Raw genomic sequence first — 50,065 nt, 5'->3', positions numbered from 1 at the left:
TCTATCCTTGCTCTTCGCTGTGCTTATCTCAATGGTCAACTTTCAATTTGATGTATTTGCCAAACTGAGATGCACCCGAAGTATAGATGGTTGGTGAAACCCGCCCCTACAATTATTTCGGTTAATTTACCGGACACGCTCTAACTCAAAAACGCCATATTGCTCCGCATTCTAGGTTAAAAATCCCAAGTATATCACGTAATTTCCATGCTAAATTACTCGCGTTTAACTGCTGTTATGTCCGCCGTTATTATACAATTTGTACCCAGCAACCAAAGCGCGATCGCCCAAGAACGCGAAGGATGTTTTCTTGTCAATGCAGTGGGAGAAGTAATTAACTTAAATTTGTTGTGTTCGCCTCAAGAATCCGACATTAAGCTGACAGGAAATGATGGGAAATTTCTCGAAGACTACAAACGCTTAGCAAAAAGCTACTCTCCAGAAGCCACGGACAATTTACTGCAAGCAATCCGAAGGGCCCCCGGTCAAAAAATTGCGGCCGCTAAAAGAATGTGTGCGGAAGCAAAATCGGGAGTTTCTCTGCCGGAAGTTAAATTAAGAGCGATCGGGCAAGCTGTCAGTATCAACAATCCAACTGCCAAAGAAAGTTTTCTCGCCGATGCCGATATTATTACCACCCTTGCCGCCAATCATTATTGCCCGGAATTAGCCAGTAAGTAATATCATGAAATCTCTAGGGACACGGTAAGGTATATTAGTGTCAACTTAAGCTTTTAGTCCGCCATTCCTCCCGTTCACCCGGCATTCCGCCAGGGAATGAATTCCCTGTCTCATAGCTAAAGTCCTCTGAAGAGGACTAATAAGAATAAGTTTAAAAGTATTTTTTTCAGTCCTATGCAAGAGGACTTTCGCTTTGAGGTAGGGGTTTCAAGCGCTGCGAGACTGAGGGTTTAACGTGTTTGTTGACACGCCTTGGGTAAGGCTGCATCTCAGTTTTGATTTTACAGGAATGCAAGGGGGACGATCGCACTTCTAAAAAACCCTTTTTATAAAACTGAGATTCTCCCACGCTAATACGGCGTCTTTACTGGCAGTTACAATATTAATTGTTATTTTGTCGGGCAACGATTCATGAAATTACCGGACATGAGATGAAACATTTAAAATCAAGTTCCGCCGACTTGCGGGATTTATTCAAAGACAGCATTACAGTTAAATACCTCGCGGAACCGCTGAAATCTGTCCCAGCTTGCGAAGATGCAGCCAAATTGCGATCGTGGATGGAGGCCCGCGATTTTGACGTACTCGGTATCGAAGAAAATGGCACGGTTTGTGGCTATGTAGAACGATCGCACTTAAAGACAGGCAAGTGCAGCGACTACCAGCAAATTTTTCACCCCTCACAATTAATTGCCGCTTCGACTCCTTTGATGGAATTGTTGCCGCTGCTGCGAGAAAAACCGAGATTATTTGTATTGGAAAGCAACAGGATCGACGGGATCGTTACCTGCGGCGATTTGCAAAAAGCACCGGTGCGGATGCTGCTGTTTGGATTGGTGACGCTTCTGGAAATGAATTTATTGCGGATCGTGCGGATCTACTTTCCCCAAGATTCTTGGCAGAAATCGCTTAAGGGCGATCGCATTTTAGCCGCAAAACACCTTTGGGAATTGGGGCGATCGCGAAATGAAGCAATTGACTTAATCGATTACCTGCAATTCTGCGACAAGCGAGATTTAATCCTGAGTTCGGCTGAAATAGTCGATCGGCTGGGGCTCAAATCCAAACGCTACGGCGAGCGTTTTTTAAAGTCAGCAGAAGCATTAAGAAACAAATTAGCTCATGCTCAAGATTTAATCAACGGTTCTTCGTGGCCGGAAGTAATTTTTTTAGCTCAAGAAATAGAAGCGCTTTTGCAGCGTTGCGAAGAAATTGAAATGGCCGCACCTAATGAATTAGAAAGCATTTAATCCTCATCTTTTATAGAGAGACTTTGTTTGTAGTGTCGCCATAATCGCCTATTTTGATAGAGGAAGGTGCGCCGAAGCGCACCCTACATTTAGTTTTTAATTTTTAGTTTCCTGTTAGTATACTGAGGAACCCAACCTTGAGCAGTGGTGTAATACTGCAAGGCTTTCAAGTACAGCGACGGAGTGAGATAAAACCAATGTTCGGTATTGGCAGGCACTTTAATGTATTCTTCAGCTTGCAGCATTAATTGTACCTGAGAGCCGTTAGAATACACAAACCCAAAAACGCATTCCCCAGCTAAAATGTGAAGAACTTCTGCATCTGTGTGGGTATGAGTGCGATGGCTTTGAGTCATCAGCGCGTAAATCTGCTGCGAACCTGGATGCAGAACTTTTAAGTCGCACCACTTATATCCGCTGGCGCGCTTAAACTGTTCAAACTCGCTATTATATGCTGCGAGAATCTGCTGTTTTTCTGTTACATTGAGAATGTCTTGAACTAGCAGTTCTTGAAACGCCGGATTTTCGTTGGCGGGCAGGGAATCAATCTCAATATTTAAAACGGCCAGTTGATTCGCGATCGCCCGGATATCCGTATATGTTCTACCGTCTTCTAGTTGCAGAACAGCCATATTACCACCTAATGTTTTGAGCTTTGAGGGAAATTTAGTTTCCATTTTTAAGCTGCTGTTTTAAGCTTTCGTCAAAAACTAAACTCCTGCTTATTTTCAATAATAGCCGATCGCTAAAATTCCATGTCTTGCCTCGCCAATCATCAAAGCAATACCATCCATCAAATAATTTGGTGGTTTTTTTAACTTTTATTTAATAACATTTACTGGAGTTAATGTAAGGTGCACCATAAACACCGCACAGCTTAACTACAAACTCAAAACTTTCAAATCAGCATCCCCGCGATACAAGCAGTCATAAAACAAGCCACAGAGCCAGCAATCATCGCCCTCACGCCCAACCTAGCCAAATCGCCTTGCCGCTGCGGAGCCATCCCGCCAATTCCCCCAATCTGAATCCCGATCGAGCCAATGTTAGAAAACCCGCACAAAGCATAAGTCGAGATAATTTGCGATCGTTCAGAAATCGTCTGTTGTTTCACCAATTCCATCAAATCTAAATAAGCAATAAACTCATTCAAAATCGTTTTTTTTCCCAAAATAATCCCCACCGCTGCACAATCAGCCCAAGGCACACCCATCAGCCAAGCAACCGGAGCCATCAAATAAGCTAAAATTAATTCGAGCGACAACTGAGGCAAACTAATTAACCCTCCAAACCACCCCAAAAGCGCATTAAAAAAAGCCAACAAACCCAAAAAAGCAATCAGCATAGCGGCCACATTCGCCGCCAACTTCAACCCGTCGCTAGCACCCGAAGCCGCCGCATCCACCGCATTAGCATAAACCTGTTCCACCTTCACCTCCACCTCCCCAGCAGTCAGCGACTTTTCAGTTTCTGGGTACAGCAATTTAGAAATAGCCAAAGCTGCTGGTGCAGACATCACCGACGCCGCAATTAAATGTTGAGCTGGTACTCCAAAAGAAATATAAGCTGCCATGACTCCGCCGGCAATTGTGGCAAATCCTCCCGTCATGACAGCATGGAGTTCCGAGAGCGTCATCGTCGCCAAATAAGGTTTAATTAACAGCGGAGCTTCCGTTTGCCCGATAAAGATATTCGCAGCACAAGAAAGCGTTTCTGCGCCGGAAGTTTTCATATTTTTAATCATCAACCATGCCACTGCTTGCACAACTCGCTGCAAAATGCCGTAGTGATAAAGTATGGTGATAAATGAGGAGAAAAAAATGATAGTCGGCAGGACTTTAAAAGCGATAAAGTGTTCGGAAAAATTGTCTCCAAATATAAACTTTGCCCCGGCATCAGAAAAATTGAGAAACTGCGTCACCACATCTCCCAAAAATTTAAAGACAGCCAAACCCGGAGCAGTTTTAAGAATTAAAATAGCAAAAATTAGCTGTAAAGCAATTCCCCACAATACGGGCGGCAACTTGACAGCGCGCCGATCGACTGAAAAGGCGTAGGACAAACCGACAAAAACAGCTAACCCGAATACAGAAATAAGTCGTTCCATTTAGCAATTTTTAGAGAATGTGCAGCAAGCATTTATCGTTACCAGCCTCTGGTAATCCAGATTAACAGCCCGATCGTACTTTATCTCGTTTCCAGAGGTCGCCAGGAGTTAGCGGCGCGGGCCGCACAGCCCCGGAGGGCGTGTAATACACGATGCCGCCTGATCGCATACAATCTCAACCAGTTTCGCTTACAATAAAAGGCTAAACCTCAAAATTACGGCGCAGCGTCATTGCTGCTACTTTTATGTCTCTACCTATAGTTGCTATTATTGGACGCCCCAATGTAGGCAAATCGACGATCGTCAACCGTTTAGCCAACACCCAAGACGCGATCGTCCACGACGAAGCAGGAATTACGCGCGATCGCACTTACAGACCAGCATACTGGGGCGATCGGGAATATCAAGTCGTAGACACCGGCGGGCTAGTATTCGACGACGAGACAGAATTTCTGCCTTTAATTCGCGAACAAGCAATGGCAGCCCTCGCAGAAGCCAGCGCAGCCATTTTCGTAGTAGACGGACAAACCGGCCTCACCGGCGGCGACGAATCGATCGCATCTTGGCTGAGACTGCAAAAAGTCCCAGTCATTCTCGCCGTCAACAAATGCGAATCGGAAAATACAGGGCTTACCCAAGCAGCAGACTTTTGGCAATTGGGACTGGGAGAACCTTATCCAATTTCCGGCATTCACGGCAACGGCACCGGCGAATTACTTGACAAATTAATTACTTACCTTCCCACAGAAGTATTACCAGAAGTTGAGGAAATTAAAGTAGCAATTATCGGTCGTCCCAACGTCGGCAAATCGAGTTTGTTAAACGCATTTCTCGGAGAAAATCGCGCTATTGTCAGCCCGATTTCCGGTACAACCCGCGACGCGATCGACACCTTAGTAGAACGCAACGGTAAAACCTACCGCCTGATCGACACAGCCGGAATCCGCAAAAAGAAAAACGTCGAATACGGCGCAGAATTTTTCGGGATCAACCGTGCTTTCAAAGCCATCCGCCGCGCCAACGTCATACTGTTAGTAATTGACGCAATTGACGGCGTTACCGATCAAGACCAAAAATTAGCCGATCGCATCAGCCAAGAAGGTCGAGCCTGCATCATAGTCGTCAACAAATGGGACGCCGTAGAAAAAGACTCCGACACCATCTACGAGTACGAAAGAGAAGTAAGAACCCGACTTTATTTCCTCGACTGGGCAGAAATGATTTTTGTTAGCGCCATGAGTGGACAGCGAGTTGAAAAAATCATTGAATTAGTAGACAAAGCCTCCGACGAACACAAGCGCCGCGTCCCTACCGCAGTCATTAACGAAGTCATAGAAGAAGCCACAACCTGGCACTCAGCCCCAGTTACCCGCCAAGGAAAACAAGGTAAAATCTATTACGGTACTCAAGTGCGATCGCAGCCACCGACAATCGCCCTATTTGTCAACGATCCCAAACGCTTCACCGAAAATTACCGCCGCTACATGGAAAGCCAATTCCGCAAACACCTCGGCTTTACCGGTACACCAATGCGGCTACTTTGGAGAGGCAAAAAAGTTCGTGCTACAGAAATGAGCACAACAAACAGAGCACTGCGCGTCAAGTAATTTTCGATTTTAGATTCAATAAAAAACGCAATTTAACGACCAAAGCAAATTGCGTTTTTTTTCTATTCTCTTCCTTCTATTCTCTTCCTTCGCGTCCTTCGCGTCTTCGCGGTTCAATAAATTAGTATTATTAAAAATCGACCATCTAAAATCGACCATCTAAAATCTAAAATCTAAAATCTAAAATCGCCAAATGGACTTACTTCGATCGCTCCCCATAGGACTTTACCTAGAACAACCAGTAACCTGGCTTCACAGGCTAGACTCCCGCGTAAAATTAGCTTGGTTGATGACATTTCTGATTGCACCAATACTCGCCAATCCCATCTGGCGGTTGATGCTAGTAGGAATGTTAATCGTACTGACACTAACAGCAGCAATTCCCTTGCGCGTGTGGAAACAGCAAATGGGAATGCTGCTGCTATTCTGCCTATTAGTATTTGGCCTCAGTGCGATCGCCCCCGACGGACTCCCCGCAGAACACCAGCCCCGCATCCCCGCCGACGAATTAACCTTTTCCCAACAGCCGGCAACCCTTCGGGCCCCTCAAAAGCCCAAACCCTGGTACCAATCTTTTAACTTAGGCTCAAACTCCCCAATCCCCAATCCCAAAGCCCAAAGCCCAAATCAACTCCCCCAACCCACAAACTACCGTTACGTTGTATTCAAACAAGGCCCGATTAAAATCACCCGCAAATCCCTAGATTTAGCTATCAACGTCAGCACCCTATTTTTCACAGTAATTTACAGCACCAACCTCTACCTCCTTACCACAGCCAGCGAAGAAATTACCGCCGCCCTGGAAAACTTAATGCAGCCCTTGCGCCGCTTGAACTGGCCTATTACCGAAATAGCCTTAACATTAACTTTATCTTTGCGATTCATCCCCCTAGTATTGGAAGAAATACAAAATTTAGTGCGATCGGTCAGAACCAGAGCGATAAACTGGAAAAAACTCGGATTTCGCAGCGCCGCTCAAGTGTGGTTGATGATAGCGGAGCGGCTGTTAGAAAACTTGCTCCTGCGAGCTGAACAAATTGCCAGCGCTATGAAAGTTCGCGGCTTCACCAGTCCCGATCGACACCGGGTAGAATGGCACCAGTTGCAATTGAAAATCCGAGACTGGATCGCCCTCGGCTGCTTGATCGTCCTCTGGAGCGCCCGCTTCGTTTGGGGTTGGGACAGTTGACTGTTGACTGTTGACTGTTGACTGTTGACTGTTGACTGTTGAGGATATTGAAAAGCAGAATCTCATATCCCACAAAAGCGTCAATACTAAGTCAGTCCTTATAAATTTTAGATTGAAGCATTAGGAATGATTGGTTGCACACTACTGCTAAAGTAATGGAGACAAATATTTAGAGAACCAAGACCTTGAACATCTATCTTGGGACAGATATCGTTTATGTTCCCCGCATTCAAGCCGCATTAGACCGGTTTGGCGATCGCTTCCTCGAAAAAGTTTACACGCCCGCCGAACAAAGGGATTGCGGGCAACTAAATTCTCAACACAGCAGCATTAAAGGTAAAATGAATCGAGTTTCCTGCAACCAGCTAGCGGGGCGCTGGGCAGCAAAAGAAGCCGTTGTCAAAGCTCTAGGCACGGGATGGCGGGGAATACGGTATGCAGATGTGGAAATTCGGCGCTCCGAAAACGGTGCTCCAAATGTGCAACTGCACGGAACCGCAGCAGCACAAGCCTCTGTTTGGGGAAATTGCCAGTGGCAATTAAGCCTCAGCCACGACGGAGACTATTGCACGGCTACGGCTATCGCCCTTTGTACCCCGCCGTCAAACAACGCCGTCGGGCGATCGAGCGAAACTAAAATCTAAAATCTAAATCTTTAATCTAAAATTGATCGATTGTGAGTGTGAATGACTACCGAAACTTACCTGAATCATCCAAACTTTGGCCTCCTCTTCAGGGTATCCCAGGTTGAAGACAGCCAAGAATTATTTACCACCCTATACGCCCAGCGCCTGTTTTTTTTGGTGACAAACGGCCCTGGCGGGCTGAGATTTGAACCAATCAGTCGCTCCGATGCTCGCCTCATGGTCGAAATTCGCCTGCGAACCCTGCGTCGCAGCGGTCAATATCACGAGTACGACCAATTGCAGACCATTCACCAGCGCACATTTCAATAACGAAAATCAGTAATTTGGTAATTGGTAACTGTCTTAATTTTCCTTCCCTCCAGTCAAGAGCGTTGAGCACCCATGACCATAGCCTCTCGAATTAACAGCATTCGCCAAGACTTGCCCGAATCAGTGCGGTTAATTGCCGTTACCAAACAGGTACCGACTGATGCTATCCGCGAAGCATACGAGGCCGGTATCCGGGATTTTGGCGAGAGTAAGGTTCAAGAGACGGCCGAAAAACAAAGCCAACTGCAAGATTTACCGGATATCAACTGGCACTTGATCGGGCACTTGCAAGCCAACAAAGCCGCCAAGGCCCTAGAGCATTTCCAGTGGATTCACTCTCTCGACAATTTAAAACTCGCTCAGCGACTTTCGCGCTTGGCGGGGGAAATGTCCTGCTCTCCCCAAGTCTGCCTGCAAGTCAAAATGTTGCCCGACCCGGACAAATACGGCTGGAGCGTTCCAGAACTGCTGGCCGACCTTCCAGAACTTAACAAATGTCAGCATATCAAAATTCAAGGTTTGATGACAATTCCTCCGCTGGGATTAGATGACTCGCAAATCCTAGAATTATTTAACAGCACCCGCGAACTTGCTGACAAAATCCAGCAGCAAAATTTGCCCTGCATTCAAATGCAGCAGCTCTCGATGGGGATGTCGGGGGATTATCATTTGGCAATTCAAGCAGGTGCTACTATGGTACGGCTAGGACAAACCTTATTTGGCTCTAGGAGGGGATAAATAATTGAAATCTTCTGATAAAGACAATTTGGGTTAAATATAGAATAGTCAGCTACCCGCGACTAACGCGCAACGCGAGTATAGTCGGGGCAGCAAAGTCGTGAAGGAGAGTGAATCATGAATATTTTTTCTAAACTGCGAGATTTTGTAGGGATCAACAATGAGCCTGAGTACGATGACGTGTACGACGAAACTGAAGGGGAGCGCTATCAGAACTTTTACCAAGCGCCTGAACCGAACCCCGCTGCAGTCGCAGCAGCCGAAGAAGAACGTCGTCAAAATCGTAGAATGCGAGAGCGGTCAGTAGTAGGATCGACAGGTATGGATGTCGTTGCACCAACCGGCGGAGTAGGGTCAGTAATGAATAACGTGATTGGAATGCCTGGAGCTATGAACGGGATTTCGGAAGTAGTAGTAATGGAGCCGCGCACTTTTGAAGAGATGCCGGCAGCAATTCGAGCCCTTAAGGAACGGAAGTCTGTGGTTTTGAACCTGACGGTGATGGACCCAGACCAAGCGCAAAGAGCTGTGGACTTTGTGGCGGGCGGTACTTATGCCCTTGACGGTCATCAAGAGCGAATTGGCGAAAGTATTTTCTTGTTTACGCCTAGCTGCGTGCAGGTGAGAACTCAGTCTGGTGTGGTTCACGAAGTGCCTCCTGCTCAAGGACGCCCTCGTGCTGCTGCTCCTGCACCAACAGTCTGGCCGGCAGAACAAGCTCAAGTGGCTCAGTAGTCTGTTGACTGTTAACTGTTGACTGTTGACTGTTGACTGTTGGCAGTTGGCAGTTGACGGTTGGCAGTTGGCTAATAACAAATAACTAATAACAAATAACTAATAACAACTAACTAATAACAACTAACTAATAACAACTAACTAATGACTAACATAAAATTTGGTACGATCGGCGGCGGGGTAATGGGAGAAGCTCTCTTATCCCGCTTAATTGCACAAAAAGTTTATTTGCCTTCAGAAATCTTGGTGAGCGACCCACAACTTCAACGCCGCCAATTTTTGACTGAAACCTACGGGATTGGAACAACAGCCAGCAATCTAGAAGTTGCTGCCGCTACAGAAGTGCTGTTTTTGGCGATTAAACCGCAAGTTTTTGATACGGTAGCTTTGGAGTTGGCGGTGGCGGCCGATCGCAAACAGGGAAATAATGGAGAAACGGCTAATTCCCAGCCAGAAGCGCTGGTAGTGTCGATTTTGGCAGGAGTGCCACTGAGCAAGCTAGAACCAGCTTTTCCGGGACGGGGAGTGCTGCGGGTGATGCCGAATACTCCGGCTACGGTAGGAGCGGGAATGAGCGCGATCGCCCCCGGAAAACTTGTTAAACCGGCTGATTTAGAATTGGTAAAGCGCATCTTTCAGGCCGTAGGAGAAGTGGTAGAAGTGCCTGAGAGTATGCTGGATGCGGTGACAGGGCTTTCGGGTTCCGGGCCTGGTTATGTAGCAATTTTGATAGAGGCCTTGACAGATGGCGGAGTTTGTGCAGGACTGCCACGGGCGATCGCCTCTCAATTAGCTTTGCAAACTGTATTCGGTACGGCGAAGCTAATGCAAGAAACGGGAATGCACCCGGCACAATTGAAAGATCAAGTTACGAGTCCCGGCGGCACAACTATTGCGGGAATTGCTAAATTAGAGAGTAGCGGCTTTCGTTCTGCCCTAATCGAAGCAGTGAAAGCAGCTTGTTTGCGTTCTCAAGAATTGGGCAAATAAGTCAGGAATAACGCACAGAAACAATCATAAACGAGTTCAATCGCACTTTAAACCTGCCGCTTTTGCCGTCGGATATTTGACGGGAACAAAAGTGAGGCCAAACTGTTCTTTTCGACACTTGACAATATGCACTAACTCCGGGTGAAAATTTTGGCGATCGCCGTTCGCATCAAACTCAATAGTTCCTGTTGCTCCTGTGGCGCTAAAATTCGGACTAGCAATAGTTTTCTGCATCCCTTCGCGACTGGGTTGCTGTTGGATTTCTATTGCTTTAATTAGCGTCCGAGTTGCATCGTAGGTTAAAGCTGTGCGGTGGTTGACATTTCCTCCCCAAAGCTTTCGAGCATTATCGGCAAATGTGCGGTTGCTAGCAGTTAAAGGATGCCAAGAGGATGATGTCACCAGTTTTTCAAAAGACGGTAACTGGGAGGCAGTTTCTAAGGTTTTCTGGCTGTAGATTCCCCCGGTTCCCACTACCCAATTGCGATCGCCATTGGCTTTAATAAGTGCCATCGCATTTTTGACTGCATCCGGGACATGACTCGTACTTAAGACGATCGCTGTTTTCTCGCTTCGTTCTACTCCTTGTAATGCTAGTTCAACGTTGAAATTTTTCTTACACAAATCGAATTCAGTGATGCTGAAAATATTTCCTCCTGCTTGTCTAAACTGTTTTCTGAATTCTTCCCACAATGAAGAAGTAGCTTGAATCTCAGGACAGTAGAAACCCGCCGCTTTTTTTGAACCTGCGTTTTCAATCAGATAGTTCTTGAAGTTTTCTGCAGTAATTTGATGTCTAGGGACAGTGCGAAAGAAAAACTTCCGAGGTTTTTCTGTTAATTGTTCCGTTGTAGTTCCAGGCGAAATTAAGACCAAGTGATTTTCGTCATAAGTATCGACTGCATGCACAGTCATCTCGCTAGTATAGTGACCGACGACGCCCAAAATCTCGGTTTGCTTCACGAGTGAAGACGCCCTAGCTTTTGCTTCTGTTTTGAGGTTGGCATCGTCAGCGATAATGACTCTAATACCCTTGCCATTAATGGCTTTCCCTGCTAAAAAACCTTGACCGGGAAAGTAGTTATTGCGATCGGAATTAAAGAGTCCTAGGTTGACTTCTGTTTGGGCCTGGGCAATGCCGCGCAACATTTCTCTAGCCAAATCAGAATTGACAGTACCTGCTTCGCTGTTGCTAATCGGAACGGCAACTGCCAGGGTGTAGTAATCAGCTTTTTGGGCCTTCAAAAGGGCATTATTCATGTAAATTAAAGTTTCGGGATCTTTGCGTTCTTCTTCGTTCCACGATTGTTTTAATAAATTAAAAGCTGATTGATGGTTTTCATTAAAAAAATCATTTACTCCCCATTGTTTTAATCGAGAAGCAGATGTTTTGATGAGGATTTCCTCACCGCAACTCACAGCATCTCCCTGGATTAAAGGACAAGTTTGAGGTGTGAAAATTTTGTGTATTAAAAATGCTGCTAGCCCGAGGCATCCTACGCTGGCGATCGGCAAGCAGACTCTCAATGTATCTTGCCATTGGCGTTGAGGCTTCGGCAGCAGAGGTTGTTGTGAAGGGGGCGCAGGTGAGTGCAACGCTGTTAGCGAGATCAAATCCTGCAACACTTCAGCAACAGATTGATAGCGATCGTTAAAGTGATAACGCACCATCTTATTTAAAATTTTTTTCAGGTTGTCGCTAATTTGTACCATCGGGCGATCGTCAGTTGAGTAGTGCCAGACGAGTTCCCCAGTTTTTTTATCATGAAAAAAGTCTTGAATATCTAAGCCTGCGATCGCTTGAATGCCTATGATTCCCACAGCATAGATATCGCTGTTAAATCTTGGTTGATTTTTCCACTGTTCGGCTGGCATATAACCGTCTGTACCGATGACGCGAGTTTGAGTTATTTGGCCGCCCTCGATCGCCAAAGTGCCGATCGCTTTTACTGCCCCAAAGTCAATTAACACAATTTTGCCGTCACGCTGGCGCCGGATTAAGTTTGATGGTTTAATATCACGGTGAATAATACCTTGAGAGTGGACGCAATCTAAAACTGACAAAATATCTTGCAATAAATCAATAACTTCTGACTCTTGAAACGGCCTGAGAGATGCGAGTTCTTTGTTGAGCGGATTTCCTTCGATGTATTCTTGAATTAAGTAAAATTTTCCCTGTTCTTGAAAGCGATCGATTAACTTGGGAATCTGCGGACACTTATCGAGATACTTCAGGGTTTTAGCTTCTTTTTCAAATTGGTGCTGTGCTTCCTCCAACAGCCGCGGATCGTTAGATTCAGGAGGCGGAATTTCCTTGACGACGCACAGGGGATTTTCGGGGCTGCCCAAAGCGTCGTTAGCCGTATAGGTTTTAGCAAACCCTCCTTCACCTAATTTAGCGATAATTCGGTAGCGATCGCGCAGAATATCCCCTGGATTCAGACACCTAAATTGTTCCATCCCCTTAACTCGCTGCACTCGTTGGTGTCGAGCGTACCACAAATATGACTTTTATGAACTCAAAGTTATGACTTTTATGAACTCAAAGTTATGAATATATGAATTGAATTTGAGAGGGGCTTATTTAATAATCTTGACATCTTAGATTTTACGCGGAGATTTTTTTATGGCTTTAAAACCCGATCCGTCAGAACAGCGGCGATTAATTGGCGACAATACATCCGAAGTCGTTACTTTGTCGATCGCAGATGCAACTAATTTTCCTTTAGGAGGTTGGATGCTCGGAGGTGACGATCTAGTCACCGGCTCAACAGCTAATGATTTGATATTTGGCAATGAAGGGGAAGATCTTATCAGCGGGGAGTTGGGCAACGATTCTTTATTTGGGGGAAAAGGAATAGATCTACTGGAAGGAAATGAGGGAAATGACTCTCTCAGCGGCGGTCAAGATGCAGATTTGCTTACGGGTGATGCGGGAAACGATATTCTCTTGGGCGGTAGAGGCAATGATTTCTTAGGCAGCGGTAACGGAAATGACACTCTGGTGGGAGGTTTGGGTCGCGACTTTTTAGCCGCCTTGAATGAAAATAATTCAATCAAAATCGGGGGCAGCAACTTGTACGTCCTCCAAGCAGAACCCGGAGTTACAGATGTCAATAATGCCGATGCTATTGCCGGTTTCAGAGTAGGTGCCGATCGAATTGGATTGGCAGGCGGTTTGACTGCTAGCGATGTAGACTTGCAATACGTGACAAACGTGACACTCTTATTGGGGTTTGATGCACCAGAAAGTTTCAATCAAGTTTTCGCGCCCGGTGTATTCGATCCTCAACCGATACAGAGTCAAGGCACTCTAATTAAAGTTAGGAATTCCGGCGACATAGTAGGCTTTGTGGCAAATGTAAGTGTGGCTGAGATTCAAGGGAGTATTATCTCTGCTCAGGGATTCTAAGCTGTATAATGCGCTGCAATGCCTCCTGCAAAAGCTTAAATCGAAGATTGGACAGAGAAATGGTCGTCTGCAACCAGCGGTATAACAATACTAATTATTGATCGCTAGCTGCTGTTTCCAATTTCTCTCCAATCCTCGGTTCCGTACCATTCAACAGACGCTGAATATTGCTCCGGTGCCGCACAATTACAAATACGCCGCCAGCCAGTCCAAACAATACATAAGCCAGCGGCTGATGTAAAGCAAACATCAATCCAGCCACGCTAATTGCCCCGATAATCGAACTTAAAGAAACAATTCGCGATACCGCAAATACTATCCCGAAAATTCCGAAAGTTCCCAAACCAACAGGCCAGTACAAACCCAGCAAAACTCCCAAACTCGTCGCCACAGATTTACCGCCGGTAAACCCCAGCCAGATTGATTTGCTGTGGCCCAAAACAGCAGAGAAACCCGCCAAAGTTGCCATCCAAGGGAGGACAGTTGCAGTATTTTCTAAACCGGCTGCGGTTGCTAGCTGGCTGGTAAAAGTGAGAGAGTAAATATAGCGGATTAGGACGATCGCACTTACCCCCTTCAACACATCAACCAACAACACCCCCAACCCCGGCCACTTCCCCAAAGTCCTCAGTACGTTAGTCGCACCAGTCGAACCCGAACCAACCTCTCGAATATCAATTCCCAGCATCCATTTCCCCAAGGCGTACCCAGTCGGAATCGATCCCAGCAGATAAGCTGCTATTAGCAATGCGCCATTTAAAATTATCCAGCTAGCCATTTTTTAATTTGAGATTTCGTGTACTTTTAAAATTTGCAACCTTTCCCTAGCATAATTAGCAATTAGCAATTACTAATTAGCAATTACCAATTACCAATTACCAATTACCCAATCAAAAATCCTTAGCAGCCATCAAAGTTTGCGGATCAGCAGCAAAGGCCAGCCATAACGGAAATTGCAGGATTGACAAACTAATTAAATCCTCAGTTTCATCAATGACAATTAGCGGCAATTTGCCATCTTTCACCAGTCGATCGGCTTTTTGAGCCAAAGCCTCCGCAGACTCAAACATAATAATCCCCCTTTCCGGGCCAAAATCGCTGCGAGTAATGCCCAAACAGTCCTGCAAACCCCGGCGCCATTCTCCTAAACGTTCGGGACTGTTGGCGAGCACCAAAGTCCGCACCCGTCCGCCGTAGACGCTTCTAAGTACAGAAATAATTGTCGAAGTAATCAAGATATTTTGCAAGCGCGAACCCATAGTCCGCAAAGCGCCCCTTCCTCCTTGGGTGAAAAACCAGTTAGAAACTCGTTCCGCGTGGATGGGTTCAAAAGTGCGGCGAAGTTGCCAAGGCGGGCCGTAGTAGTCGGGGACAGTGCGATATTGATCGAGGGTGCGGCGAATTTGTTTGGCTTGTTCTTGAAATCCCTGTTCGGCAAATTTGGGATTTACCGGTGCTGAGGATTGAGACTCCTCAGCAGGAATTTGCTTGGGTGTCTCTTGCACCGGCGGTGTCAAATCTAAGAGTTCGGCGGTAGCGGCCAAATCCTGCAAACTGCCTACTAAATAGTCTTTGAAACCCTGGACTCGAATTGCTAAATCTTGGGAAACGCCGGCAAAAGTGGTTCGCATTTCTTTTTGAATTCGATCGCGCCGGCGTTCGAGTTTTTCTACTTCGATTTGTAGCGCTTGTTTGCGCTGATCTAATTGAATCAAGCCGTCTTGTACCAAACGCCCGATCGATGCTTGAGCCTGGCCCAACGCTTCTATAGCATTAGCTTTGTCGGCTTCCAAGGCGGCAATTTTTTCAGTCAAAGCTTGTTCTTGCTGCTGCAATTCTTTGACTCTCTCTGCCAACTGTTCGGTAACATTTTCTGGGATGTTCGTTACCGTTTCTGCGGTTGCTGTTGGCTGGGAGTCTGTTGGAGGGTCGATTTGAGCGATCTGGCTTTCTGATTCGCCATCGTCGGTGGTGGGCGGAATTTGGGCGATTGCGCCTGCTTCGTCCACGAATTGGGCGATTTCGGCATCTTCCTCGTCCAGCGGCTGGTCTATTTCTGCCGGGAGTTGGGCTGGAAGTTCATTTTGGTCGAGCCACAAATCTCGTGTTTGAGATAGAAGTTGGTACTCCGTCTCATTCACGGGCAAATCGACTTCGCCGTCACCGCTTGGGGCGGCTGGTTGTGGTTGCGGTTCTTGGGTTGGAGATTCGTCTGAATTCATGGGAAATTTTGTTCGGCGTGGGGCACAGAAAAGTTAAAAATTAAAAATTAACAACTTTTTTAGTCTTGACGGGGACAGCGCTGTTCTAAGCAGGTCTGTAGCATTTTACGATCGAACAGAACCGGCAGAAAGTGAATGCTGTTAATTTCTTTGAAATAGAACAAAATCGGCACTGCGGGCCAAAATATCCGCCAATTTTGCCATTCTCGGTAAGGAAAGCGGCGGATTAAGTTGGACGATCGATAAATGTCCAAATCGGTTGGGGTAAATTGTAGCCGGAGGGTGGCGGCTTGGTACATCAGAAACAAGCCGAACAGCGAAAGTGGCAAACTCACCCACTTCTGCACGAACAGCAGCGGTAGGGCCGCCAGTACCAGGACTAGGGGAATGGCATAACTCGGGGCGAGTTCGATCGTACTTGTCGGCGCAGTTGAAGAGGCAGTTGTACTCACGGGTTTAAATCAAGGGTAGTAAACTAATGTTGCCAATTATTCATATTTTATCTGTTTCCTAGCTTACAGGCCTTTGAGTACGCTAGAGCCAGTCCCCTGAAACATCAGCCAAGTCATGAAAAAGTTAAAGATAAAAATAGCCAGCAAAGCCGTCACTACCGCTGTGGTAGTCGATTGGCCCACGCCTTTTGCCCCGCCGGTGGTGGTCAAGCCCCAGCTAGTGCCGATTACAGCAATTAAACCACCGAATACAACAGCCTTAATTGCCGCGCTGCAAATATCCCACAGACTCAGGAAATTGCGGACTGATTCTAAAAACACGCTTTGAGAGATGCCGTACATCGTCGTAGCAATCAGCAGTCCGCCGAGGATGCCGGTGACGAGACACATGATGGTTAAAATTGGCAGCATCAAGCAGCAAGCCAGGACGCGGGGAATTACTAAATAGTCGATCGGGTCTGTTCTGAGCATCAGCAGGGCATCTATCTGTTCTGTTACCTGCATTGTGCCGATTTCCGCTGCAAAAGCCGAACCTACTCGTCCCGTCACGATTACGGCTGTTAAGACGGGGCCGAGTTCGCGCGCCAAAGACAAAGCTAAAACGCCACCGACGACATTGCCGGCACCGAGGTTAATAAACTCCCTCGCTACTTGAATAGTAAATACCATGCCGACAAAACCCGCAGTCAGCAAAGCAATCAGCAGAGATTCCGGGCCGACTGCTGCCATTTGGTCGAGGGTGTTGCGGCGGTGAATTTTGCCCTTCAGCAAGTGCAGCATAACTTGGCCGCCCAATAAAGCTGCTGCCAGCAACCGCCGACTCCACAAACTGAGGCTGGAAGATGTAGTGGTGCTCAAGGGGATTTCGAGTGTAGAACAACTGCCAAAAATGAAATCTATCTACAAATCTTAAACAAGTTTTTTCTATAACATTTAAGATTTCTGACAGAACCGGCCACGGAGGGCGATCGCTGCCTATCGTAGAAAAGGACAAGTTTTGTTTGCTTGTACCTTTCGGCAGTTTAGCTGAATTTACTGACTCTTATGAGCATTTTTCCCAATTTTCTTCGCTCTGTACTGCTGACCAGCCTGTTGAGCTTTGTCGCCCCCTTATTGTTAATCGGCGCGGGATTGACTAGCTTTTCGCTGATTGGCTTCGTGCCTGCTCTCCAAGGAGTTGGTCGTTCTGGAGAAGACCTGATTTTGCAGTTCTTAGCTACTTTCGGCAGCGGCTGTCCCCTCCAGGGTTTTTTCGTGATCGGCCTAACTTTTAGTTTGGTGGGTGCTTTGTTTGATACCTACGCTTCTTATCAGCATTCGCGGTGGAGTTAATCGAACCTTCGATTTTAGATTTTAGATGCGAATTCCTCGCTCGAATCTAAAATCTAAAATTGCTGGGTTCGGGTTGGATCGGATACCCGCACCTGGGATGATTTTACAATACCGATCGCGAATGTTCGGAAATGCGATCGCCATTTTTGCGGAAAACCGAATCCCCCAGTTTATGGAGCTGGAATATATTAAATACAGGTTGAGTCAAGTGTTTCTCAACCCTAAAAAATTCAGATAGTCGAGGTATTAGTTATGGCACTTATTCGTTGGGAACCTTTGCGGGAAATGGACTCCTTGCAACGAGAAATGAATCGGTTGTTTGATAGCTTGACACCGGCCACCGATCGCGCATCTAACGGTGTTGCTTTTGTACCCCCCGCCGAACTCGATGAAACTCCCGAAGCCATCCACCTTAAATTAGAAGTTCCGGGCATGGAAGCTAAGGATTTGGACGTACAAGTAACCGCAGAAGCTGTTGCTATTAGCGGCGAACGCCGTCTGGAAACTAAGAGTGAAGATAAAGGCATGACTCGCTCTGAGTTCCGCTACGGTTCGTTCCGCCGGGTGATTCCCCTACCCGCACGGGTTCAAAATGACAGCGTAGAAGCTGAGTACAAAAATGGAGTTTTGCACCTGAATTTGCCCAAAGCGGAAGCGGAAAAGAACCGCGTTGTTAAAGTTCAAATCGGCTAATAAATAATTGTTGGCTAATTGCTGAGAGGGCGTGCGGTGCGCGCCCTCTTTGTTTTGGTAATTGGTAATTGTGAGTTTGAGGCATGATTCTGCCATCTTCCTTCTTCGTTCTTACTTCTTCCATCTGCCATCTTCCTTCTTCCATTTATCCGTTACATCCCGTACATTGCTCGTTGCCGAACTTTATTTTTCCCAGTTTCCAACTGTGCTAAACTAGAAAACGCAATGGTTTGTGAGGAGACTTGCGTGCCGAGTCAGGGAGTTGGAGGAAATGGAATTGCATCTGAGTTTGGAGACTTAACCGGAATGACTCGCCAAGAAGTCGATGACTTTTTGCGCGGATTGGGTGCAGAAATCAGAACTACTAGAGATGGTTATGTTGCATATAAATTTTTTGATAAGTCAACAGTAATGATCCGTCCTAACGGTGAAGTGATTAGAACGCCTGCACCGAAATATGGATCAGATGGAAGAAATATCAACAAAGGTTTCCGTCTCGATAGAGATGGTAATTTATTGCGGACGAGAGATAAATTGGGTAATTTAATTCCAGGTACTCACAATACGGGAGAAAAATTAAATGAGTGATTGGAAGGATGACTATAACTTGCTTGGATTGGGTGTTTTTACATCTTTAATCACAAAAGTTAACCTATCTTTATGGGGAAACGAAGTATTAATTGAATGCGTCTACAATCCAGAAGAAAGATTGCCTTATATCCTGGCATTCAAAGACTGTCGCGATATCAGTTGGACTGTACACGATGAAGAGGCAGTTGGCGAACTGGAAGCTGAATTCTTCGGAATTTCTTTGGGCGAACCAGAACACCGCAAGCCTGCGGTGATTACTACAGACATTTTTGAAATTTCAATTTTGTACGGCAGTTTTAGCATTCACAAGGGAGAAAACCTAAATGCTGAAGTAGCAGATTTAGAAACAGAGGTTTTGGTATCACAAGCACCAGCAGTCTTGTAGCAATTTAAAAGCACCGCGCCGTAAAATAAATTGCCAAGCGGTTAGTAATATTATATCTGGCTGGTCAAATAACTATTACAGGACTTACGCACTCCGACTCCTCGGAACTGGGCTTTTGACCTAATCTGCGGGTTTTAACGAAGTATTTTAGTAAAAAAGCAGGTTTCTGAAGCCCCATATGTAAGTCCTATATTATTAGGTTTGTAGTGAGGACTTCAGTCCTCATCAAAAATCTAAGGATTGAAGTCCTCACTACAAAAGAATTACCAATTTTTCAAAAAAGACTGTAGGTATTGTTGCCCGCCTCAGTTTACGATACTTAATAGAACTTTTTTCCCAGATGAGGTAAAACACAATGCCTGATATTGTTGATATTGCCGTAGGTGCGGGTTCGTTTCAAACCCTGGTAACGGCGGTGCAAGTAGCTAATTTAGTAGATGCGCTCAAAAGTCCGGGCCCTTTTACTGTCTTTGCACCCAATGACGATGCTTTTGCCAAATTGCCACCGGGAACTATCACAACCTTAGTGCAGAACGTTCCCCAACTGACTAGGATTTTGATGTTTCATGTCGTATCGGGCAAGTTTATGAAAGCTGATTTGGCAAAACTCGGTTTTGTTACTTCCTTGGAAGGTTCGCCGATTAAAATTGATTGTTCTGACGGTTTTGAGGTGAAAAATGCTACAGTTGTCGCTGCGGATATCGAAGCTGATAACGGCGTCATCCACGTCATCGATAATGTGATTTTAATGGGATAATTTCGCCGTCTAATCTGGCTGCGGGAGCCAAGCAGGTGCTTTGCGGTGCCGCTTGGCTTCCGATCGCACGCTTTTTTTTTATCGGTTGAAGGTAATTTCAATATAAAACCGTTGTCTTTTCGTCGGATATATTTTAAGATGATTGTTTACAAAAATTTGAAAATCAATAATTATAATATAAGCAAACCAGTGTGGTGAGCACTATGCAAATCCTAGCCGCCAGCCTCAAAGCAAAAGTCCGCCAGCGTACCTTGGAACTGCAAGTTCTCAACGAACTTACTGCAAAAGTTCAAGCCAGTCTCAGTGCTGATGAAATTTGCTCTGCGTGTCGGGCATATCTCGATCGCCTGATTGCCACAGAGGCGATCGCCATTTTGACGCTACCTGACGATCGACTATACCTGGAACACTTACAGCCCTTAACTGCTAGCGCCACAGCCGAAATTGAAGAGCGCTTGCAGGCTGCTCGCGCTGAATGGCTCGCCGGCAATCGGGACTGGGCGCACAACATCGCTCCGCCACCAATTGCTCAGTTTCAGTCGGTCTTGATGGCACCAGCCAACCTGGATGAAAGTGAAGAATTGTTGGGAGTATTTTTCATTGGTGCAGAGCAGGCAACTGCTTTTAATATGGAACACCTTTGTTTGCTCCACACTGTCGCTCAAATTTGTGCAAAACAGTTAAATATCTTAGCAGCTAAAACGGTTCGCGTCAAGGATAAACTTCAAAATAATTTTGCTCTGGATGCGGAAAGTCAAGAACTATTGTTGCGGGCTGTAATGGACGCGGCGGCGGACAGAGTTTTTGCTAAAAATAGAAATTTTAGATACATTTTTGTTAATCAAAGTTTTGCTGAATATGTGGGGAAAAATGTTGAGGAAATTATCGGCAAAGATGATATTGAATTAGGGTTTTCAGCAGAATTAGTATTTGGCGATCGCAACGGCCAAATTAGGGGCATCCGCGAGGAAGATCGAGCTGTGCTGGCCGGGGAGAGGGTTCGCAATCCCTACCAGGCGATCGTCTTTGAAGGCGGAAAACAGTACGTCTTTGATACGCAAAAACTGCCGCTATGCGATGCAGATGGTAATATATTTGGGGTTTTGGGTTTTTCTAGAGAGATTGGTCAATTGCAGGCCACAGAGGAAGCCAGGAATCAAAGCCAAGCCAAACTGCAAAAAATTACTGCTAGCGTACCGGGTACGGTATATCAAATTGACTTACATCCAGATGGCTCGATGGCCTTCTCGTTTGTGAGCGCGGGCTGCCGAGAATTGTATGAAATAGAACCAGAGGCTGCTCAGCAGGATTTTAATGTAATTGTTGACATGGTTCATCCCGAAGATCGAGATGATTTTCTTAACTCGGTGACGCTTTCTGCTGAAAATTTGCAGCCTTGGCGGTGGGAAGGAAGAATTGTCACTCCGTCAGGAAAACTTAAATGGGTGCAAGGAGCTTCCCAGCCAGAATTTCAAGCATCGGGGGAGATAGTTTACTACGGCTTATTCACGGATATTAGCGCCCGGAAACAAGCTGAACTGAAGCTGCAACTTTATCAACAAATCTTTTTGAAATCCAACGATGCGATCGCGATCTTAGACCCCCAAGGCTATTACTTAGAAACAAATCAAGCTCACACGGCTTTGCTGGGCTACAGTTCGTCTAAATTGTGGGGAAAAACGCCTGCAACTCACATGGGAGAACAGGGATTTGCCTCGGTAATGCAAAGCTTGGCAGAAACAGGGAGTTACCGAGGCGAAATGACCTGTATTAAGGCTGTGGAAGAAGGAACAGTTGAGGTGGAGGTTTCGGCTTTTGCGGTTTTAAATGATGCTGGGGATGTCGTTTGTTATGTAAGTGTCAAAAGAGACATCACCGAACGCAAGCGAGCTGAGGAAAAACTAAAACTTTACCGAGAAATATTTTTAAACTCCAACGATGCGATCGTCATTATCGATGCTGACGGGTTTTTCCTCGAACAAAATCTCGCTCACCAAACGCTTCTAGGATACACAGACGCCGAATTAGAAGCAGAAGCGTCGCCCCTGGTTGCGGGGGAGCGCTTTTCGGCAATTGCCCAAAGTTTAGCGACAACAGGAAGTTTTCGGGGCGAAATTACTAACTGCACTAAAAAAGGCCAGACGCTGGCGATCGACGTTGCGGCATACTCTGTGATTAACAACGCCGACGATGTAATTTGTCATGTCTGCGTCAAGCGCGACATTACCGAACGCAAAAAAGGAGAAGAAGAACGGCAAAAATTTGTGTCGCTGATTGAAAACAGCAGCGATTTTATCAGTATGGCTACCCTGAAAGGCAAAACGCTGTTTGTCAACGAAGCCGGACGAAAACTGGTGGGTGTAGAGAATCTTTCGGCAGTGCTTTATAGGGAGATCTGGGATTATATTGGGCCCTATTTTCAACAGAAATTCAGTCAAGAGATTTTACCAACAATTATCAGTCATGGCCAGTGGCAAGGCGAAGGTCAAATGCAGCACTTGGGAACCGGACAACCCATTGATGTTGTGATGAATGCTTTTCTGGTCAAGCACCCTCAAACCACCGAACCGCTGTGCTTTGCTGCGGTAATTCGCGATGTCACCGAACGCAAGCAAGCTGAGAGAATGCTGCGGGAACAAGCAGAACAAGAACGCCTGGTTTCGGCGATCGCCCAGCGAGTCCGGCAGTCTCTCAACCTGACTCAAACTCTGAGCACTGCTGTACAAGAAGTGCGGCAGTTGCTGGCAACTGATCGCACGGTAATTTATCGTTTTGAGTCCGAGGAAACAGCGCTGGTTGTTGTGGAATCTGTAGGGGATGATTGGATGCCACTGCTGGGCAGAGAAGTTCCAATGACATCCTTTGGGGAAAGTTATGTATCCCTGTACAGTGCAGGACAAATTCAAGCAATGGCTGATATTTATACTGCCAGTTTGAGTGAAACACACCGAGATTTACTTGCTAGTTTGCAGGTAAGGGCTAATTTAGTTGTACCAATTTTTATAGGCGATGAAAGTCAGGAGTTGGCAACAGAATACTCGCCGGAAACTAAAATGAGTCCGCCGGGAAGGAGTTTGGAAACGAGTCAACATCGCTTGTGGGGGTTGCTGATTGCCCATCAGTGCAGATCTCCGCGCGTTTGGACTGATTCTGAGGTGGATTTGCTGGGAAGGTTGAGCGTGCAGTTGGCGATCGCCATTCAGCAATCTACTCTTTTTGAACAAGCGCAGCAGGCCCGTGAAGCAGCCCTGGAAGCGTCTCGAATGAAGTCGCTATTTTTAGCAAATATGAGTCACGAAATCCGTACTCCGATGAATGGAGTGATGGGGATGACTGATTTGCTGCTGAAAACGAATCTTACTCCCGAACAGCTTGACTTTGTACAGACGCTGAAACTCAGCGGTCAAAATTTACTCTCCATCATTAACGATATTCTAGATCTCTCCAAACTGGAAGCCGGAGAAATGCGCTTAGAAATACTAGAATTTAACCTCAGTATCTGTATGAATGAAGTGCTGGATTTGTTGGCAACTCCCGCACAAGAAAAAGGTATAGAAGTGGTGGCACTGATTGACAGCGACGTGCCACTGCAAATTAAAGGTGATGCAGCGCGGTTGCGGCAAATACTCACTAATTTGATCAACAATGCTATTAAGTTTACAGAAGCAGGAGAAGTGGTAATTGAGGTGGCTAATGCTAGTAATCCTGGGTTGTTAGCAGCCAGCGATAATCAGAAAATTTTAGAAAATATAGAATCGGTAAAAATAGAAAATAATGACTCGATGCTCCTGCTGTTTAAAGTCACAGATACAGGAATTGGGATTGCTCCCGAAGACAAAAAGAAGCTGTTTCAATCTTTTACTCAAGTTGATGCCTCTACGACAAGAAAATACGGTGGTACTGGTTTGGGGCTGGCTATTTCTAAGGAGTTGGTGGAGTTAATGGGTGGGCAAATCGGTGTGGAAAGTACCCCTGGCCAAGGCTCGACTTTTTGGTTTACTGTGCCGACAGTTAAGGAAAATTTAACTGCTGTCGGGACAGCGTGCGAAGTGAATTTTGAAACGGTACTGGCGGGGCGAAAAATGTTAGTTGCCAGCGACAAGCCGACAGTACGAAAAGTGCTAGTGAGAATGGCTGTTTTGTGGGGAATGGAAGTTGAGGAGGTTGAGAACGGTTGGATGACGATCGCATCTCTGTATAAAGCTGTCAGCCTTAATTCCCCTTACGATATCGTTTTGGTTGATATTCAGTTGCCGGAAATGGTGGCGGGAAGTCTCGAACGCTTGAGGATTTCTGAGCCGGCAATGCAGCAGACAAAGTGGGTGGTGCTGACTTCAATGAATCAGCTTGCAGAGGCGAAACGCTTGGTAGATAGCGGTTTTAGCGGGTATTTAACTAAACCTGTTAAAGCTCACCGACTATTTGATTGCTTGGCGAATGCGATCGCCCCGATGACGCTGATTGATGAGCCGCTGGCCAATTCAACTTCCAATCGAGCCTCAGCTATTGACAACCGGGAGTTAGCAAGTTTAAAGATTTTATTAGTTGAAGATACTCCAATCAATCAAAAAGTTGGTCTCAATCAACTCAGAGTTTTGGGATGCACTGCGGATGTCGCGAATAACGGTGTAGAGGCGCTATCTATGGTTGCTCTGAAAAAGTATGACATTGTGTTGATGGACTGTCAGATGCCGGTTTTGGATGGTTATGAAGCAACGCTGGAATTGCGCCGCCGGGAAGCGGCAGATGCTGCTGGGAAGATGGAGCCGCATCAAAAGACGGTGGTGATTGCGATGACGGCGAATGCTTTGAAGGGCGATCGGGAAAAGTGTCTGGCGGCGGGCATGGACGATTATATTAGCAAACCTATTTCGATCGAAAAGTTAAAATCGGTACTAGAAAATTGGTCGGCCAAGCTAAAAATTGAAACTGCCAAGTTTAATGGGGAGGAACTTCAAAGTTCTGAAACCGATATCGAATCGGTAGTCGATATGGCACGTTTGCACGAAATTTCGGGCGCTGATTTAGAGTTTGAGCGGGAAATACTGCAAACTTTTGTGGTTGATACTGGTAGTTATTTAGAAGCTGCTAAGGAGGCGATCGCCTCTGGAGATATGGAGGCACTGGCGCGCCACGCTCATCAAATTAAAGGTGTCAGCGCTACGGCGGCGGTGCGGTTAATGCCCAATATGGCAGATCAGCTTCAAAGTCTGGCCGAATCAAATGATTTGGAGGGGGCTACAAAAATCATCGCTGAATTAGAAATAATTCTGGCGGGGGTTGAAAAGTTGGTGGCTACTGAGTAATCAATCAATTTTCTTTTGAACCGGGCCCGTGGAGCCCGATCGCGGACAGCTCTTGGCAGCCCTCGCGAGCGAGCGCGTGTAAAGATTTTTAATCTTTTATCAAGATGTTTATCTCAATGTGAAGGAATTGGGAACTCTTATAACATCTTGTGTGTTGTAACTTGTGACACTACTGTCTTAAGTTATTGTGGTCAAATATAAAATAATCATTAAGCCGATGGACATGAGGGTGCTTTTCGTCTATCGGCTTGAGACACCAAGACCAGCTTTTCGCTATGCCCGCCCATTAGTGCGTATTTACGCTCAACGAGGTTTTATGACTCCAGTCATGTTACGCCAACTCTGGTCATTAATTGAGACCACCCAAGCTACTCTGTTAGTCAATTTAGACGATGCCACCCTGGTACAGTGGCTGCTGAAACAGTTAAAGACAAACTCTGCGCTCAATGGCAAAGAAGCAGATTTGTTGGACGAATACATCCAGTCTCGGCTGTGCCTAATCCGCGATTTAGCTGAGCAGCGGCTGGCACCAGAGCTACTGTGAGCGGATTCAATCAAAATCGGATAAATATTCCAGGGAAGGGCGACGATCGCTCGCGCTGGGCAGAAATAGCAGAAAAGAAACCGGGTTTCAGGGATAAATCTGAGGTTTGACGACCACACCTCCAGCCAGAAACCGGGTTTCTAACTTTGGACTCCCAGCTTGCTCAAAAAAAAACAGGCGGGTAGTCGGTGCACTTGCCGCTGTGCAGCACCGGATGCAGAACGGCTAATTTGAAACCGGAAGCTGTGTAGATAGCCGATCGCCACAGTTCTGACAGCTACAAGGTAGGATTGTCAGGAAAGCGTTGTACTAAAATCTATGCGTAAATGGGGATTTCTGCTACTAGCAAGTGTGTTATTTGTGGCACCGTTGGCGTCTTGTAGGGATCGATCGGCACAAACCGGACAAACAACAGCAACAACTGCAGCAGGCGGCAACTCGCAACAAGGTTCCAGCCGGATAGATACAATTGTCAGCCGCGGCAAACTGATTTGTGGCGTCAGCGGCGAACTACCGGGTTTTAGCTTTGTAGACGAAAAAGGCAAATATTCGGGACTGGATGTGGATGTGTGCAGGGCTGTCGCGGCGGCAATATTTGACGATCCCGAAAAAGTCGAGTACCGAAAACTCAACGCTAAAGATAGATTTACAGTTTTGCAGGCGGGAGAAATCGACATTCTCAGCCGAAATACCACCTACACCGCGAGTCGCGACACCACTACCGGACTGGAATTTGGCCCGGTGATCTTTTATGACTCTCAAAGCATCATGGTCAAAAAAGACAGCGGCATCAAAAGTTTAAAAGATTTTGCGGGCAAATCTATCTGCGTGCAGACAGGTACGAGCACTGAACAAAATTTGTCCGACCAAATGCGAAAATTAGGAATTAAATACACTCCTGTGGTGTTTGAAGATGTGAATGCTACCTTTGCTACTTATCAAGAAGGTCGCTGTCAAGGTGTTACTGCCGATCGATCGCAGCTAGTCTCGAAGCGGACAACTTTGCCGAATTCCGAGAATAATGTGGTTTTGCCGATCGTGATGTCAAAAGAACCGTTAGCCCCAGCGGTGAAAAGCGGCGATCCTAAATGGTCTGACGCGGTGAGATGGATCGTTTTTGCGGCGATTGAAGCTGAAGATTTGGGAATTAATTCAGGAAATGTAGACAAAATTGTGGCAAGCACTACAGACCCAAACGTCAAACGTTTGCTAGGAACAGAAGGAGATTTAGGTAAAGGTTTCGGACTCCCGAACGACTACGCCGTCCGCGTTATTAAGAAAGTGGGGAATTACGGGGAAATGTACGATCGCAACCTCGGCCCCAAAAGTATACTCAAGTTAGAACGGGGTCAAAACAGACTTTGGAAAGATGGCGGTTTGCTTTACTCGCCGCCGTTCCGCTAATTTTAGTTAACTGTTGACTGTTGACTGTTGACTGTTGACTGTTGACTGTTGACTGTTGACTGTTGACTGTTAACTGTTGACTGTTGACTGTTAACTGTTAACTGTCACGCACCAAAGCTATGTAGGGTGCGTGACTTTAAAAATCCCGATCGCCAATCGAGTAACTATCAAGTCATATCAAATCCGGTTGCATCGTCCTGTATTCATCTCTGTATTCTCTCCCTCTGCGTTCTCTGCGCCCTCTGCGGTTAAATCATTCCGATGCTACCGGAAACGATATCACGCACCAAAGCTCAATCTAGCTTGGATTTGCCAGCAGATTTATCAAATATAATTTAAGTTATGAATCCAGAACCTCAACCGGGCAAATCGCAGAAATCGCCCAAATTTAAAGATATATCAAAACTGCTGCGGGACGATCGCTTCTGGAAAATAGCCGGACAGGCGATCGCCCTAATTTTAGTAATAGTTGTTATCGCGATTCTCTGGGACAATCTCAGTGCCAATTACTCGCAACTGGGGATTGCATTTGGATTTGATTTTCTCAATTCCCAAGCATCCTTTGACATCGGCGAAAGCGTGATTCCCTACACTCCCGAAAACAGTTACAGACAAGCATATTTTGTCGGTTTAATCAACTCGCTGCGGGTAATGGGTCTCGGCATTATTTTCGCAACAGTTGCGGGTTTGACGGTTGGAATTGCGCGTCTTTCCGACAATTGGCTGCTGCGGCATTTGGCTGGTTTGTATGTGGAAATTTTGCGAAATACGCCGTTATTGCTGCAATTATTTTTCTGGTATTTTGCAGTTTTCATTTCCCTGCCAAAACTCGAAGACAATCAGCAGATGAGGGGGCCGATTTACTTGACAAATCGCGGCATTGGTGTACCTTGGCCTGTGGCTTTGCCGGGTTTTGAGATTTGGGTGATTTTGCTAACTATCGGAGTTTTGGCGGCGGCGGGGCTGTGGATGTGGCGGGCGCGGGTGATGTTGGAAGAAGCTAAGCCGGGAAGACAGTTGTTTTGGGCTGTAGGTGCGATCGGGCTAAGTGCAATCTTAGCTTGGATTATTACCAAAAATCTGCCTTTTCGTCTAGATTTCCCCCGCCTGACACCAGCATTGCAACTCGAAGGAGGATTAAAATTAACTCCAGAATTTGCAGCATTGGTGACAGGACTCAGCTTGTATACTGGCAGTTACATTGCAGAAATTGTCCGGGCCGGAATTCAGTCAGTATCGAAAGGCCAGTGGGAAGCGGGAAAGTCTTTGGGGCTAAAGTCTGGAACCATGATGCGGATGGTAATTTTGCCGCAAGCTTTGCGGGTGATTGTGCCTCCTTTAACCAGTCAGTATCTGAATTTAGCTAAGAATTCGAGTTTAGCGGTTGCGGTTGCTTATCCCGACGTTTATTTTGTTGTGGGCTCTCCGACGTTGAATCAGACCGGTCGGGCGATCGAAGCAATGTTAATTATCATGGTAACATATCTAACAATTAGTTTGATAGTTTCTCTGTTCATGAATTGGTACAATAAAACTGTACAAATCAAGGAAAGGTAAACAACAGTTGACAGTTGATAGCGAGGTCAGAAGTTAAGTTATAATATCTCGAACTAAAGTTGAAATGACTTACAAAGATTTTAACTTAAAAACAGTAACAAAAAATTTCGGTTTGACGATTTGCGATCGAATCGATCTGTTCGCTACTGTGGCCGAATTAGAACCAAGTTCCTTGCTTGTAGAAGTTCTAAAAGAGAACGTACCCATAGCCTTAAGCAGCAATACGGACAAATCTCGATCGTCCATGATTACCGCACCGATTTTAATAGAACTTAGAAAACTGTTCAACCATCAAATTGGTATTTTTTGTGGAATAGATTTTACAGTTGATGCCGAAAAAGGATTAAATGGAAATTGCGATTTTTTGATTAGTCGTTCTTCACACTTATTAATTCTTACCGCACCTGTAGTTGCTATCGTAGAAGCACAAAACGAAGATATTAATGCAGGCTTGGGGCCATGCGTCGCAGAAATGTTGGCAGCTAGAATATTTAATGAATGCGAAGGCAACAAAAATGCCACAATAATTTATGGGGCTGTTACTAGCGGTCAAACCTGGAGATTTTTAAGACTCAAAGAACAAATCATTGAAGTTGACTTTACCGAATATTACCTAATAGATGTCAATAAAATATTAGGAATATTAGCAAGTGCAATTCAGCAAGCAATCTAAAATCTAAAATATGGAAACTATCCCTGTATTACCGCCCCCAGCCACCGAATCGCCTACCCCTTGGAATTGGGCGCGCAAAAATTTATTTAGTACCTGGTACAACAGCATTCTGACAGTAGTTTGCCTAATTATCGCCTTCCAAACTATTAAAGGAATTATCGTTTGGGCAACAACAAAAGCTCAATGGCGCGTATTAGAAGCTAACTTGCCGCTATTTTTCGCCGGCAGATTTCCCAGCGAATCGTACTGGCGGCTGTGGATAGTAACGGCCATAATCGCCTTGTTGGGAGGATTAACTTGGGGAAACATTCAGCGGCAAGAACGTCTTTGGAATCCGCCTTTACTAATTATACTCGGTGCTGCGGTTGTGGGTGCGGTCATTTCGCCGATCGACCTAACCTCTCGCTTCTACCTCTTAGGAATTATTATCGCAGCCGCCGCCAGCTATGCCATCGGAAGGCAAATTAACCCAAAAATTATGGGCTGGATGCCGGCAGTTTGGGCTATTTCCTTCCCGATAATTTTGTGGCTAATTAAAGGGGGGTTGGGTTTGACAGAAGTGTCAACAAATGATTGGGGCGGTTTAGTATTGACACTGTTTTTAGCAGTTATTAGTATTGTGCTTTCCTTTCCTTTAGGAGTATTGCTAGCACTCGGCAGACAAAGTTCTTTACCTGTTGTGAGATTGTTATCAACATTATACATTGAAATTATTCGCGGTTTACCATTAATTGGCATTTTATTTTTAGGTCAAGTAATGCTGCAATTATTCCTACCGCCCGAATATCCCAAATTGGATAGAGTAATAAGAGCCATTGCTGGATTAACGTTATTTAGTGCGGCATACTTGGCAGAAAACGTGCGCGGTGGCTTGCAGGCCGTACCCAGGGGACAAATAGAAGCAGCGAGGTCGATCGGACTCAATACACCCCTACTCACAATTCTAATTGTACTGCCTCAAGCACTGCGAATAGTCATTCCTGCGATCGGCGGTCAATTCATCGGATTATTCATGGATACCTCCCTGCTATCTCTATTCGGAATGTTAGAATTAATCGGAATATCCCGCGCAGTTTTAGCAAATCCATCCTATATCGGCAGATACGCCGAAGTTTACATATTCGTCGGCATCATTTATTGGATATTCTGCTACTCAATGTCCCTAGCCAGCCGCAAAATAGAGCGAACTTTAGGAGTAGGTCAGCGCTAAAAACTCATCTACTTTCATCAGCGTTCATCAGCCTCCATCTGCGGTTAAAAAGTAAAAAAATTATGGAAACTCAGCAAACAAGCCCAGAAAGAGTAATCGTAGCAGAAAACGTCCACAAATGGTACGGACAATTTCACGTACTGCGCGGCGTTAGCATGACCGTAAACCGAGGTGAAGTCGTTGTCGTGATGGGGCCCTCTGGTTCGGGAAAATCGACGTTTATTCGCACCTTCAACGCCTTAGAAGAATACCAACAAGGTAAAATTACGATCGACGGAATCGAACTTTCCCACGACTTACGCAACATCGAGACAATTCGCCGCGAAGTAGGAATGGTGTTTCAGCAATTCAACCTGTTTCCCCACTTATCAGTCTTGGAAAATGTCATGCTAGCCCCAGTATGGGTGCGCCGCTGGCCGAAGAAAAAAGCTGAAGAAGTGGCAATGCAACTGTTAGAAAGAGTGGGAATTTTGGAACAAGCAAAAAAATATCCCGGACAGTTGTCTGGAGGACAACAGCAGCGGGTCGCTATTGCACGTTCTCTAGCAATGCAGCCTAAAATAATGCTGTTTGATGAACCGACATCAGCATTAGACCCGGAGATGGTGCGGGAAGTTTTAGATGTAATGCGAAATTTGGCTCAAACGGGAATTACCATGGTAGTGGTGACTCACGAAGTCGGGTTTGCGCGCGAAGTTGCCGATCGCATTGTATTGATGGATGGCGGTGTTTTAGTGGAAGAAGCGCAGCCGGAAGAGTTTTTTCAGAACCCGAAGGAAGAACGCACCCGCAAGTTTTTATCTCAGATATTGTAACTGATTTTGAAGTTTAATAGGTGGGTTTGGCGACGGTAGCAGCAGTAAAAATCGGCACAATTAAGCTAAAATAAAAGAGTCTACAATCAGTCTCTCTTTTGCTGAGATAGCTTGCAATGCCATCCACAAAAACTCTGCCGTTAGTTAAAGACTCGGAACGCCTAGAAAGTCGCCTCAAAGAAATTCCGGCGGTTCCTGGTGTATATTTAATGCGAGACGAGAGCGATCGCATCCTTTACATCGGCAAATCCAAAAAACTCCGAAACCGCGTCCGTTCCTACTTCCGCGAAAGCCAGAATCTCAGTCCCCGCATCGCGATGATGGTGCAGCAAGTGCGCGAAATTGAATTCATCGCCACCGACACAGAAGCGGAGGCTTTAGCATTAGAAGCAAACCTCGTAAAACAGCACCAACCTTACTTTAATGTCCTCCTCAAAGATGATAAAAAATATCCTTATTTGTGCATAACTTGGTCGGAGGAATACCCGCGCATTTTTATCACCCGCAAACGCCGCGCAGGTAGTGCAAAAGACCGCTACTATGGCCCCTACGTCGATACAGGGGCGCTGCGGAGTACGCTGCATTTAATTAAGCGGATTTTCCCGCTGCGGCAGCGCCCTCAACCGCTGTTTAAAGACCGTCCCTGTTTGAACTACGACATCGGGCGCTGCGTTGGCGTTTGTCAAGGGTTAACTTCGCCGGAGGAATATCATAAAATCATCCAAAAAGTAGCGATGATTTTCCAGGGAAGAACTCAGGAATTACTCGATATTTTAGAACCCCAAATGGAAGAGGCAGCCGAAGATTTAAACTTTGAAACGGCGGCGCGCATTCGCGATCAAATTAAGGGTTTGCAGTCTTTGAGTGCGGGTCAAAAAGTGTCTTTACCCGACGATACGGTTTCCAGAGATGCGATCGCACTTGCGGCCGACACCCAGCACGCTTGCGTTCAATTGTTCCAAATTCGGGCCGGACAATTGGTCGGAAGATTGGGATTTATGGCAGAAATACCTCCCCAACCCCCCCTTGCAAAGGGGGAGCAAGAGTTATCTCAACTTTCTATTTCCTCCCCCCCTTTGCAAGGGGGAGAACGAGGGGGGGTAGAGGCCGGAGCGATTTTGCAGCGCGTGTTGGAAGAACACTATCAAAATGTCGAATCCGTAGAAATTCCCAGCGAAATTTCAGTGCAGTACGAATTGCCAGAAGGGGAAATATTAGCAGATTGGTTGAGCAATCGTAAGGGGCGAAAAGTTACGATTTTGACCCCGCAGCGCCAAACTAAAGCTGAGTTGATTGAGATGGTGGAACGCAATGCTGAGTATGAATTGGCGAGAATGCAAAGATTGAGCGATCGCAATTCTCAAGCAATGGAAGATTTAGCAGAAATTCTCGATTTGCCAGAAGTTCCTCGCCGCATTGAAGGTTACGATATTTCTCACATTCAAGGTTCTGACGCCGTAGCTTCCCGCGTCGTATTTATTGACGGTTTGCCCGCCAATCAACACTACCGCCATTACAAAATTAAAAATCCTGAAATTAAATCGGGTCATTCTGATGATTTTGCTAGTTTAGCAGAAGTTATCGGTCGCCGATTCCGAGGATTGAAGGAAGAAGAAAGAGGGAAGATGGAAGATGGATTTAGCGATTTAGAAGAACCTGAAGAACTCAGCAATTTATCATCGGTTTCTCATACTATTTCCGACAAACCAGACTTAATTATGATAGATGGCGGCAAAGGTCAACTGTCAGCAGTTGTGGCTGTTTTGCGGGAGATGAATTTGCTAGAAGAGTTGCGCGTTGTCAGTTTGGCAAAGCAGCGAGAGGAGATATTTTTGCCGGGGGAATCTTTGCCGCTGCCAACTAATTCTGAGCAGCCTGGAGTACAATTATTGCGCCGGGTGCGGGATGAGGCCCACAGGTTTGCTGTGAGTTTTCACCGGGATCGAAGAAGCGAGAGAATGAAGCGATCGCGCCTTGATGAAATTCCCGGATTGGGACACCACCGACAAAAACAATTGTTGGCACATTTTCGGTCGATCGACTATCTCCGTTTAGCGACTCCCGAACAGTTGGCAGAAGTTTCTGGGATTGGCCCGCGTCTGGCGCAGCAAATTTACGATTATTTCCATCCGTAAAGCCTTACGCAGCATCGGAGACGGGGATTTTTGGGTTGAGGGGGCGATCGTCGGGTCGCAAGTCCCGATTCAGCGAGTGTGAGGGAGATATTCAAAAATTTTGCACAGGCCTATTGCAATCCCCAGAGACTTGTGGTATATTTAGTTTCTGTGCGCGGGCATAGTTTAGTGGTAAAACTTTAGCCTTCCAAGCTAACTATGCGGGTTCGATTCCCGCTGCCCGCTTACTTCTATAAAAACCTCAAACCCACGAGAAATCAACGGTTTGAGGTTTTTTATTGCTGATTCTTTCGCCTTGTCATGGCTCAAGTTGACTAGAAATTGACTAGAAATTGGATACAAAATGACTACGATTTGACTACGGAACGACCATACTGAGTATCAACTGAGTATCAAATGACTACCCGATCGCCCTTTTTGGAGACAATTTGGAGACAAATGAATACAAATTGAATACAACGCATAACTGTATTCGGTTTGAGCCGTTTAGCTTTGCAGCTATCTATCAAAACGCCTCTACCTCTTAGCTTGTGGTGAGCTGGGTACAAGAATAATTGGTTAACATAGAGTGGCCTGATTTGACAAGCTTGGCGATCGAACTCAGCTTGAGTTATGACTGATCCGGAGTCGCATCAGTCACAAGGAGAACCCGTGAAATATTTTTCAGTAGTAATGTATTTGCTGCGGGAACGGCAACAATTTCTCGAAGAAATTCGCCAAGGTGTCAAGCTCAAATCTAAAATTTTCGGTTTGTTGATTTCTAGTACCGTATTTTTTGGCATTTACGGAGCGATATTAGGCGCATCTAGTACGTGGATGCAATGTCTGGTTTCAGCAATTAAGTTGCCAGCACTTTACTTGCTGACGCTGATTATCTGCTTTCCCACACTGTACTTTTTTAATGTCATGTTTGGCTCTAAACGAACGTTTGAACAGTATTTGACATTGTTGATGACAGCGATGGCGATGATTAGCGTTTTGCTGTTTGGATTTGCACCTGTTAGTTTGTTTTTCCTCATAAGCAGTACCAATTACAATTTTTATCTGGTGCTGAATGTTGCTATCATGGCAATCACAGGATTTTTGGGAGTAAGTTTCATTTATCAAGGAATGCACTTTCTTGCAGAACAAGATGCGGAAGGCAAAGACATCAGGCTAAATATTTTGCGCTTCTGGTTGGGACTTTATGCGTTTGTTGGCAGTCAATTGGGATGGACGCTAAGACCGTTTTTTGGCGCACCGGGACAAGCTTTTCAACTGTTCAGAAACCGAGACAGCAATTTTTATATGAGTCTGTGGCAATCAATTATGTCTCTGGGAGGATCGTAATTAATCCCAATTAAAGGAGATTTTAAAGAGTGATACAAGCGGATTTAGATGAGTTAAAAATTTCTGAGAAGGAGTTGGAAGATTTGAGCGGAATAGCTTTGAGCGACGGTTTTGCAGGGGATTTTTACCGACCTGCTGCACTCCGGGATGGCAAAAAGCTATTTTCTCTTTTGTTGAATGAGTTGCTGATATTTTGCCTGACATTAGTTGTTTCGCTGCCGATTGCTTTACTGGCTAATCAACATAATGTTGGTTCATTTAGCGATGCTGAGATATTTGTCCGGGTTTTACAAATAACTTTGGGTTTCTCGCTGGCGATTACTGTGGCTTGGAATGTCTATAAATGGGTTAAGGCAAAGCCTCTGGCAACGCTGGCGGGTCTGCTGGATGAAGTTGAGAAGTATCATGAGGTGATTCAGGCTTTAGATATTATCGATCGCCTAACGGCTGCTGGCAATTTACAAGCCAATTTAATTAACCGAGGAGATGCAATTGAAGCATTAAAAATTACTAGAGAAAGTTTAGTCTGTGCTTTGAAAACAGAAAGGATTCTCAGGGAAAATCAGAAATTTCTAGGTCGCCGTTACGAGTTATTTGCTAATATTGAAAGTAATTTGGCTGCTTTGATGGCGGTGGATGCGAGCGATCGGGCGACTGAATACGGGCGGTTGCTAAATGAGGCTTTGGAAATTGGGATGAGCGTGCACAAAGAGGTAAGAAAGTTGCAAAATGGACGTTAGATTTGTTGCAGCGTTCCTGGTTTGTTGTAAAAGTAGTAACTGAGATATTGCACCATGATCGAGAACAGGCAGGATGCCTGTGCCACAAAAATTAAATTTTCTTGTGGGGTGGGTATCCTGCCCGCCCCTGAAAGGCTGATTGAAAATGGTGCAATATAGAAGTTACTACAAACTTTTTTTACCACCGGAAATTTCAATCGTCAAAAATATCCAACTGTTCCCCCTCAGACTCTTTTTTACCATCTTTTTTAACACCTTTCCGCAGCCCGATCGCAATTTTGCTATGTTTCTCAATCTGCTTCATCACCTGTCTCGCCCGGTCAATCACCGACGGCGGTAAACCAGCTAATCTGCCCGCTTCAATTCCGTAAGATTTGTCAGCACCTCCAGGCTGAACTTGGTGCAAAAATACGATTTGATCCGGCAATTCTTTCACTGTCACCTGATAATTTGCGACATTATCCAAAATAGAAGCTAACTCATTCAATTCGTGATAGTGAGTCGCAAAAATGGTCCGCGCCCGAATCTCAGTTGCTAAATATTCTGCCACAGACCAAGCAATCGAAAGTCCGTCAAACGTCGCCGTTCCCCTGCCAATTTCATCTAACAAAACCAATGATTGCGGCGTCGCGTGATTGAGAATATTTGCAGTTTCGTTCATTTCCACCATAAACGTAGACTGACCGGTTGCCAAATCATCTACTGCGCCGACGCGGGTAAAAATGCGATCGCAAATTCCCAAACTCGCAGCTTTCGCCGGCACAAAACTGCCCATCTGCGCCATTAACTGGATCAAGCCCACCTGCCGCAAATAACAACTCTTGCCACTAGCATTCGGCCCGGTTAAAATAATTAAATCTGGGCGGTTTAGCGCTGCTTCCCGACCCAAAAAAGCCGAATTAGGTACAAAAAATCCCGGCGGCAAAGACTTTTCTACCACGGGATGACAACCTTCAATAATTTTAATTTCCCGACTTTCTGTCATAGTCGGGCGGCAGTAATTCTGGTAAACTGCTACTTCTGCTAAACCGCACAAAACATCGGCCGCCGCCACGGCGCGGGAAACGTTGCGAATAATTTCGGCGTGTTCTCCTACCTCCGATCGCACTTTAGCAAAAATATCGTATTCCAATTGATTTAAATCTTCCCGCGCCGTCAGAATTCGCACTTCCCTTTCTTTTAATTCTTCAGTGCTATAACGTTCTTCATTGGTGAGAGTTTGCTTGCGGGTGTAGTCCTTCGGCACTTGGTCTACTTTCGATTTGGTAATGCTGATGTAATAGCCGAAAGCTTTATTATAGCCTACTTTTAGATTAGAAATTCCGGTGCGCTTTCTCTCAGTGGCTTCTAAATTTGCAATCCATTCTTGGTCTGCTGATGCAGTTTGGCGCATTTCATCTAGCATCGGATTGATTCCCGATCGAATCAAGCCTCCTTCTTTTAAATGAATCGGCGGTTCATCAACTAAATGATCGTGAATTTTACTTGCTAATTCTTCTAAAATTGGCGGTACATTTTGCAGCGCTTTCAAATAGGGCGAGATCCCTTGGGCTGCGATCGAGGCTAATTGCGGCAGTTTTCCCAGAGAATCAGCTAAAGCGACCAAATCCCGCGCGCTAGCTGTTCCCGAACCGGCGCGGCCTGTCAGTCTTTCGATGTCGTAAATTTGGCGCAGCAACTGCTGCAAATCTTGGCGCAGGGCGTTATTTTCTACTAATTCTTGAATCGTGTCGTGTCGGGCGCAAATGCCTTTAATGTTGAGCAAAGGTTGCAGCACCCAGCGGCGCAAAGCGCGGCCTCCCATTGCGGTGCTGGTTTTGTCTATAGCCCACAGCAGCGAACCATGAAAAACCCCATCTCTCACTGTTTGAGTAATTTCGAGATTGCGGCGGGTTTGGTAGTCGAGTATGAGAAAATCGGTGAGAGTGTAAGTGTGCAATCTTTGCAAAGAAACTGCTTTTTCCTTTTGAGTTTCTTCGATATATTGCAGCAAACCGCCGGCGGCGCGCACTGCGAGGGAAAGGTGGCCGCATCCCATGCCTTCGAGCGATCGCACTTTGAATTTTTGCAGGATTCTCTGTTTTGCTTCGGACAAACTAAACGGAACTTGCGATCGCAAAGAATAGCAGAATGAATTAGGCAAACAATCGGGTAAATGCTCGGATTTCTCTCCGGGCCTCAACATAGTCACCAAATCCGGCGCATTAGTCGGTACCAAGACTTCCGAAGGTTGCAAGCGCAGCAATTCAAGAGTTAATTGTTCTAAACTATCTGCTTGGGTAGTGACGAATTCTCCCGTAGAAATATCTGTATAAGCCAATCCCCAATGTTCCCCCGCTATCACAATTGCTGCTAAAAAATTATTTTGCCTGGGTTTGAGCATTCCGTCATCAGTCAAAGTTCCGGGAGTGAGAATGCGGGTAATTTCTCGCTTGACTTGACGGCCTTCTTTCGCAGCAATCGAGGCATCTTCAACTTGGTCGCAAACTACTACAGCATAGCCTTTTTCTACTAACATTGAAGTGTAGCGGTCGAGGGCGTGGTGCGGCACTCCTGTCATCGGCACTCTGCCAATTTCTTTGCCGCTTTCTTTGCTAGTACAAACAAGTTCTAATTCCTGCGAAATAGTAACTGCATCTTGGAAAAAACACTCAAAAAAATCTCCGACTCGAAACAATAAAAGTGCGTGGGGATACTGTTCTTTCACTTCCACATACCGCTGCATCATCGGCGTCAGCTTGGTGAATTCTAGTAGGCGGTGGTCGGCATTGCGGATGTTGGGTTGATTGGGATCTGTTGGGGTAGATGCAGTGTAAGGCATAAAAGGCGATCGATAAATTTTAATCTTTAACAACTTTAGCGCAAGCTCGGCTTTTAGCTATAACTAAATATACAATATTTGACGATTAATCCTCCTTAAGCAGGGTGCGTGATTGTCTATATTGGTGAAGAGTGTTGAGCTATACAAAAGTCAGGCACCCTACTTAATAATCGATAAACCCGCTTTTAGTTGAGAATTTTTATCTCGCTACTTATCTAATGTGAGTCCAAGCAGCCGCTACAGTGAGACTTATGGCGGATATTTTATCTATTGTGAGAGGATAGGGATCGGCGATCGACAAAAACAACCTCATCCATCTCGTTATTAACTGTTATAGCAGATGTTGAAAGCCTTTCAAGTTCGCTCACCGTAAAAAGAAAGAAGAAGCAATCTTCCGCAATGATTTCAGCAATTAGGAACGTCTTAACCGTCGAGCGTGCTTGCTATAAAAGTTGGGCGTTAACACAATAATGTCAAACTTTCCGCATTTTAGGGGCGTAAACTTTACATTTTTGTTATTTAAAACAGCCGGAAGATAGATTTTTAAATTATACCTCGGATAGAGAGATAAAATATTTTATATGCTTAGAATTAAAAATATCGAAGCGAGTAATTTATCGGCTTAGTAAAGGTAAGATTTAGAATCAAAAATCTGCTAGCTAGTAGTTAAATAGAGGAAAAAAAATAATGAAAGCTCTTTGCTGGCACGGAGCAAATGATGTGCGAGTTGATAATGTACCAGACCCAACAATTATCAATCCGCGCGATGCGATAGTTAAAATCACGTCTACAGCAATCTGCGGCTCAGATTTGCACCTCTATAACGGCTACATCCCGACAATGCAATCGGGTGACATCATGGGCCACGAATTCATGGGGGAAGTAGTCGAACTCGGCAGTGAAGTCAAGAATTTAAAAAAGGGCGATCGCGTCGTCATTCCTTTTACTATTTCTTGCGGCAGTTGCTTCTTTTGCAACCGCGATTTGTGGTCGCTGTGCGACAACTCCAACCCCAATGCAGGGCTGGCTGAAAAAATTTACGGTCATTCGCCGGCTGGACTGTTTGGCTACTCGCATTTAACGGGTGGTTATGCAGGAGGTCAAGCAGAATACGCGCGGGTTCCGTTTGCAGATGTCGGCCCTTTAAAAATTCCCGACGGACTTTCGGACGAACAAGTATTGTTCCTCACCGATATCTTTCCTACCGGTTACATGGCGGCCGAAAACTGCAACATTCAGCCGGGGGATACTGTAGCAGTTTGGGGATGCGGGCCAGTCGGACAATTTGCGATCAGAAGCGCGTTTATGCTGGGGGCCGATCGAGTAATTGCGATCGACCGCGTACCGGAACGCTTGCAAATGGCGGCTGCAGCCAAAGCTGAAATCATCAATTACGAAGAAATAGACGCCGGGGAAGCCGTCACCGAAATGACGGGGGGACGCGGGCCTGACGCCTGCATCGACGCGGTGGGGATGGAAGCCCACGGCACCGGTCTCGACGCTTTGTACGACAAAGCCAAGCAAGCCGTGCGCCTGGAAAGCGATCGACCCACTGCCCTGCGACAAGTAATCGTAGCTTGCCGCAAAGGCGGCACAGTCTCAATTCCCGGCGTTTACGGCGGCTTTGTTGACAAAGTGCCGTTAGGTGGAGCTTTCAACAAAGGCTTGACCCTGAAAATGGGACAAACGCACGTTCACCGCTATTTGCGGCCTTTGCTCGATCGCGTTCAAAAAGGCGAAATTGACCCGTCATTCGTAATTACGCACCGAATGAAATTGGATGAAGCGCCCCACGCCTACGAGATTTTCCTCAACAAAAAAGACAACTGCATCAAAGTTGTCCTCAAACCCTAACTCGCATTCAACTGACAAGGAGAAACTATGCTTTTACAAGAAAAAGAATCAGGCGACTTGATAGAAATCCTGGATGTAGAGGCTTTAATCAGCCCTACAAAAAATGAAGTGCCGGGAAAAAATCAAGCAGGTCAAGAAGAGCAAGACAAAGCAACTTTTCCAAAAAGTAATTTAGTCTTTCCTTCCGGTGAAAATCTGCCGCGCTGCTGGACTGAGGAAAATTATCAAACTCATTGATATCAAGGGAAACCCCAAACCTAATATCCAGAGCCCCGACTTCTTAAAGAAGTCGGGGCTCTAACAGTTTGAGGTAAAAAGGGAGATTAATTGTTAACGATCCACTCGACTTGATGCGCTTCTGTGATGTCTGGAATATCCAGCCGCGCCGCTAATTTGCGAATAACTGCTTCCGGTACTGTTGCTGTGCGCGATCGATTCCGCTGCAATATTTCTTCTAGAGGTACTTCTAGATAAACAATGCGAATTCGCGCTTGATAAGCAGCAAAAAAATTAATTAATTGCTGGCGCATTTGTTTAGTTGTATTCGTGGCGTTCCACACAAAAGAACGCCCCTCATTCATGTATTCGCGTGCTCTTTGTTTGGCTGCTGTGACCACATTTCCAGGGGTTTCGTCGGGAGGGACATTCATCTCTTTTCGTAGTGCATCCAGCGAGATTACTGGCAAATCGGGGAGATTTTTCCGAATCCAATAATCTTTACCGCTTCCTGGGAAGCCAGACATCAAAATTACTTCGCATTTAGTGTCGTCAAATGCAAAGTAATCCGGGTTGCCGTTCTCTTTGCGGAAGTAGATAAATCGGCTGTGTGCGGAGGGGAATTGTCGGGGAGAATCCAAACAATTATTTTCTTGACAAAACTCACGAAATAGTTCTATTTTATCGAGCAATTCTTGTTTGTCGGCGCAGTGGCGGCCGCGCACGTCTGCTTCGGCTAAAAGTGCGAGGAAATCGCAGCGGACAACTTGACTAACTTTAATTACAGACTGCTGCGGGTTGGGTTTGTCGATCAGCCAGATGGGTAAACTGCCGAATTGGACGATCGCTACCACGGTTTCGCGAATGTCAAACTGCACAGGCGGCTCGAATTGAGATAAAATTTGTCTGACCATTCTCGCACCTTGGCGGGCGTGACCTTTTGAGCTAATTCTGCCGTCGGCTTCTATTTTTGTAAAGGCTGGTTTGGCGACATCGTGCAGCAAAGCGGCGGCAAAAAGTATCGATCGTTCTTGCACGGGTAATTGACGCCAATTTGGGGAAGATATTAATGCTTCGCAGACCATTCTGGTATGAATTAAAACGTCTCCTTCGGCGTGATAAATCGGGTCTTGCTGACATCCTTTTAAGTTTTGAATCCAATCGAAATGATTTTGAATGCTGTCCCAATCCAGAAACCAATCGGGCGGTTCGGGACAAAAGGGAAAAGTCCAAGGCGGCGCTAACAGTGTATTCATAACTTTACTTTTTGGATCTGACTGAACAACTCATCAGTCCTATTGAAGAGAACTTTAGCTTTGAGTCAGGGGTTTAAACCCCTGCCGGACTTCGGGAAAGAGCGTGGAAATTTGACGCCAATGGTCGGCAGTTTTTACTTTACTCACATTTTGCACCATTCTCAATTACTTGTTTAGGAACAGGCTTTTCGGCCTGTTCCACAAGAAAATTCATTCTTTGTGGAACGGGCATCTTGCCCGTTCTTGACAATGGTGCAAGATATCAGTTTACAAACTAAAATTAAATAAATCTGCACCGGGACGCAGAATATTGGGTACAATTGGGCGATTTAGCCAATGTCCTTCTGCGTTTTTAAGAGCAGTTAGAAAACTGGCACGCACGTATTTGTAACGCGCCTTTACTATGCCATCTTCTTCGACTTTAATGTACAGACCCTCCATGCGATCGCTCTTGTCAGTCTCTTTCAAACATCGTTCTTCATCTAATCCCAATTCCCCGCAGTACAAACGCAAGCGTTCCAAATGTCCAGGTTGAATAAAATTAGACTTTTCCATAAACTGCATCATTTCTTTGGGAGATTTCAACAATCCAGAAAACAGCACGGGAACGGACACTAACGGCAGTCCATTTAACAACTTGCGGCGGGATTCTGTACTCAGAAATTGACTGGTTTCTAAGTCCAGCACGTCATATTCCATAAAATAGTGCGGCAAAAAATCATAAAAAACAGTGTGTTTGGCATAAAGCCATTCGCCGTATAAAATGTAGCGATTTCCCAGCACTTCTCCCAGGGTTCCGCTGAGACTGAAAGCCCACTGTTTGAATAAGTTAAAATGTTTTTCTCTCGGCCCGCCGGTGAGATAGTGACCGCGACTTTGCAGCAGCATTTGTCCGTCTGGTGCGAAGCTGATGCCTGTATTAGCGCCGTCTACCTTTTCTTCTAGAATTAGAGGGCGATCGATCAAAGCACTAAATGGCACGCTGTCGAGGTCTTCATCGCCTGGTTGGAAACGCGAACCTTCGATGTGATAAGTTCTAGGATATTTAACAATTTTGAGCATTAGCCCATCCATTTTAGATTTGAGATTTCAGAGGCAACCCCATCCATTTTAGATTGTAATTTTAGATTTTAGATGCGACCGAATCTATTTAACCATTATAATGGAATGATCACAAAGGAGCGTGTAAGTTGAAAAGTCAAAGTTTCCAGAGCATATCATCAGCATTCGCTGGGATTCTATTAGTAGGCGCGCTACTCCTGGGATTAAACTCTTTTGTCGTCATCAATCCAGGCGAAGCAGGGGTAGTCAGCGTTTTAGGAAAAGCCACAGATGGAGCATTGTTAGAGGGGTTTCACCTCAGACCCCCGCTAATATCCAAGGTTGATGTGTACGATGTAACAGTGCAAAAATTTGAAGTTCCCGCCCAGAGTGCGACTAAAGATCTTCAGGATTTAAATGCCAGTTTTGCGATTAACTTTCGCCTCGATCCTGAGAGAATAGTTGAGATCAGAAGGACTCAAGGAACTTTGGAGAATATAGTCTCAAAAATTATTGCTCCTCAGACTCAAGAAGCATTTAAAACAGCGGCTGCACTCAGAACCGCCGAACAATCTATTACTCAAAGAAGTGAACTGAAGCGAGACTTTGATACTGCGCTGAAGGAAAGGCTATCAAAGTATGATGTAATCGTACTCGATACGAGCGTGGTTAACATTCGATTCTCCACAGATTTTGCGAAAGCGGTTGAGGAGAAACAGGTTGCTGAACAGCGGGCGCAAAGGGCTGTTTACGTGGCTCAGGAAGCCGAACAACAGGCTCAAGCTGACATTAACCGCGCTCAAGGTAGGGCGGAAGCTCAGAGACTTTTGGCTGAAACTTTGAAGGCTCAGGGCGGCAATTTAGTTCTGCAAAAAGAGGCGATCGAAGCTTGGAGAAGCGGCGGCGCTCAGATGCCAAAAGTGTTGGTGATGGGCAGCGGTTCGAGTCGGGTTCCTTTCATTTTTAATATGAACGATATTCAGGAAGAACCCGATCGCCCGCAAGTGACCAACAATTAAAATATCACTGAGGGTAACAAACTCGGTGTCTCCGAAAATATTGGCTTTGCTAACCAGAAATCTCGCAATAAACCGAGTTTCCTCAGAAAGCACACATAAGTCCTATGAGAGTTGCGGGAATATGCTACACTTCTGAAAGCCACAATATAACGACAGTTTGAAACCTGTCGCTATAAAAGCGAAGTCCGCAATTAACACGCAGGCAACACACTCATTTTAGGAAGCCAGGAGAAATCATGACCCGCGCTATTATGGAAACCGACAAAGGCACAATCAATTTGGAATTGTTCGATGCGGATGCGCCTAACACTGTGAAGAATTTTGTTGACTTGGCGGAAAAAGGTTTTTACGATGGATTGTCCTTTCACCGAGTCATTCCTAACTTTATGATTCAAGGTGGCTGTCCAAAAGGCAATGGAACTGGCGGCCCCGGCTACAAAATCAAGTGTGAAATCAACTCCAACAAACATTTGGCAGGAACTTTATCGATGGCTCACGCAGGTAAAGATACGGGTGGTAGCCAATTCTTTATTTGCCATTCTCCCCAGTCTCATTTAGATGGAGTTCACACAACTTTTGGCAAAACTGAGGATATGTCTGTCGTCAATGCTATCCGCCAAGGTGACAAGATTATTTCGCTCAAAATAGAGCATTAATTTCCAGTAGTTAGTTGTGTTTGCAATAAGGAATTTACTCTTTATTGCAAACACAAACTGTGAAAATTAAGAGTTTTAAAATCTACAATTTATGACCAATAATATCTTGATGGTACCCGCCACGTGATTTATGCGTGGAATCAATCCAAAATCCAAAATCCTTGCATCCTCAAGCCCCCGGATTTATCCGTGGTGTCAATCTAAAATCTAAAATCTAAAATCTAAAATCGAATGACTGTTATCAATGATAATGCTGTGGTGGCCCAGTTAACTGAACTATATTTAAAATACGAAAAAGCTCTTTGTACGAACGATATTGAAACTCTCGATAATTTGTTCTGGGATGCGCCGGAAGTCGTGCGGTTTGGGGTGACGGAGAACCTGTACGGGAGTGATGAGGTGAGGGCTTTTCGCCAAGGACGATCGCCTGTAAATGTCGATCGAGAAATGTTCAACCTCAAAGTCGTGACATTCGATGCAGACACAGCGGCTGTGACGCTGGAATTTCGCCGTGTAATGGATGGAGTGGTGCGTCTGGGGCGGCAGAGTCAGATGTGGCGGAAGTTTCCTCAAGGGTGGAAGATTGTTTCCGCTCACGTTTCTTTGTTGCCGAGCGAGGGATGAGCGGTGACATACCTCAGATCAAGGTGAAATAATTTCCCCAGTCGGTATTTGAATTTGATTATTGTTGAGCCATTTAATTCCGCAGATATTCTTTTTTTCCTTTACTATTAGTGCCTCTGTCTGCCTTGTCACCGATCTTCTGCTTTCTTGCTTCTCCACTTTGGCAGTAGCTTCCTCATTACCGCTATTTTCCCTACTCCGATCCCCTAATACAGTTCATATTTGAGCAAAGTACACGGAATCGAGCCATTATAAACAGGAATTCGCCGCGATGTCCTCAGCCCAACTTTTTTACCCAACTCCTTATTTCCCGTCAAAATAAACGCATTCCAACCTTTAAAACGATTTTTGAAAATATCCCCCAACATCTTGTACAAATCTCCCAATTCGCTAGCATCTCCCAGGCGCTCTCCGTAGGGAGGATTGCAAATCAGAACCCCTCTGTCTGCCGGTGCTTCCAACTGAGATAACTCGGTTTGAGCAAACTGAATCTTACCGGAAATACCAGCTTGCTGCGCGTTCGTGCGAGCTTGAGTTAACATATCGGAATCGCGATCGCACCCTGCAATCACCTCTTTAAGTTCCGGTAACTCACTATTTTCAGCTTCTGCCCACAATTCATCCCACAAAGGTTCGTCAAAATCCCGCCAAGTCATAAATCCAAACTTTTCTCGAAACAATCCCGGTGCAATATTCAAGCCCTTTAACGTCGCTTCCAAAGGCAAAGTTCCCGAACCACACATCGGGTCTAAAAACGGCAAATCTGCCGTCCATTCTGCCATCTCCAACAAAGCCGCAGCTAGGGTTTCTTTGAGGGGAGCAAGCCCCATCGCTGGTCGATATCCCCGGCGGTGCAAACTGCCGCCAGAACTGTCTAAACTTAAAATAGCTCTATCTTGATGAATGTGAAGGTTAATTAGCAAATCGGGATGCTCTACATCAACATTAGAACGCTTGTTAAATTGCAGGCGCTGTTGGTCGGCGATCGCATTTTTGACCTGCAAAGCTGTAAAGTGAGTGTGGTTCAACTTTTCGTTGCCGCCGGTGCAGTTTACTGCTAAAGTATTTTCGGGGTATAAGTATTCGTCCCAAGGGATTTTCTGCACTTCGCGGTAGAGCATATCCGAGTTGTAACACCGGAATTCGGCGATCGGCATTAGCACTCGAAAAATTGTTCTCGACCAAAGATTGACGCGGTACAATAAAGTGCGATCGCCCGCAAAGTAAACCCCTGTAAAATCTGGCTTGACATCCTGGGCCCCTAAACGTTCTAATTCTTGGGCGGCAATAGTTTCTAAACCGCGCGCAACTGTAGCAAAATATTGATTCATTGATAATTGGGAATTGGGAATTGGGAATTGGGAATTGGGAATTGGGCATTGTTACTAACAACAGACACCAGACTGATGACTATAATAGCTGGTTTTAATCCTAACTATCAAAATAAATACTCTACCTTTACGATAAATCACTCGCATTAATCTGGGTGGGGGCGGGTTTGAGAGATTGTTCTTTGTTGGCTGTAATTGTTTGTGAAACCCGCCCCTACAGATTGTTAGAAATGTGCGAGTTACAAACTGTCAGTAATACTGGTGAAATTAAAAGCTTTCACGCGCACTCCGGGCACGACACTACCGCCGTAACGCTTCACCGCACTAACTGCATCCACATCGCGCAACATATCAGGTAAAACTTGATTGAAACGCAAGTTTTTAATCGGGTAAGCAATCTTGCCATCCTCAATCCAAAAAGTACCGTCGCGAGTCATTCCCGTTACTTCCAATGTTTTCGGATTAACGTAACGCACGTACCAAGCTCGACTGACGAAAATTCCTCGCTCGGTTTGAGCAATTAAATCTGCTAAACTTTGCTCGGCACCTGTCATCACGATCGGGTAATAAGCACCTTTTGCCTCTTTGCCTTTTTGTGCGGCCCAGTAGCGGGAATAAGACAAACTTTGAGGGACGCCATCTTTGATGATTTCCAAATAGTTATTGCTCAATCCGTCGCCGAAAAAAGTATTCGATCGCAGCAAAGGATGAGCCGGATCGCGCTGCACTTGCACTAACGGGCTAAAAAGTTGTTCCTCCGCACGGTTTCCCGCTGGTTTTCCCTCTGCATCGGCGATCGACATAAACGATCGCCCCTCATCCGCCGCCCTCGCATCCAGCCCCCAAATCACCCACGGTAGCAAGCCAGCAAAAGCAGCGCCGTCAAAGATTACAGGATAAATGCCGGGAGTGATGGGGCGCGGGTTGCGGGATGCGATCGCCCGATCGAGCACTTGTTCTGCTAATTGGGCGATCGGCAATTCGTTGATACTCCAAGCAGTGCTCTGAGCCCAGCTAGAACCGTCTTCAACGCGAGCAGTAAAGCTGAAATCTGCCTCTGTAGATTGGTTGCAGGCGCGGAGTCCGGTTGACGAGGCGATCGCGTACAGCGACGCATCAGCGCTCAAAGTGCCCGAACCGTGAGCGCCCCCCTGGGAAGCAATGGCGCAAGCTTGCTGCACCATTTGGGCCCGCGCTAGAGGCGATACAGTTGCCGTTGCTGTGTCGAAGGCGGGCGATCGCAAATCGTAGGTTTGAGGCGGCAGCAGCGGCATCCATTCGGGGTCTGCCGGCGCAATTCTGGCCAATTCTTCCGATCGCTTGACTGCGGAGGCGATCGCATCTTCATCAAATTCTGTAACAGCAGCAGAGGCGCTTTTGTTGCCAAAATAGCTAGTAATGCTCAGGTTAAATACAGTTTTGCTAATATTTTGGCTAATTTGATTTTCCGAGAAGCGGGAAAGAGATTCCTCGCCAGTAGAGAGACTGACAAATACTTCCTCTGCTTTGGATAGTTTGACTGCTTTTTCTACTACAGATAAGGCTTGGTCTTCACTTAAACTTGCGGGCGATGTTGTTACAATCATGATTAGTAATTAGGCATGGCGAATTGGGGATGGCGAATTGGGGATGGCGAATTGGGCATTGCAAATTGGGCATTGTTAGCAATTAACTAATAACTAATAACCGATGCCCCCTGCCCCATGCCCTATTACCCAATTTGAATATCCCTCACTCGCACTGGCACACAAGCGTGAGTCATTTGAGCAACCTGCATCGGCTCGCCCTTTCCGCATATATTCGTACCGCACTGAACCAGCTCCGAAGCCGGCCCGATCGCATCTATTTGATTCCAGAAATCAGTGCTCATCGCCTGATAAGTTACATCCTTCAACATACCGACAACTTTACCTTTTTCCACCTTCCAAAAAGCATCGCCGCCGAATTGAAAATTGCGCCGCTGCTGGTCAATCGAAAAACTGCCAACACCGTCAATTAAAATCCCGTCTTCCGTATCAGCAATCATCTCTGCCAAAGTAGCAGTATGGCTGCCGCCATCCGGGCCCGGCTCCAATCCCAAATTGGGAATTCTCACCATCGGCACGCTCGACCAACTGTCAGCGTAAGCAGAACCGTTGCTGCTACCGCGTCCGAGGCGATAAGCCGTCTCTCTGTCAGTGAGATAATCAACTAAAATTCCATCCTTGACAACGTACCACTCTTGTGATTTTACGCCCTCATCATCGTAACCCATTGTACCGCGACCACCTGGTTGAGTGCGATCGCACTTAAAATTCACCCAAGGTGCAGCATATTGCAGTTTATTTAACTTATCAGTAGTAGCAAAGCTCGTGCCAGCAAAATTAGATTCGTAGCCGTAAACCCGGTCTAATTCAGTTGGATGTCCTACAGATTCGTGAATAGTTAAGAACAAATTTGTCGGTTTGAGAATCAGGGATTTGCAAATACCAGCCGGGATTTTGGGAGCACGGACTTTCTCAATAGCTTCAGCGGCAACTCTTTCGACTTGACTCAACAAATCATCGGGATTAATATGTTCGTAACCGATATTTAGCGGCGGGCGATCGTAACTGCGACTTTGGGCATCGCCGCCCGCAATTGCCGTACAGCCAAAACCCGGATAGCTGCGGTAGATTGTTTGTTCGATTAGCGAGCCTTCTGTAGAAGCAAAAACCTTGTCTTCGCGGCTTGACTGCAAAAAAGAAGAAGCTTTTTTGATGCCTTGTGCGCCGTGTGCTAGCAGCTTCTCGTTGATAGTTAGCAGCAGTTCCGCTTTATCAGCAACGGGTACAGAAAAAGGGTCAATGGCGATCGGAGTAATGTAGGTATCTACATATTTTTCGACAGGCACCAACCGCACCGGTTCCTTTTGAGTTAAGCGGCTGCCTTTAGCGATTTCTACAGCCAAAGCGACTATTCTTGCAACCTCCGCCGGCGTTTTGCTGTGACTGGCGGCAAACCCCCAAGCGCCGTCTAGAAGCACTCGCACGCCAAAACCGGAACTTACATTATCTGACAGTTGACTTAAAGATCGATCGCGCGCGTAAAGATTCTGCCTTCGATAACTGCAAAAACGCACATCACCGTACTCGCAACCTGTTTTCCGAATCAAATCTACAGCCAAATTTGCTAACTCGTTAGCAGAGATTTTTGCAGTTAATTGCACCATAGTTATTCGTCATTCGTCGTTAGTTGTCAATTATTATAGCGCTTTTAAATTATTTGAACCATTTTCAATAAGCCTTCTATGGGCGGGCAGGATGCCCACCCCACAATCAATTCACTCTTTGTGGAACAGGCATCTTGCCTGTTTGTGGAACAGGCATCTTGCCTGTTAATTTTGTGGAACAGGCATCTTGCCTGTTAATTTTGTGGAACAGGCATCTTGCCTGTTAATTTTGTGGAACAGGCATCTT

Annotated in this window: 44 protein-coding genes and 1 tRNA gene; 31 read left to right on the top strand and 14 right to left on the bottom strand. The window is 45.8% G+C overall.

What is annotated here, in order from left to right; all coding sequences use genetic code 11:
- Positions 1-207: 207 nt before the first annotated feature.
- Together QUA83_RS10735 and QUA83_RS10730 are read left to right on the top strand one after the other, a co-directional pair.
- Complete coding sequence (locus tag QUA83_RS10735; protein WP_333293128.1) at positions 208-681, top strand: DUF732 domain-containing protein; 474 nt, start codon at positions 208-210, stop codon at positions 679-681.
- Positions 682-1,112: 431 nt separating this feature from the next.
- Positions 1,113-1,931: a hypothetical protein gene (locus tag QUA83_RS10730; RefSeq protein ID WP_333293126.1), complete on the top strand. Its 819-nt coding sequence runs from the start codon at positions 1,113-1,115 to the stop codon at positions 1,929-1,931.
- Between the two features lie 89 nt (positions 1,932-2,020).
- Here the strand turns inward: QUA83_RS10730 and QUA83_RS10725 are convergent, their stop codons facing one another.
- Positions 2,021-2,608, bottom strand: a complete 588-nt coding sequence (locus QUA83_RS10725; protein WP_333293125.1) for an acireductone dioxygenase — start codon at positions 2,606-2,608, stop codon at positions 2,021-2,023.
- Between the two features lie 221 nt (positions 2,609-2,829).
- A complete protein-coding gene (locus tag QUA83_RS10720) occupies positions 2,830-4,038 on the bottom strand; it encodes a NupC/NupG family nucleoside CNT transporter (protein WP_333293123.1) in 1,209 nt (402 codons plus the stop codon).
- A 245-nt stretch (positions 4,039-4,283) separates the two neighbouring features.
- Between QUA83_RS10720 and der the strand changes: the two genes are divergently transcribed.
- From der to proC, 7 genes are all read left to right on the top strand, one after another.
- Positions 4,284-5,645 carry a ribosome biogenesis GTPase Der gene (gene der / locus QUA83_RS10715; protein WP_333293121.1) on the top strand — a complete coding sequence of 454 codons (1,362 nt, stop codon included), beginning with the start codon at positions 4,284-4,286 and terminating at the stop codon, positions 5,643-5,645.
- A gap of 193 nt (positions 5,646-5,838) precedes the next feature.
- A complete protein-coding gene (locus tag QUA83_RS10710; RefSeq protein WP_333293119.1) occupies positions 5,839-6,834 on the top strand; it encodes an energy-coupling factor transporter transmembrane protein EcfT in 996 nt (331 codons plus the stop codon).
- Positions 6,835-7,019: 185 nt separating this feature from the next.
- The gene (gene acpS / locus QUA83_RS10705; RefSeq protein ID WP_333293117.1) at positions 7,020-7,478 is read left to right on the top strand and encodes a holo-ACP synthase; all 459 of its coding nucleotides are present in this window, start codon (positions 7,020-7,022) and stop codon (positions 7,476-7,478) included.
- A 42-nt stretch (positions 7,479-7,520) separates the two neighbouring features.
- Positions 7,521-7,790 carry a transcriptional coactivator PipX gene (pipX, locus tag QUA83_RS10700; protein WP_333058020.1) on the top strand — a complete coding sequence of 90 codons (270 nt, stop codon included), beginning with the start codon at positions 7,521-7,523 and terminating at the stop codon, positions 7,788-7,790.
- A 72-nt stretch (positions 7,791-7,862) separates the two neighbouring features.
- Positions 7,863-8,528 carry a YggS family pyridoxal phosphate-dependent enzyme gene (locus QUA83_RS10695; protein WP_333293116.1) on the top strand — a complete coding sequence of 222 codons (666 nt, stop codon included), beginning with the start codon at positions 7,863-7,865 and terminating at the stop codon, positions 8,526-8,528.
- 117 nt (positions 8,529-8,645) lie between these two features.
- Positions 8,646-9,263, top strand: a complete 618-nt coding sequence (locus QUA83_RS10690; RefSeq protein ID WP_333293115.1) for a cell division protein SepF — start codon at positions 8,646-8,648, stop codon at positions 9,261-9,263.
- Between the two features lie 144 nt (positions 9,264-9,407).
- A complete protein-coding gene (gene proC, locus QUA83_RS10685; RefSeq protein ID WP_333293112.1) occupies positions 9,408-10,253 on the top strand; it encodes a pyrroline-5-carboxylate reductase in 846 nt (281 codons plus the stop codon).
- A gap of 36 nt (positions 10,254-10,289) precedes the next feature.
- Here the strand turns inward: proC and QUA83_RS10680 are convergent, their stop codons facing one another.
- Positions 10,290-12,713, bottom strand: a complete 2,424-nt coding sequence (locus QUA83_RS10680; RefSeq protein WP_333293110.1) for a protein kinase domain-containing protein — start codon at positions 12,711-12,713, stop codon at positions 10,290-10,292.
- Between the two features lie 166 nt (positions 12,714-12,879).
- Here QUA83_RS10680 and QUA83_RS10675 point away from each other — a divergent pair, with 166 nt between their 5' ends.
- Positions 12,880-13,665, top strand: coding sequence for a calcium-binding protein (locus QUA83_RS10675; RefSeq protein ID WP_333293108.1), 786 nt, complete (start codon positions 12,880-12,882; stop codon positions 13,663-13,665).
- A gap of 94 nt (positions 13,666-13,759) precedes the next feature.
- Here the strand turns inward: QUA83_RS10675 and plsY are convergent, their stop codons facing one another.
- The 4 genes from plsY to QUA83_RS10655 form a co-directional block, all read right to left on the bottom strand.
- Entirely contained in the window at positions 13,760-14,443 is a 684-nt protein-coding gene (plsY, locus tag QUA83_RS10670) for a glycerol-3-phosphate 1-O-acyltransferase PlsY (protein WP_333293106.1), read from the bottom strand.
- Between the two features lie 112 nt (positions 14,444-14,555).
- Complete coding sequence (locus tag QUA83_RS10665) at positions 14,556-15,887, bottom strand: DUF3086 domain-containing protein (RefSeq protein WP_333293104.1); 1,332 nt, start codon at positions 15,885-15,887, stop codon at positions 14,556-14,558.
- Between the two features lie 59 nt (positions 15,888-15,946).
- Complete coding sequence (locus tag QUA83_RS10660) at positions 15,947-16,339, bottom strand: DUF3119 family protein (protein WP_333293102.1); 393 nt, start codon at positions 16,337-16,339, stop codon at positions 15,947-15,949.
- A gap of 63 nt (positions 16,340-16,402) precedes the next feature.
- Positions 16,403-17,197, bottom strand: a complete 795-nt coding sequence (locus tag QUA83_RS10655) for an MlaE family lipid ABC transporter permease subunit (RefSeq protein WP_333293100.1) — start codon at positions 17,195-17,197, stop codon at positions 16,403-16,405.
- A 186-nt stretch (positions 17,198-17,383) separates the two neighbouring features.
- On the opposite strand from QUA83_RS10655, the gene QUA83_RS10650 reads away from it, so the two are divergent.
- Both QUA83_RS10650 and QUA83_RS10645 read left to right on the top strand, forming a co-directional pair.
- A complete protein-coding gene (locus QUA83_RS10650) occupies positions 17,384-17,671 on the top strand; it encodes a hypothetical protein (protein ID WP_333226997.1) in 288 nt (95 codons plus the stop codon).
- A gap of 252 nt (positions 17,672-17,923) precedes the next feature.
- Positions 17,924-18,364, top strand: a complete 441-nt coding sequence (locus tag QUA83_RS10645) for an Hsp20/alpha crystallin family protein (protein WP_333058031.1) — start codon at positions 17,924-17,926, stop codon at positions 18,362-18,364.
- Here QUA83_RS10645 and QUA83_RS10640 read toward each other — a convergent pair.
- Positions 18,345-18,509, bottom strand: a complete 165-nt coding sequence (locus QUA83_RS10640; RefSeq protein ID WP_333293098.1) for a hypothetical protein — start codon at positions 18,507-18,509, stop codon at positions 18,345-18,347. The two genes, QUA83_RS10645 and QUA83_RS10640, sit on opposite strands and share 20 nt — an antisense overlap.
- 80 nt (positions 18,510-18,589) lie before the next feature.
- On the opposite strand from QUA83_RS10640, the gene QUA83_RS10635 reads away from it, so the two are divergent.
- The 14 genes from QUA83_RS10635 (at position 18,590) to QUA83_RS10570 (ending at position 35,810) form a co-directional block, all read left to right on the top strand.
- A complete protein-coding gene (locus QUA83_RS10635) occupies positions 18,590-18,952 on the top strand; it encodes a hypothetical protein (protein ID WP_333293096.1) in 363 nt (120 codons plus the stop codon).
- Entirely contained in the window at positions 18,945-19,340 is a 396-nt protein-coding gene (locus QUA83_RS10630; RefSeq protein WP_333293094.1) for a hypothetical protein, read from the top strand. Before QUA83_RS10635 ends, QUA83_RS10630 begins: the two co-directional genes overlap by 8 nt.
- A gap of 355 nt (positions 19,341-19,695) precedes the next feature.
- Positions 19,696-20,097 carry a fasciclin domain-containing protein gene (locus QUA83_RS10625; protein WP_015178455.1) on the top strand — a complete coding sequence of 134 codons (402 nt, stop codon included), beginning with the start codon at positions 19,696-19,698 and terminating at the stop codon, positions 20,095-20,097.
- 203 nt (positions 20,098-20,300) lie between these two features.
- Positions 20,301-25,403, top strand: a complete 5,103-nt coding sequence (locus tag QUA83_RS10620; protein WP_333293092.1) for a PAS domain S-box protein — start codon at positions 20,301-20,303, stop codon at positions 25,401-25,403.
- 316 nt (positions 25,404-25,719) lie between these two features.
- Complete coding sequence (locus QUA83_RS10615; protein WP_333293090.1) at positions 25,720-25,947, top strand: hypothetical protein; 228 nt, start codon at positions 25,720-25,722, stop codon at positions 25,945-25,947.
- A gap of 318 nt (positions 25,948-26,265) precedes the next feature.
- Positions 26,266-27,351, top strand: a complete 1,086-nt coding sequence (locus QUA83_RS10610) for an amino acid ABC transporter substrate-binding protein (RefSeq protein ID WP_333293088.1) — start codon at positions 26,266-26,268, stop codon at positions 27,349-27,351.
- Positions 27,352-27,693: 342 nt separating this feature from the next.
- Complete coding sequence (locus QUA83_RS10605) at positions 27,694-28,908, top strand: ABC transporter permease subunit (protein ID WP_333293086.1); 1,215 nt, start codon at positions 27,694-27,696, stop codon at positions 28,906-28,908.
- 64 nt (positions 28,909-28,972) lie between these two features.
- Positions 28,973-29,581, top strand: a complete 609-nt coding sequence (locus QUA83_RS10600) for a hypothetical protein (RefSeq protein ID WP_333293084.1) — start codon at positions 28,973-28,975, stop codon at positions 29,579-29,581.
- 10 nt (positions 29,582-29,591) lie between these two features.
- Positions 29,592-30,791: an amino acid ABC transporter permease gene (locus QUA83_RS10595; protein ID WP_333293082.1), complete on the top strand. Its 1,200-nt coding sequence runs from the start codon at positions 29,592-29,594 to the stop codon at positions 30,789-30,791.
- Positions 30,792-30,853: 62 nt separating this feature from the next.
- On the top strand, positions 30,854-31,606 hold the full coding sequence (locus tag QUA83_RS10590) for an amino acid ABC transporter ATP-binding protein (protein ID WP_333293080.1): 753 nt from the start codon (positions 30,854-30,856) through the stop codon (positions 31,604-31,606).
- A gap of 116 nt (positions 31,607-31,722) precedes the next feature.
- A complete protein-coding gene (gene uvrC, locus QUA83_RS10585; RefSeq protein ID WP_333293078.1) occupies positions 31,723-33,741 on the top strand; it encodes an excinuclease ABC subunit UvrC in 2,019 nt (672 codons plus the stop codon).
- Between the two features lie 154 nt (positions 33,742-33,895).
- Positions 33,896-33,966: transfer RNA gene (locus tag QUA83_RS10580), tRNA-Gly, on the top strand.
- Between the two features lie 426 nt (positions 33,967-34,392).
- On the top strand, positions 34,393-35,070 hold the full coding sequence (locus QUA83_RS10575; RefSeq protein WP_333293076.1) for an actin-binding WH2 domain-containing protein: 678 nt from the start codon (positions 34,393-34,395) through the stop codon (positions 35,068-35,070).
- A gap of 29 nt (positions 35,071-35,099) precedes the next feature.
- The gene (locus QUA83_RS10570) at positions 35,100-35,810 is read left to right on the top strand and encodes a hypothetical protein (RefSeq protein WP_333293074.1); all 711 of its coding nucleotides are present in this window, start codon (positions 35,100-35,102) and stop codon (positions 35,808-35,810) included.
- Positions 35,811-36,003: 193 nt separating this feature from the next.
- Here the strand turns inward: QUA83_RS10570 and mutS are convergent, their stop codons facing one another.
- Positions 36,004-38,631: a DNA mismatch repair protein MutS gene (mutS, locus tag QUA83_RS10565; protein WP_333293072.1), complete on the bottom strand. Its 2,628-nt coding sequence runs from the start codon at positions 38,629-38,631 to the stop codon at positions 36,004-36,006.
- Positions 38,632-39,318: 687 nt separating this feature from the next.
- On the opposite strand from mutS, the gene QUA83_RS10560 reads away from it, so the two are divergent.
- Both QUA83_RS10560 and QUA83_RS10555 read left to right on the top strand, forming a co-directional pair.
- Entirely contained in the window at positions 39,319-40,485 is a 1,167-nt protein-coding gene (locus QUA83_RS10560; protein ID WP_333293070.1) for a zinc-dependent alcohol dehydrogenase, read from the top strand.
- 27 nt (positions 40,486-40,512) lie between these two features.
- Positions 40,513-40,722 carry an acetyltransferase gene (locus QUA83_RS10555; RefSeq protein ID WP_333293068.1) on the top strand — a complete coding sequence of 70 codons (210 nt, stop codon included), beginning with the start codon at positions 40,513-40,515 and terminating at the stop codon, positions 40,720-40,722.
- 86 nt (positions 40,723-40,808) lie between these two features.
- Here QUA83_RS10555 and QUA83_RS10550 read toward each other — a convergent pair whose 3' ends face one another.
- Together QUA83_RS10550 and QUA83_RS10545 are read right to left on the bottom strand one after the other, a co-directional pair.
- Positions 40,809-41,957, bottom strand: a complete 1,149-nt coding sequence (locus QUA83_RS10550; protein ID WP_333293067.1) for an AAA family ATPase — start codon at positions 41,955-41,957, stop codon at positions 40,809-40,811.
- A gap of 267 nt (positions 41,958-42,224) precedes the next feature.
- Positions 42,225-43,019, bottom strand: coding sequence for an RNA ligase family protein (locus QUA83_RS10545; protein ID WP_333293065.1), 795 nt, complete (start codon positions 43,017-43,019; stop codon positions 42,225-42,227).
- Positions 43,020-43,147: 128 nt separating this feature from the next.
- Between QUA83_RS10545 and QUA83_RS10540 the strand changes: the two genes are divergently transcribed.
- The 3 genes from QUA83_RS10540 (at position 43,148) to hpxZ (ending at position 45,297) form a co-directional block, all read left to right on the top strand.
- Positions 43,148-44,017: a prohibitin family protein gene (locus tag QUA83_RS10540; RefSeq protein WP_333293064.1), complete on the top strand. Its 870-nt coding sequence runs from the start codon at positions 43,148-43,150 to the stop codon at positions 44,015-44,017.
- Positions 44,018-44,253: 236 nt separating this feature from the next.
- Positions 44,254-44,673 (top strand): peptidylprolyl isomerase, encoded by a 420-nt coding sequence (locus tag QUA83_RS10535; RefSeq protein WP_333293063.1) that lies wholly within the window; start codon positions 44,254-44,256, stop codon positions 44,671-44,673.
- Positions 44,674-44,904: 231 nt separating this feature from the next.
- Positions 44,905-45,297: an oxalurate catabolism protein HpxZ gene (gene hpxZ, locus QUA83_RS10530; RefSeq protein ID WP_333293061.1), complete on the top strand. Its 393-nt coding sequence runs from the start codon at positions 44,905-44,907 to the stop codon at positions 45,295-45,297.
- A gap of 206 nt (positions 45,298-45,503) precedes the next feature.
- Here the strand turns inward: hpxZ and QUA83_RS10525 are convergent, their stop codons facing one another.
- From QUA83_RS10525 to QUA83_RS10515, 3 genes are all read right to left on the bottom strand, one after another.
- Positions 45,504-46,628 (bottom strand): THUMP domain-containing protein, encoded by a 1,125-nt coding sequence (locus tag QUA83_RS10525; protein WP_333293059.1) that lies wholly within the window; start codon positions 46,626-46,628, stop codon positions 45,504-45,506.
- A gap of 239 nt (positions 46,629-46,867) precedes the next feature.
- Positions 46,868-48,214 (bottom strand): TldD/PmbA family protein, encoded by a 1,347-nt coding sequence (locus QUA83_RS10520; RefSeq protein ID WP_333293058.1) that lies wholly within the window; start codon positions 48,212-48,214, stop codon positions 46,868-46,870.
- 125 nt (positions 48,215-48,339) lie between these two features.
- Positions 48,340-49,818: a TldD/PmbA family protein gene (locus tag QUA83_RS10515; protein WP_333293056.1), complete on the bottom strand. Its 1,479-nt coding sequence runs from the start codon at positions 49,816-49,818 to the stop codon at positions 48,340-48,342.
- Positions 49,819-50,065 lie beyond the last annotated feature (247 nt).

The sequence above is a fragment of the Microcoleus sp. K1-B1 genome, assembly GCF_036704705.1.
Taxonomy (GTDB): domain Bacteria; phylum Cyanobacteriota; class Cyanobacteriia; order Cyanobacteriales; family Microcoleaceae; genus Microcoleus.
This window is presented reverse-complemented; position numbering and strand designations above follow the sequence as displayed.

Excerpts from the sequence above, each read along its gene's own strand:
- QUA83_RS10735 (WP_333293128.1), top strand. The coding sequence starts at position 208 with ATGCTAAATTACTCGCGTTTAACTGCTGTTATGTCCGCCGTTATTATA.
- QUA83_RS10730 (WP_333293126.1), top strand. The coding sequence starts at position 1,113 with ATGAAACATTTAAAATCAAGTTCCGCCGACTTGCGGGATTTATTCAAA.
- QUA83_RS10725 (WP_333293125.1), bottom strand. The coding sequence starts at position 2,608 with ATGGAAACTAAATTTCCCTCAAAGCTCAAAACATTAGGTGGTAATATG.
- QUA83_RS10720 (WP_333293123.1), bottom strand. The coding sequence starts at position 4,038 with ATGGAACGACTTATTTCTGTATTCGGGTTAGCTGTTTTTGTCGGTTTG.
- der (WP_333293121.1), top strand. The coding sequence starts at position 4,284 with ATGTCTCTACCTATAGTTGCTATTATTGGACGCCCCAATGTAGGCAAA.
- QUA83_RS10710 (WP_333293119.1), top strand. The coding sequence starts at position 5,839 with ATGGACTTACTTCGATCGCTCCCCATAGGACTTTACCTAGAACAACCA.
- pipX (WP_333058020.1), top strand. The coding sequence starts at position 7,521 with ATGACTACCGAAACTTACCTGAATCATCCAAACTTTGGCCTCCTCTTC.
- QUA83_RS10695 (WP_333293116.1), top strand. The coding sequence starts at position 7,863 with ATGACCATAGCCTCTCGAATTAACAGCATTCGCCAAGACTTGCCCGAA.
- QUA83_RS10690 (WP_333293115.1), top strand. The coding sequence starts at position 8,646 with ATGAATATTTTTTCTAAACTGCGAGATTTTGTAGGGATCAACAATGAG.
- proC (WP_333293112.1), top strand. The coding sequence starts at position 9,408 with ATGACTAACATAAAATTTGGTACGATCGGCGGCGGGGTAATGGGAGAA.
- QUA83_RS10680 (WP_333293110.1), bottom strand. The coding sequence starts at position 12,713 with ATGGAACAATTTAGGTGTCTGAATCCAGGGGATATTCTGCGCGATCGC.
- QUA83_RS10675 (WP_333293108.1), top strand. The coding sequence starts at position 12,880 with ATGGCTTTAAAACCCGATCCGTCAGAACAGCGGCGATTAATTGGCGAC.
- plsY (WP_333293106.1), bottom strand. The coding sequence starts at position 14,443 with ATGGCTAGCTGGATAATTTTAAATGGCGCATTGCTAATAGCAGCTTAT.
- QUA83_RS10665 (WP_333293104.1), bottom strand. The coding sequence starts at position 15,887 with ATGAATTCAGACGAATCTCCAACCCAAGAACCGCAACCACAACCAGCC.
- QUA83_RS10650 (WP_333226997.1), top strand. The coding sequence starts at position 17,384 with ATGAGCATTTTTCCCAATTTTCTTCGCTCTGTACTGCTGACCAGCCTG.
- QUA83_RS10645 (WP_333058031.1), top strand. The coding sequence starts at position 17,924 with ATGGCACTTATTCGTTGGGAACCTTTGCGGGAAATGGACTCCTTGCAA.
- QUA83_RS10640 (WP_333293098.1), bottom strand. The coding sequence starts at position 18,509 with ATGGAAGAAGGAAGATGGCAGATGGAAGAAGTAAGAACGAAGAAGGAA.
- QUA83_RS10635 (WP_333293096.1), top strand. The coding sequence starts at position 18,590 with ATGGTTTGTGAGGAGACTTGCGTGCCGAGTCAGGGAGTTGGAGGAAAT.
- QUA83_RS10630 (WP_333293094.1), top strand. The coding sequence starts at position 18,945 with ATGAGTGATTGGAAGGATGACTATAACTTGCTTGGATTGGGTGTTTTT.
- QUA83_RS10625 (WP_015178455.1), top strand. The coding sequence starts at position 19,696 with ATGCCTGATATTGTTGATATTGCCGTAGGTGCGGGTTCGTTTCAAACC.
- QUA83_RS10620 (WP_333293092.1), top strand. The coding sequence starts at position 20,301 with ATGCAAATCCTAGCCGCCAGCCTCAAAGCAAAAGTCCGCCAGCGTACC.
- QUA83_RS10615 (WP_333293090.1), top strand. The coding sequence starts at position 25,720 with ATGACTCCAGTCATGTTACGCCAACTCTGGTCATTAATTGAGACCACC.
- QUA83_RS10610 (WP_333293088.1), top strand. The coding sequence starts at position 26,266 with ATGCGTAAATGGGGATTTCTGCTACTAGCAAGTGTGTTATTTGTGGCA.
- QUA83_RS10605 (WP_333293086.1), top strand. The coding sequence starts at position 27,694 with ATGAATCCAGAACCTCAACCGGGCAAATCGCAGAAATCGCCCAAATTT.
- QUA83_RS10600 (WP_333293084.1), top strand. The coding sequence starts at position 28,973 with ATGACTTACAAAGATTTTAACTTAAAAACAGTAACAAAAAATTTCGGT.
- QUA83_RS10595 (WP_333293082.1), top strand. The coding sequence starts at position 29,592 with ATGGAAACTATCCCTGTATTACCGCCCCCAGCCACCGAATCGCCTACC.
- QUA83_RS10590 (WP_333293080.1), top strand. The coding sequence starts at position 30,854 with ATGGAAACTCAGCAAACAAGCCCAGAAAGAGTAATCGTAGCAGAAAAC.
- uvrC (WP_333293078.1), top strand. The coding sequence starts at position 31,723 with ATGCCATCCACAAAAACTCTGCCGTTAGTTAAAGACTCGGAACGCCTA.
- mutS (WP_333293072.1), bottom strand. The coding sequence starts at position 38,631 with ATGCCTTACACTGCATCTACCCCAACAGATCCCAATCAACCCAACATC.
- QUA83_RS10560 (WP_333293070.1), top strand. The coding sequence starts at position 39,319 with ATGAAAGCTCTTTGCTGGCACGGAGCAAATGATGTGCGAGTTGATAAT.
- QUA83_RS10555 (WP_333293068.1), top strand. The coding sequence starts at position 40,513 with ATGCTTTTACAAGAAAAAGAATCAGGCGACTTGATAGAAATCCTGGAT.
- QUA83_RS10550 (WP_333293067.1), bottom strand. The coding sequence starts at position 41,957 with ATGAATACACTGTTAGCGCCGCCTTGGACTTTTCCCTTTTGTCCCGAA.
- QUA83_RS10545 (WP_333293065.1), bottom strand. The coding sequence starts at position 43,019 with ATGCTCAAAATTGTTAAATATCCTAGAACTTATCACATCGAAGGTTCG.
- QUA83_RS10535 (WP_333293063.1), top strand. The coding sequence starts at position 44,254 with ATGACCCGCGCTATTATGGAAACCGACAAAGGCACAATCAATTTGGAA.
- hpxZ (WP_333293061.1), top strand. The coding sequence starts at position 44,905 with ATGACTGTTATCAATGATAATGCTGTGGTGGCCCAGTTAACTGAACTA.
- QUA83_RS10525 (WP_333293059.1), bottom strand. The coding sequence starts at position 46,628 with ATGAATCAATATTTTGCTACAGTTGCGCGCGGTTTAGAAACTATTGCC.
- QUA83_RS10520 (WP_333293058.1), bottom strand. The coding sequence starts at position 48,214 with ATGATTGTAACAACATCGCCCGCAAGTTTAAGTGAAGACCAAGCCTTA.
- QUA83_RS10515 (WP_333293056.1), bottom strand. The coding sequence starts at position 49,818 with ATGGTGCAATTAACTGCAAAAATCTCTGCTAACGAGTTAGCAAATTTG.